Source organism: Flavobacterium aureirubrum (genome assembly GCF_038739835.1).
Taxonomy (GTDB): Bacteria; Bacteroidota; Bacteroidia; order Flavobacteriales; family Flavobacteriaceae; genus Flavobacterium; species Flavobacterium aureirubrum.
In genome coordinates this window covers 1-57,671 of the sequence record NZ_JBCGDO010000008.1, presented here as the reverse complement: position 1 = coordinate 57,671, position 57,671 = coordinate 1, and the positions used below count along the sequence as shown (strand labels likewise).

Genomic DNA, 57,671 nt, shown 5'->3' with positions numbered 1-57,671 from the left:
CTTGGTGTTTAATTGGGAAAATCACAAAGCGGTCTTTGTTTTCTCTTAAAATAGGTTCAATCGTAGCCATTTTTGTTTTTTTTATTTATTTGGGTTTGAATTTTTGTCAATCTGTATGTTACAAAGATTACTAAAAGAAACGTTAAAAGAAAGTCAAACTTATTCACAATCAGGTCTAGTTTTTAACAAATAGGTTGTTTCAATGTAGATTTTTGATTTTTTATAAAAAACTGTTTATCAGTATATTATAAAATAATTAATTTACAAAAACCGCTTAAACAAAGGGCTTTAAGAATTTTCTTTCGACAAAAATTTAGCAAAAATCGGCAGTCAGGAATGTAATTTTTTGAACATAAAAAAAACGATTTTTAGTTCCTAAAAATCGTTTCGCGTAAAATCTAATTATTTGGATTATTTAGTCAGAAATATAGGTTTTATTTCCGTTAGAGTTGATGTAATATTCTCCACCTCGTGGTCCAGTGTAAACTACTTTCCCTTTGTACATTCCGGTTGCTTTATCTTTCTTTTTTGGCGCTTTTTCGTTAGACGGCTTTTCCTTTTTAATTTTTGCTGCGGCTTTATTAGCATTTGCTTTGGCCTTACCTTCGGCTGATTTCATTTGTCCTGTTACAGAGGCATCATTTTTTTTAGTTGAAGCATTGTAGCGTTTATCTGGCGTTCCATCTTTTTTCAAAGGAACATTCTCTTTTTTGGTAGCTTTATACCTTTAGTCTGGAGTTCCATCTTTTTTCAAGGGCGTTTTTGATACTGCCTCTTTTTTTGCTTTTACTGATTTTTCAGTCGCTTTTACTTTCTTTTCTGCTTTTGTTTCCTGAGCATAGGTATTAAAAACAAATGCTAGAAGGAATGACAATAAAAATAGTTTTTTCATATTTTCCTGTTTTAAATGTTTGTAATTATAAATATACATAAAATTCTATTTAGCATTGTAAATTTTTGATTAAAAGAATGCTCTTAATTGGACATTTCCTGTATGAATTGCCTGGCTCGTCTCTGATTTTCGTCCTTGATAATTAATATTTATATCTAAAAACTGTGTCAAATTTTTCTGTAAAAGCAATCGCCATGTCATATTTCGTCCTGATTGTAACCCTTCAAGCATTTGGAAAGCAACTGGAGAAAGCGCATCACCTTGAAACTTATTTTGAATAAAGGAAAACTCACCGTTTATAGTGATTTTATTTGCATTAGCATAAGAAAATGAAGTGCCAAAGCGGTTTTGCGAGAGGTTTTCGTCATTTCCTAATTGATTTTCTTTGTTTTGGAATTCATAAAAAATGTCCCAACTCGCATTTTTATTAAACAAATAAGAAATTTTTGGGTTGAACTGATAACCTAAAAGTATAAAGTTTCGTGCGGCAAAATTCTCGGAAACAAAACCTGTTTCGATTGTTTTTGAAGCCAATGAAAAAAGCCATGTTTTTTGGAGTAAATGTATGTACTGCAACTGATGAGACTTGTTTATACTTTCTTGTGAACCCACCGAAAGTAAATTCTTCAATCGATTTTGAATAAAAGTATAGGTTACCGAGTGCTTTTGTTTTCCGCGATTGTAAAACAAACTATTTCGAAAACTAGAATTTAATCCTAACAAATTATCCTCAGCTATTGAAAAAGGATTGAAATTAAAATTATTTCCATTTTGAGTGGTTTTTTGTTCAATCAAGTAGGAAGTTTGATTATAAAAATAAGATAAAACTTTTTTAAACCCAATACTGTTTTGCCATTTGGTTGGGTTCAATGTTAGCGATTGCGAAAATTTGTTTTGGTGTGTTTTAACAAAAACCTGATTGGGTAAAAAGACTCTGACGTACTTTGCTTGATCTGGGAATGGTGCCACTTCAAACTCTTCTAATTCCTGAATTCCATTGTTGTTATAATCATTCCAGGTAAATATTCCTTGTCCTGGCTCTACTTCAAGATAAGTAAATTCTTGTTGGGCAACGCTTCCAGAAGTATTTTCATAAGCAGTTGTAACTTGGATGAATTGATTAAAAAATTGATCATTGTAAAGTAATCTCGAATTGAGTGATGGTTCGTCTTGACGCGAATTGTCTTCGTATTTTAAGTTTCTATAATTCACAAATAAGCTTAAATCACTTTTTTTGGTTTGAATTAATTTTGATTTTAAATAATACGATTGGGATGTATTCACTTTTTGCAATAATCCGTTTTGCAAACTATCATTTACTCGATGTAAAAATCCTAGTTCCACAAAAACTTTTGTGCTATCGCCACGACCAATAAATGCTCCATATTCTGTAAATTTTTGACTTAAAGCCGAAAGTTGGCTCGTTGCTGCTAATTTTTCTTTGTTGTTTTCAAGGCGTAAACTACTACCAATCCAGTTTTTCTTAAAGTGATACCGTGCCTGACTTTCATTTCTTAAAAATTGAGTTTCCGAAAAACTTCCATTACTGTTTAAAACACTTGCGTTTTGAGAAATATTCCAATTTTTTAGTGCAAAAAATCCATTAACTACATGACGATTTCCTGAAAAACTTTTGGAGAAATCGAGCTTTTCAAATTGATATCTCATCTTCCCCTTTTTTGGCAAAGAAAAGTCTAATCCAGTGACCAATAAACTCTGATTGCCTTCAAAAGTGGTTAAATTCCAATCGCGATTAAATTCAATATTAAACAACCGTTCGATAGTTCTAAAGTCTTGTTGGACAAATTGGTAACTTCCAAATGCATCAAGTAACCATTTTTTTGAATTCAATCTTTGTTTAAAATTTAATTTTCCAGCCACACCTCTATTATCGTTATCATCAATGGTTGAAAACAAATTCAAATCATTATTGCTAACACCAAGTTCAAAGTCGATGATTGTTTTTTCATTTGGATTGTACTTTCCTAAAACAGTAGCAATTTGAATTTTTGTTGGCGCAATCAATCGTGTAATGGGTTCGAAATTTCCTTGTAACACGCCATTGATTGGTGCAACATATTGGTATATTTTTCCTATTGCCGCTGAACTTGATAAAATGTAGTTGCCCAAATTATTTCCCACTAGAGAAAATGTGACATTGAATAAAACATCATCCGGATTATTGGAATATTCAAAAACTTCAACACCGTTTATCACCACTTTTTTATACAAAATCTTGTTAGCTGAAAACGTATCTGGAAAAGCCGATGGCGAAGTCATTAAACTCGTATTATCGCCAGCATTTTGGAGAATATCAACTTGTTCTGTGGATAAATTTTGTTGGATGGGTTGATTTTTGACATCATTTTCTGAATATAAATAACCGCCTAAACTCCATGTTTTTTCTTGATGATTTGCGCCAGCATAGGTTACAAAACGAGTATAATTTCTATCAGTATATTGGTATTCAATTACAATTCTCATTTCTGAATTAATTGGAAAAAGTGAGGTAAACGTTATTTCGCCCGCATTATAATCGATAATATAATCGTTGTTGTCGCCACGCTTTTTTAAAATTCCGTTTACAAACACTCTTTCTGAACCCGAAATAACAAGAACAAATAATTCGCCGTTATTTCCGCGTAATTTATATGGTCCTTGATTTCCTTCTTGTCCTGTAAACGAGCTTCTGGCATATTGCCCTCGAACCAAAGCCGCTGCTGCAAAAATATCGGTCTTACTTTCTTCTTTGCCAAATGAAAAACGAGTGGAAAGTCCTTGTACTTTTTTATTAAAATTTAAAAATCGCGATTGTCTATTTTCTAGAAATAAATCGCCAGCGCGAATGTTCCATTTATCAGAAAATAACTCTATGAAAATTTCATCAAACTCATCTAGTCTTTGAGAATAGCCACCATCTTGTAGTGGAATATTACTGTCTTGAATGGATGCTCTTAGTGAAACCTTATCGGATATTTTTCCTGTTATTTGTAAATCAAGATTGGAACTAACTGTTGCGTTTTGATTATTTCCTATCGTAACACCACGAGAAATACTTCCAGAGGTATTCAATCCTTCAAATGGTACAAACTTTTTTGTCGACCTATTAATCTGATACAGATTTCCAACTTCGTTAGAAATCACTTTATCTTGATCATAAATACTGTAGGTTTTGGTAAGATTTTCGGGAAACTTAAAGTATCGAATTATTATAGTATCTGTTGCCGTAAGACCATTTTTAAAAAGTAGTTTTCCAGTTTTAAAATCTATTTTGTAATAACTACTATCGATGACTGTTCCGTCTTTATTTTGAATTTTAAAAAAGCTCGAACTAATGCTAACTTTTTCAATACTTATGGTATCAGAAGTAAAAGCTACTTTTTTTATTTGGTATAACGATTTGATTTCCTGAGCCGAAAGCTTAGCAAAAGAAGTAAAAAGCCACAATAAAAGCAGTTTTTTTAACATACATGGTATAAACGTGAAATTTCTAGAAATGGTATGAAATCAAAGTCGTTTTGTCCAGCTTTTTGGTGAACGAGAAGTGTGAAAAACACCTAAAATAGTTATCTCTTCGGATGAATTTATATAATGTATCCCAAACGGAAACCTGTTGATGAATCTTATTTTGACTTTCTTATACCTTTTTTGAAACAATTCAGGATTTTTAGCTATTTCAGATACACCAACCTCAAGACACAACTCAAAATCATACGAAAGTCCGACCCTTTGCTCTTCATACCAAACTACAATTTCTTCGATGTCAAGGAGTGCTTCTTTGGTAAATTGAATCATTTCCTAACTTTATTGATGCGGTCTTGAACTTCTTTCCAACTATAAAGTTCCGTTTTTCCTTCTTCCAACAACTGCAATCTGTGATCCAATATTTTTTCAACATCAGATGAAATTTCTATTTCCTTTTTTGAAATACTGTCCCAAAGTTGTTCTGCCAAAATAATTTTTTCGGCAGTTGTAAATCTCGAAAAATCCTTTGCTTCCATTTCCTTTTTTTTATAAAAGTAACAAATTTATTCCTTGGTAACCACTTGCATCGTCTCTCGGGAAATTTGTTTTAACAAAACGGTTTTATCTTTTTCTACAATTTCGGCCGACTCTTTATTAAAATGCCTGATGGTATATAAAGAAACATTCTCGTTGTAAGCCACTTTAAATTTTTTGGACAAAATAGTTTTCAACTCGTTAAAGTTGCCAAATTTATCTTCAATACAAACCGAAAAACTGATGGCTGAGTTTTGTATCAAACTTACTTTAATTTTATGCTGATGAAAGAGTGCAAAAATCTCGCTAATATTTTCCTCCATTATAAAAGAGAAATCAATCGACGATAACGAAAGTAATAACTGCTCTCTTTTGATAATAAAACAAGGAGTTTGCGGGTCTAAATCTTTTCCTTTTGAAACGCTTGTTCCTGGCAACAATGGATTGATAAACGATTTGACAAAGAGTGGAATTTCTTTCTTTTGAAGCGGTTGCAAAGTTTTTGGGTGAATAACTGTCGCACCATAAAATGCTAATTCTATAGCTTCGCGATAGGATATCTGATTTAACAAAATGGCATTTTCAAAATATCTTGGGTCGGCATTCATGACTCCTGGAACGTCTTTCCAAATGGTGACACTTTCGGCATTCAAACAGTATGCAAAAATGGCAGCAGTATAATCAGAACCTTCACGACCAAGAGTTGTAGTAAAATTATTGTCATCTGAACCAAGAAATCCTTGTGTAATATTCAAGGCCTTCTTTTTTACACCTTTTGAAATAAACTGCTGGGTTCTTTCCCAGTCTACGCTAGCATCACGATAATTGTTATCGGTTTTGATGAAATTTCTAACATCAATCCAATTGTTTTTGAAACCTGCATGATTAAAATAATGACTAACAATGGTTGTAGAAATAATTTCCCCAAAACTCACGACTTGATCATACACAAAATTATAATTTGGTGATTTATTACTTCTCAAAAAATATTCTAAATCGGCAAAATGTCCGTTTACTGCATAATATACATCATGTTCTTCATCATCAAAAAGATCAAGCAAAATTTGATAATGGTACTTTTTTACGTCTTGTAAAGAGGAATGCAACTCGGGCGATTTATCGAAGTAATTTTTAATGACCAGTTCAAGCGCATTTGTAGTTTTTCCCATGGCAGAAATAACCAAAAGCGTGTCTTCGTGACCTACTTTTTGCAATACGCTAAATACATTTTTAATTCCATCGGCATCTTTCACTGATGCGCCACCAAATTTGAATATTCTCATTATTGTAATAGTATTAAGATAACAGTATTAAGTATTAAGTATTAAGATTTAAAAATTCATTAATTCCGTTTTCATCCATATGTGCCACTCGCCAATCGTCCAAGATTTTTGCACCACTTTTTTTGTAAAAATCTATGGCTGGTGTGTTCCAATCGAGAACATTCCATTCAATTCGGCGAACATTATCTATTTTCCCTTGTTGAATAATTTTTGAATACAGTGCAAATCCCAATCCAGAACCACGCATTTTCTCGGTCACGATTAAATCTTCAAGATGAATAGTTTTTCCTTTCCAAGTAGAATAGCGATAATAATACAACGCCATTCCCACGATATTTCCATCAACCTCGGCAACAAAAGTCTGAAAAAGAGGGTTTTCACCAAAACCGTCGCGTTCTAAATCGGTCACTTTAACCACAACAGCACTAGGTTCTCTTTCGAAGATTGCTAACTCTTTTATGAGTTCAAGAACAGCCTTCATGTCATTCTTGGCTCCTTTTCGGATGATCATTTTGGATAAATTTTACACAAAAATACAATTAATAATTTCTTATCGAAATACATTTTTTCTTTCACAATTTTATCGATATTTGCAGCAACAACTACAACGATTTCGTAATGGAAGAACGCAACAAAACCTTAGGTGAATTTATCATCGAAAAACAATCTGAATTCCAATATTCTTCGGGAGAATTATCTAGAATTATAAACTCCATCCGACTCGCCGCAAAAGTGGTGAATTACAAAGTGAATAAAGCCGGTTTAGTTGATATTGTTGGTGCAGCCGGAGAACAAAATATTCAAGGAGAAGACCAACAAAAATTAGATGTTTATGCTAATGAAGTTTTTATTCAAACTTTAATTAATAGGGAAATTGTTTGTGGAATTGCATCAGAAGAAAACGATGATTTCATTACGGTAGCTGGTTCAGATAAAAGTCATAGTAGCAAATATGTCGTTTTGATGGATCCGCTTGATGGTTCATCTAACATTGATGTAAATGTTTCTGTAGGAACAATTTTTTCGGTTTTTAGAAGAAAAACACCTGTTGGAACACCTGTAACTTTAGAAGATTTTCTGCAACCAGGAACGCAACAAGTAGCTGCGGGTTATGTTATTTATGGCACTTCTACTATGTTAGTATATACAACTGGTCATGGTGTAAACGGTTTTACACTAAATCCTGCTATCGGAACATTTTATTTATCACATCCAAATATGCAATTTTCAAAAGACGGCAATATTTATTCTATCAACGAAGGAAATTATGTTCATTTCCCACAAGGTGTAAAAGATTATTTAAAATATTGTCAATTAGAAGAAGGTGATAGACCTTACACTTCAAGATATATTGGAAGTTTGGTTTCCGATATTCATAGAAACATGATTAAAGGTGGCATTTATATTTACCCTACAAGTTCTAAATCGCCTAATGGAAAGTTGCGTTTGCTCTATGAATGTAACCCAATGGCTTTCATAGCGGAACAAGCTGGTGGAAAAGCAACAAACGGTTTTGGAAGAATTATGGAAATTCAACCAACAGAATTGCATCAACGTGTTCCTTTTTTCTGTGGAAGCTATAATATGGTAGTAAAAGCAGAAGAATTCATGGCAAAATATCAATAACAAAAAATCCCGATTACTCGGGATTTTAATTACTTATTCATGTTTTTCATTTCAAAAATAAAAGTATCTAAATCTACTTTTTTGTCGACTAAAATCAATGCTTTATTCACAATGTAATCAACATTACTGGTAGTGAAACCAAGAGAAACAGCAAATTTTCTCAAAAGTCGCTCTTGTTTGTCACCCAAATGATCATCATGATGCACTAGTTTTGTGATATTGTACAGACTTTCTAACCTTTCGATATAAAGATAAGGCGGATTGAGCTCGTATTTTGCAGGATTTTCTACAATTTCATCGTATTCTTGTTTCGAAATATCTAGTTTTAAAGCAAGCTTGTCCAAAAACTTCTTTTCATCTTCATCAAAAAAACCATCTACAAACAACATCCGCACTACGGCTGCAAAACGGCCTTTCATTCTGTTTTTAAATTCACTATCAAATAATTCTGCTATTGACATAATCTTATTGGTTTTATTACTACAAAGGTAGGCAATTTCATTTTTTTAGAAAGCGAAAAGTAAAAATGTTTTACATCGATTTTTAGGATTATTTATGACTGACAATAAAAATAAATTGTAAGTTTACGTTTTAAAAAACTACCAAATCACCATGTCAGATTTTTGGATATACTTCAATATCGGATTAAAACATGTACTCAGTATTTTTGCATACGATCATATTTTATTTCTGCTTGCGCTAACTGTTCCTTATGATTTTAAAGCATGGAAGAAGATACTAATTTTAGTTTCATTTTTCACATTAGGACACACACTCGCACTATTTTTATCTGTTTTTAGAATTGTGGTAATTGAACCCGATTTTGTAGAACTGCTTATCCCTATAACCATTCTTATTGCGGCATTGTACAACATGATTAGTGCTGGAAAAACCAGTAAAAAAGACAACATCACAGTGATTGGAATGATTACTCTATTCTTCGGTATAATTCATGGCTTAGGATTTTCAAACTATTTTAATAGTATTTTATCTGGCAAACCTACCGACAAACTTTTACCTCTTCTAGAATTTGGTTTAGGAATAGAAATAGCCCAAATAACAGTTGTAATCCTTGCGTTACTTATTGCCTATATTGTCCAAAATTTATTCAAGTTTAATAAGAGAGATTGGATTTTAATTGTTTCTGCTTTCACCATTGGGGTAATAATTCCTATCATTATTCAAAATGAAATTTGGTATAAATAATTATTTTGGAGCAAATGGTTTAGGTATATTTGCTATCCCTTTTCCTGCTGTTCGTCACGCACGGCGTTTCCTTCCATCAGGGCTAATGGATAAACTATTTGAATTTTTATAATGACTGATAGCAAACAAAAAAAATACGATACTGCCTATTTAAGAATTGCTGCCGAATGGAGTAAACTATCTTATTGCAAACGCAAGCAAGTTGGCGCCATAATTGTTCGCGATCGCATGATTATTTCCGATGGATACAATGGAACACCATCTGGTTTTGAAAACTGCTGCGAAGATGAAGAAGGTTTAACACAATGGTACGTACTACATGCCGAAGCCAATGCTATTTCAAAAGTAGCACGATCCACGCAAAGCTGTGAAAATGCCACTTTATATATTACACTTTCACCCTGCAAAGAATGTAGTAAACTCATTCATCAATCAGGCATAAAACGCGTAGTGTTTCAGCATGGTTACCGCGACACTTCTGGATTGGATTTTTTAGAAAAAGCTGGTGTAGAAGTACATCAAATTGCAGATTTAGGATAAAAAATCACTACTTAAAAAAAATTAGCATAAACAAACGCTAAATAAATAGCAAGGTAACAACACACGTGATTTCTTAGTAGTAAATTTACATTAATGACAACTAAAAAAATATATCTCCCCATTTTATTAACCTCTTGTATTGCATTAGGAATAATCATCGGTGGTATGTTGAATTTTCCTCAGAGGAAAATTTCAAAAGAAAATGCACATAAAATAAAACTAGAGCGTCTCATCGATTTTATAAATAATGAATATGTAGACGATATCAACTCCGACTCCATCGTAGATTTGACTGTGAACAGTATATTGGCAAATCTTGATCCACATTCTGTTTATATTCCACCTACTGAACAAATAGCTGAAAAAGAAATCATGAAAGGGGATTTTGTAGGTGTTGGAGTTAATTTTTTCATGTATAAGGATACAGTTACCGTTGTAAAACCGTTAGAAAATGGTCCTGCTGAGAAAGCGGGAATAAAGGCTGGCGACAGGATTTTATATGCAGATAAATCAAAACTTTTTGGGCGAAAATTACCTACAGATAGTTTGTATCGTAAACTTAAAGGAGAAGAAGGTTCAAGTGTTTTGCTCACTATTTACAGGAAAAGTGCTAACAAAAAAATGAAAGTTGCAGTCGTTCGCGATGTAGTTCCTATAAAAAGTGTTGATGTTTATTTGATGTTGAACAAAACTTTAGGCTACATAAAAATTAATCGTTTTGCCGAAAATACTTATGATGAATTTTTTAAGGGATTACAAGCATTAAAAAAACAAGGCATGACCACTTTAGTTATTGATTTGCGCGAAAATGGCGGCGGATATCTGGAAAAAGCGGTCGAAGTAGCCGACGAATTATTAAAAAACAAAGACCTCATCGTTTTTACAAAAAACAGGAAAGGAACTATAAGAAAAACATTTGCTACCGAAAAAGGAATTTTTGAAACGGGCAGAGTTTATGTACTCATTGACGAAAATTCAGCATCGGCGAGCGAAATTTTAGCTGGTGCTATTCAGGATAATGATAGAGGAACAATTGTTGGACGACGCTCATTTGGCAAAGGATTAGTGCAACGTGAAATCGATTTTGATGATGGATCAGCAGTTCGATTAACAACTTCCAGATATTATACTCCAAGTGGTCGATCTATCCAAAAACCATACATAAAAGGGGAAGGAGAAAAATATAGTCATGAATTTGAAACTCGATTTGAAAGTGGTGAATTATATACAAAAGACAAAATAAAAGTGGCCGATTCTTTAAAATTCAAGACAAAAAAAGGTCGGATAGTTTATGGTGGCGGTGGAATTGTTCCTGATGTTTTTGTTCCTTTAGAAGTAAAAAAAGGCGAGGAAAGCTTGGCTTATATTCTTAATTCTGGTTTAGTAAGCCACTTTATTTTTGAAGAGCTAGATAAAAATCGCAATCTGTTTAAAGGAATAACTTTTCAAGCTTTTTTAGACAAAATAGCTACTGATGACAAAATAGTTTCCAAGTTTGAAGCTTACTTGAAGGACTCAGGTTTGGAAATAAAATTAAGCAATAATACAAATTTGGTCAAAAAATACCTCTCGGCAGAATATGCTCGTCAACTTTTTGGCGAAAATCAATATTTTGAAATTCTACTGAAAGATGATGCCATGTTGAATGCAATTCGAAAGTAGCTATTACTTTCTTACACTATCGTGAACCTGCATATGAACGCCGTTATTCCATAATGTTAGAATATCAGTCGCTACTGCAGCACCACTACCTGCAGCAATTGAGAGTTGACTTCTCCATCCTGCTAGCGTTCCGATTACATAAATGCCATCAGTAACTTTATGGTCAATGTTTTTTAATTGAATTCTATTTTTTTCTGGGATTACTTTTTGATGTGGTATTACAAACTCTTCTAATCCTTCAATCGCAAAAGGATTTCCAGCACCAATACCGATGACAACTAACTTAGTTTGATAAGAATTTTTATTGGTAATAACGGTGAAGTTCTCTATTTGACCTTCGATTTTTATTACTTTCTCCCCGAAAATTTGGTCGATATGTGGGTACAATTCCCTTAAATGGTCAACAGTTTCGACTAATAAGTCCGCGCCCAATTTCCCCGCAGGAATTCCATAGGCATTATTAAATAAGGCATCATGAAGAGAAGATGCTTTTTGATGTGCAATTATTCCAATTTTCTTTTCGGCAACAAAACTCTTACTTTTCGCTGAACCCAAAATCATGGCGCATGACATTCCAGAAACACCACCACCAATAATCAAAACATCAAACATGGAACTAGTTTTTTAAATTCTGCTCAATTTTTTTTGACATTCTAAATATTAAAAGAACCAAAACAGCGCAGATTGCAGCTACAATACCGATTAAAGCAACCATGCTGTTTCCTTCTAGTGGCTTATTGAAATCGATAGTAAAAACATTAACTATTATTAAAGCAATAGCAACGAAAATAAGGATGTTAGTAAAAATTTTCATAAATTAAAAAATAGTAAAACAAAAGTAATGAATTACAACATATGCTGATTAATCTTTAACATTAGCAGTAAATAATTTAACAGCAGTTGAAGCAAATTTTGTTTTAAGATTTTACCTTTGCATTATCATAAATGTTATCAAATGTTTCAATTAGGAAAAACCATAGTATCTGAGGACATATTAGAAAAAGATTTTGTTTGCAATCTATCGGCTTGTAAAGGCGCGTGCTGTATAGATGGAGATGCTGGTGCACCTTTGAGCAACGAAGAAACAAAAATCCTAGAGGAAATCTATCCTAAAGTGAAGCCCTTTTTAAGAAAAGAAGGAATTGCTGCTATTGAAAAATTGGGAACTTGGGTTGTTGGCACTGATCAAGAATTTGAAACACCTTTAATAGATAATAAAGATTGTGCTTATGTTATTTTTGATGGCAAAACAGCACTTTGTGGAATTGAACAAGCCTATAATCAAGGGATTGTTAACTGGAAAAAACCTATTTCATGTCATCTATATCCCATTCGTGTAAAAGATTTTTCTGAGTTTGCTGCTGTGAATTATGACCGTTGGGACATTTGTGACCCTGCGTGTTCTTTGGGTAAAGAACTAGAAGTTCCGGTGTATAAATTTGTAAAAGAAGCTTTGATACGAAAATTTGGAGATGATTGGTACGCTGAGTTGGAAAAAGTAGCAGACGAAATAAAAAAAGGAACCCAACCAAGTTGAATTCCTTTTTCTAAAAATTAATCTAAAATTCTAGTTTCTATTTACAATGGCATCTTGCTTCCAAGATTTAACGTTAGCTATTCTACTTTCTGTATAATCTACTTCGTTCAGCGATTTGTCACTCCAAAAAAACCATTTTCCCGTTTTTTGACCATTTGAATACTCCGCAATTGATGATTTATTTCCGTTTACATCGTATGATACCCATTGACCATCGAGTTTTCCATCTTTAAAATATCCTTGTTGTTGTATTTTACCGTTCTCGTAATAGTAAGTTGCTTTTACTAACTTTCCTTCTTGTTCTAAAACAGGTTTTGCAGTTTGGGCAAATGCAACTCCTGAAATCAAAAACAATCCTAAAAATAACATCTTTTTCATAATCGTAGGTTTTATTTGTTTATAATTACCTAACAAATATATAAATTATTTTACGTTAAAAAAACTTTTACTTAACAATTTGGTAACATTAGATAAAATTTAACATTCCAAAACAAAAAAACCACGTTTTCACATGGTTTAAGCCAATATGGTATTAAAAAAATTATTTCAACAAGCTGTCTAATTGCTCACTTAATTTTGGGTTAGATGGACGTTTAGCATCTGCATCTACCACTATTCCGTTTGGATCAATTAAAATAAATCTGGGAATAGAATTGATGCCAAAAGCAGTTATAAAATCGGATTGCCAATTTTTATCAGCGAATAATTGTATACCTCCTAATCCTTTCTCGGTAACGAATGTTCTCCATTTTTCATAATCTTTTTGGACATCAACAGAGATACTTACAAATTCGATATTTTTCCCATGATATTTTTCTTCAGCAGCTTTTAAAAATGGAATTTCTGCTCTGCATGGACCGCACCATGTTGCCCAAACATCAATGTAAACATACTTTCCTTTCATGCTTTCTAGCGAAGTTTTTCCGCCTTTGTGATTTTCATAATCAAAATTTGGCGCAACAGATTTATTTAGTTTTTTACTGGCTGACATTTGCTTATAATATTGTTTCAATCCCATAAAATTCATCTCAACACCTTTCTTATGCTCTTGAACAAAAAGCGGATCTAAACCTGCTTTATCCAGTCTAGCAAAATCGGCTTTCTTTTTTTCTTCAACGCCCTTTTGAAATCCTTCTTCATCGGAATCGAGTAGGTTTTGATACCCAAATTGCTGCTCCAAAATGGTTTCTTGAGCTAAGTAATTATTTTCATTTGCACCCTTACCGGCAAATTTTATGGTTTTGTCAAATGCTTTAGCATCCAAAGTCACTTGTAAATCAAAACCGTTTTTAAGGAACAACAAGGCATACTCGGTCCCATCAAACATTTGATACATGCCTTCTTTAACTGAAAAAGTCGACTTGAAAACACCTTTAGAATCGGCTTTAATCTCTTTAATTGTTGTGTTTCCTTGCTTAATGTAAATAACATCCCCATTTTTATTGTCAATTTTAGCTTGAAAAGCCATATTGTCTTGAGCAGAAACAGAAGACGAAAATATAACCAGAAGTAATAAAGCAATCCGATTTTTCATTGTAATGTTTTTAAAATTAATACTCAAATATACCTTTTTTAATACACAAGCCAAAGAATGGTTAGTTAAAGTTGATGCAATGTTTACCTTAGTTTATTGATTTTCTTTTTTACTTTGGCACCTATCTCTTCCCATTTTATACTTTCTGAAATGAATTTAATATCAAAAATAATTATTGAATATATAAGACTATTCTTGTTCTCATTTATTCTTTAATTGTTTTTTATCTGTTAATCTTTCTATATATGTATTTTATTCTTTCGCTCGAGCACTAAAAAATCTATCGTACAAAAAAACTCCTCAAAATTGAGGAGTTTCTATTTTTTTAACTATGGTAATGTGTTAAAAAATCACCTTTTTAGATATTAAATTGCCGTTTTGATCTTTAATTTTAACAATCAATACTTGATTGTTTTTTGTTAAGGTATCAATTCTAAATTCATTTGAATTTACAGCATCTTGATTGAATAATTTTCTTCCTTGTATATCATAAACATTTATTGATTTTATATCAATATTGACACTATTGATGATAATAGAATTATTTGAAACAAATACGGCAACTGCATTAGCATTCAGCGGTTCATCAATACCTAAACTTTCAGTTGAAAAACGCAAAACAAAACGATTATTAAAAATTCCTGCTCCAGTAGAGAATGTATAATCTGATTCATTTAAATTGTGTATTGTTGAGGTAAAAGTATCTTCTAAGTAAACTAATTGGCCTTCTTCAAACAAGCCATCCATTTCATCTAATGAAATAGTATATGCTCCTGCTGCTACAACTTTAAGTCCAAGGGGAATAGTATCTTCTGTTGAAAATGGTAATGATTTTGCCTGAATTGAATATTCTTCGTTATTTAGTAATGACGTTAAAGCCACTTGTGAATCGTTAAAATACTTTCCATCAAAACGATCTATAGTGTTTGATGCTCCTTCCGCATATCCTAGCAACATTCTACTAAATACGCCATTTTCATTTGTTAAATTTAACCACAAACGATGTTTTTCAACTTGACTAACAGCAGAAGAATTTCTAAAAAACTGATTTTCAAACATATCGGGAACTTTCATATCACTATTAAATACTAATTGAGTAGTTAATGCTTTTACCAAAAATCCTTGTCCTACTTGAATAAAGCCATTTGGATCTTCACTTGTTGCTGAACCAGTACCTCCAATTCCAGTATAAGTAGCATAAAAAGTCCCTAAATCTCCTGCACCTGAAGTATCGTTTCGTCTTCTCCAAAAATAAAGCGTTCCATCAATATTACTAGCGTTTTCCACAAATAGTGCATCAGCACTAATAACCGTTGGATAAGGGTTTCCTACTAAATTATATCCTTGACCACTAGTATCTAAACTAACATTGATTACACCATTTCTGGGAACACCTACAAAGGTACCTTGCCAAGCTTGCGCTACATTTGGTGATACATTTGCCACGTGATTATTTGGAGCTCGTATAAAGTATCCGTTTCCTGGCTCAAATGTACTTGTTAAAGGGTCAATTGATGAAAAATGATTATCAACAGTATTGTATTCATAAAAGCGAGTATCAAGAGTTGATGGAGAAAACTGTTTTAATGTTTGAGCTCCTGTAACTGGTGAAGACCACATGGTGTAATCTAAACGAAAAATTTCAGAACTATTACGTAACACCGTAATTTCTCCAACATTAGCAGGAGCGGAGTCACTAAGTTGGTACAAATTTGCATTGTTTTGAACAACAAATGAAGCTGCACTACTATTGTTAATTATATTTTCATACACAATAAGATTAAATCCTGAAGCTATAGTGTAAGTATGCCCTTGATTTAGCGTTAAACTTTTAACTTCAAACATATCTCCGTTATTAACATCAGAAACATAATCATCATCTAAAATCACATCATGATCAAAAGCTGGTAAAACGCCATTCAGCCAAGCTCCGTTTGACCAAATGGCTACTAAATTAGGTACGCCAAGAGTAGTTACCGTAATCACATTTGAATTGCTAGTAGTTACTGGAGTGCCACCACTAAGGCCTTCTGCGCGAACTCTGTAATAATAAACCGTGGAAGGATTTAAACCTGATACAAGTTTACTAGTAAAACTACTGGCAACAAATAAATTATTATAACCCGCTAACAGGACTGAAAAGTCACTAAACTCACTTACGTCCAAGCGATATCCTGTGGCTCCAGAAACACCAATCCATCGAGCAGTAAAAAATGTATCCGAAATTCCAGAAGCTGAAGCAGCGACTGGCGGTAATACTGGGTTTGTTGAAAAAGTAACTGCAGCCGTCCAACTGCTAAAAAGCGGTGCTGAGGTACATTTGTAGCGCATGTAAACAGAATAAGTAGTAATTGATGATAATCCAGAGAGCAGAGACGAAAATACGCCATCACCCACTGAACCACTTACTACCAAACCCGAAACCCCACTACCTGGTAAACCTGATGTTCTAACTTCATATAAATAAGCTTCGCCTGGAGCAGAACTTGATGCTGTCCAGTTTAATACCGCGGAGATAGAGGTAATATTATTTACCACTACTCCTGTTGGAGGGTTACATTGAGCAAAACTAAAAACTGTAACGAATAAGTTCGTTAGCAATATAACCGTTTTGATTGTAAATTGATATTTCATAAGATTTAGAATTGTATTTTTAATAAACTATTTTCTTGGTAATCTGTTGTCCATTAGATAATACTATTTTAGCAATAAGTAATTGATTTTTTTGATTTAACCCAGAAATTTTAAACTCATTTTCATTAGCAATAGAATTACTAAAAATTAGTCTTCCACATAAATCAAATAAATCTATCTTTTGGATACCTTCTTGTTTTGCTAAGAAATGTATATCAGAATTAGAAACTGAAATGATAACTGTATCATTAATAGATGAAAATTCATCATTATTTAAATTATTTATTATTACCACTGTATAATCTTCTGCTTCCCCATTAGCAATTGATTCACAAGGTAATGGATACGTGGACGCTTCTGATTGTTTTGTTCTCACCCTCATTATTGTTGAGCCCAGCAACGCTTGAGCTGGTACGGTAATATTTGCTATAACTCCAGAATTAATATTATTTCCACCTGTTACAGAACCTAAAATATATGATTCGCTAACTTCGAACTGCCTATTTTGATTCCAATCAATCCAAGCCATTGTATAATTTGTCCCCCCATCAGGGCTAACATTTACAGATAATGGAACTGTGCTTTCTCTTTCTAATTCAGTTTGAATTGCTGTGAAATTGGAATACGCTGGTGAGCCCGAAGACGAATTATTAATTCCCGCTATGGTTACATTATTTATGCCAATTCCATTTTCATTTGCTACTAAAGGGTTACAATAGCAACCTTCTCCTCCAACAAATACAGGAAAATCGAAAATCGTTGAAGAAACGATATCACATGTTGTAGCTCTACGATAATAGGTAGCTACGCTTTGAGAAGTAGTATAAAAAGCATCTGTAGCATTTAGAATATTCGTCCATGGCCCATTATCGTTTGGTGATGATTGCCATTGATATGACAACCCTGATGCTACAGAACCATTTTGAACAGAAAGTGTGAATGAATCCCCCGAACAGTAAGGACCAGCTGAAACTATTGTTTGCCCACCAGCAGGAGTTGCATCACATGGATTTGTTACTGTAAATTGCATGTTAGGTCTTCTTCTGGCAAATAATTCTGGTAACAAGTTTTGGTTGGGTAAGCTGCATCCCACAGGTGAGGTATTATTGGTGTAATTTGCGACAGATACTAGTTCACCAGCTGGAAAATTCTTACTTTGAACAGAAAAGCTAGTGCCAAAATTGGTATTGCTTCTACAGATTTCAACAACAATATTTCGAAATCCATCCCATGCAAACGGTGTGTTTAAATTAAAGGTATACCAGCCCAATTGTGTAATATTTTCGACAGTTGACTCGTAATACACAGGCAAATCATCAACAAGAGTTGGACCCGTTTCAAAGGAACTAGTCATTCCTATTTTAATTTTTATATTTTCTGGCTTCAAACTTGATGGCAACCCTAATTCAGTGATGTTTATTGCCAATTTAATCACATTTCCTGATATGCTAAATCCAGCATCATATAATTCTTCAGCAAAATAAATATATTGAGATCTACTATTTCTGTTAATTGTTGCAAAAGGAGAAACTCCCAAAGTATTATACGACTCTACGCCATTACCTAAGGTAAATGTTTCTTGGGCTTTTATGTCATTAAAGAAAAATATAAAAAGCAACATCATGCATTTAAATGCAATCCCTTTTTTTATAAGTACATTCAATAAAGATATTCTATTCTTAATAAAGTAGTTTTTTTTCATATAGGTAAAATTTATTGTATAGAGATAATATGCGTTATGGCTCGCCATTCCGCAAGCTCGTATCTCCTTTTTATTTATTAGTTTGCGTCCTCAAACATTTTGTTAATGGCGATTTCATAAAAAATTTTAGAATGATAATTAATTAAAATATGATTTTTTTTGTAACTGTAACTCCATTATCGTTTTCAACTTGAACTAGTAATAATTGGTTGTTTTTTGCGATGTCTGAAATTAGTATTTCTGAAGTATCTACATTAGTTTTATTGTAAAGTAATCTTCCAGTACTATCAAAAATCGTAACAGAATGTATTTGACTAGCAAGCGATTTAACAATAATATCAGAATAATTAGCATAACATAAAACACTATTCTCTGTTTTTATATTTGGATTTAAACTTAGTGCTTCGTTATTAAATCTAAGTTCAAATCGGTTGTCAAAAGTTCCCTGTATGCTTGTAAAGGTATACATCCCAGATTTAATATCATGAAAAGTTGATGTAGCATTGTCTAATAAATAAACGGATTGGTTTTCAAAGATACTATCATACTGGTATAAGTTTAAAGTGAATTCACCACTTAAGGTAGTATAAAATCCTAATGGGATACTATCGCTTGGGTTGAATGGCAAAGATTTACCTTGTATGACTAGCTTATCATCACCAATTTTTGTGTAAATTTTTACATCCCCAGACGGTATCATTTTAGTGTCATAACCCCAATCTAGACCATCTGTTGCTCCTTCAACATAACCAACCATTGTTTGATTGAATTTCCCATTTTGATGAATTATTTCAACCCACAATCGGTTTTTTTCAACCTCGTCAGAATTGGTTGCATTATTTCTATAAAATTGTGAATTAGTATATCCTACTATGTTTTTTCGCATATCGTTGTTAAATACAACATTGCCAGACGATGTGCCTCCTTTAACCATAAAACTTTGACCTGCACCTATAAATTGGCCTGGAGGAGTATTATTTCCAGAACTAACCGAAGGAAGACCCACAGATCCCGTAAAATTGTATGTTGCATAGTCATCAGAAGTATAACTTGATATGTGCGGAAAAAGAGGGTTTAAAGCGGCAATCGGAAGCGTGTTGTGTGTCCAATAAAAAATAGCTCCGTCTAGCAAAGTACTGTTGGCTAATAAAAATTTATTAGCATCTACAGCGGAAGGATAAGGATTTCCTAATAAATTCCAATTAGCAGAACCACCTTGCGACGGCACAGAAATAAGACCATTGTTTGGCACACCCAAAAAAGAACCTTGAAAAACAGTTCCAGTTCCTGTTGAAGGATACCCATCAGGGGCGCGTATGATATATCCTTTACCAGCAATCATAGGACTATTTGCTATACCATTGGCCCAAGCTTGGGTTAGATGATTCCAATGATAAATCCTATTTGTTGGTGTTCCTGGTGAGAATTGAAATGGCGTAACTCCTGCAACAGGAGAGGACCAATAGGTATAATCTAACATGCGAACTGGCTGCGAATCTCTTTTGTAAAGTATTTTACCTACGTTAACAGCAGCATCATTTTCCTGAATTAAGCTAGCATTATTTTCAAAAATCACGGTGGCAGCATCGTCCACAACTAATTTCTCTTTTAATAAAATAAAATCTCCGCTTCGAACAGTGAACGTACCGGAAACTATTTTTAAGTTACAAGCCTCCATCAATGCACTTCCATTGACTGTAGTATCAAAATTTCCTTGAATTCTAACTGGTAAAGCTGGCAACGGGTTACTTCCAAAACTCCAAGAAGTTCCATTCCAGGTATTCACTCCTGTAACTTTCACGCCCCAAGACGATCTTGTTCCCGCAACGGTGTTATGATTACAGCCAACATCTCTTTTATACCACATATCTACACCAGCTCTCTCTACTGGAATAGTAGCAGCTGTTTGTCCTGGCAGTGGTACATAATTATCATCATCTGCATAAGAATAGTACCATTGATAATTCAATCCCGTTGCTTTTTCATCATTAACAACACTTAAAGTAACTGCTTCATCTTTACAAAAATTCTCAGTACCTAATATTGCTTCACCAGCAGCCGGAGCACCGCCACATTGGAAAGTAAAACGAATGTTTGGTCTGAATTTTCTGTATTGAGTATTTAAAGCTGGAGAAGTATTGTTAGGTCCTCCCGATATCTGCATACTGCAACCCGCGATGGAACCTGCTCCGTTGTTGTTGTTGTTGCTATAAAGGCTTCTTGTTAAAGTCCAAGCATCACTCCCTGAAGGCTGAGAATGAAATCTACCTGTGAATTCGTATCTTCCGGTGCTAAACGAAGTAGATGGTGGTGAATTTCTTGGATCTGCTTTACAAATTTCAACCACTATACTATCGACGCCATTCCAAAGAAATGGAGTATTTAATGGAATTTCTACCCAACCCGCTTGACTGATGGTTAAAGTAGGCAGGGTTTTTACCACAGTAAGTGGTTCTGGCGTTGGTGAACCCGCCCAAGTACAAAAACCCGGTGGTGGCATGGTTATACCCCATACTGGAATCGCTGGAATAACTGAAACATCTCCATTATAGGTCGCTTTGGTGTGCCCCATACTGATTGTAATATTTTGCATTTGATAGGTATGCAAAGTTGCAGATCCAGTTAATGCGGAAACGTGAAACGCCAAAGAAGAAATTCTCGTATAGCCAGAGCTGTATGCACCCTGATTATTTAACTCATCAGCTTCATATAAAAACTGCACACGACTATCCTTTCTATTCGGCAAGAAAGGAGCAGGCCACATGTTCACTGAAGAAGAACCTATATTTACTGGAGTTGCACCATTTGCTTCCAAAACAAACTGACCGTTTTGGCTGTGTAGATTTCCAGAGCAAAAAGCCATGAAAATCAAAATGAACATTGCTTTGTAAAGAAAGCAAAAATTCTTTTTATTAAATGTATTTGTCTTTTTCATAATCTGTAGCATGAATAAATATTAATAAATATATGAAAAATAATTTTAAAACTTTTAATAAATTAAATGTATTGAATATCAATTAAATAAAACCCATTTCAATTGTAACACTTTATTTGACAAAAGTAATCATTTTATTATATAGAAAAAAAATTATCGACAAAATGTTAAAAAAAGCAGCTATTGCGCAAAGTAGTAACCGTTAAACGTTATTATGTGCACATGATGGGCATAAATAAAGCAATCTTGTTCTTAGTTTTGTATTCCATTTAACTCAATTTGCTCCTATTTAGAAAAACTTATTAACAAAAAAATAAAAAATAAATAACGTTAATTTATTTTTATGAACGCTATGTTTTAAAAATCGAAAAAAATCAGCTGTCTTCTACTGTTTTATAATTCAATACTTAATTCACTTACTGTGGTAATGGTTTCAATAAAAAAATCAATTTATTTTAAATCGAACTCTCGTTAATTCGATAAGGGAGTTTTTAATTTTTGACCAACTATCATAGTTTTTTTGAAAAAGGGAACCCATTTAATACCACCAATTCATATTAGTTTTTTTACTTTTGCACACAAATTGAATGTTTCTTTAATTTTTTAAACTAATTTATTGTAAATGTATAGAAGTCATAATTGCGGCGAGCTTAACGCCTCACACATCAATCAAGAAGTTACTCTTGCGGGTTGGGTTCAAAAATCAAGAGATAAAGGATTTATGAATTGGGTTGATTTGCGTGACCGTTATGGAATTACGCAATTGTTATTTGACGAAAGTCGTTCAAAAAAATCGGTTTTTGAGCTAGCAAAAACCCTTGGAAGAGAATACGTAGTTCAAGTAAAGGGAACCGTGATTGAGCGTGAAGCCAAAAATAAAAACATGGCAACAGGTGACATTGAAATTTTGGTTACAGAAATGACCCTACTTAATGCCGCAATAACGCCTCCATTTACTATTGAAGACGAAACCGATGGTGGTGAAGACATTAGAATGAAATACCGATACCTTGATATTCGTAGAAATCCGGTTAAGAATAGTTTATTGTTCCGTCATAAAGTAGCACAAGCCGTTAGAAATTACCTTTCTGATTTGGATTTTTGTGAAGTTGAAACCCCTTATTTAATTAAATCAACTCCAGAAGGCGCAAGAGATTTCGTTGTGCCCAGCCGCATGAATGCAGGACAGTTTTATGCCTTGCCACAATCGCCACAAACATTCAAGCAACTATTGATGGTGGGCGGTATGGACAAATATTTTCAAATCGTAAAATGTTTTCGTGATGAAGATTTACGTGCCGATAGACAGCCCGAGTTTACACAAATCGATTGCGAAATGGCATTTGTGGAACAAGAAGATATTCTAAATGTTTTTGAAGGACTAACACGCCATTTACTTAAAGAAATAAAAGGTATAGAAGTAGAAAAATTCCCAAGAATTACCTATGATTATGCCATGAAAACTTATGGAAACGACAAACCAGATATTCGTTTTGAAATGAAATTTGGCGAGTTGAATGAAGTAGCGAAGCACAAAGATTTTCCAGTTTTCAATACTGCCGAATTAGTTGTTGGAATTGCAGCTCCAAATTGTGCAACCTATACTCGTAAAGAAATTGATGCTTTAATTGATTGGGTAAAACGACCACAAATTGGCGCATCAGGAATGGTTTATGTAAAATGTGAAGCCGATGGAACATTCAAATCATCAGTAGATAAATTCTACGATCAAGAAGATTTGAAGAAATGGGCAGAAATTACTGGTGCAAAAGCTGGCGATATGATTTTTGTACTTTCTGGTCCGGCTGATAAAACTCGGGCGCAACTTTCTGCATTGAGAATGGAATTAGCAACAAGATTAGGATTGAGAAATCCAGCAGAATTTGCTCCATTATGGGTGGTTGATTTTCCATTATTAGAATTGGACGAAGAAAGCGGAAGATGGCACGCCATGCACCATCCGTTTACCTCTCCCAAACCAGAAGACATGGAATTATTGGCAACAAATCCAGGAAAAGTTCGCGCTAATGCTTATGATATGGTATTAAACGGAAACGAAATTGGCGGTGGTTCTATCAGAATTCACGATAAGGCTACACAACAATTAATGTTCAAATATTTAGGATTTACTGAAGAAGAAGCTAGAAATCAATTCGGATTCTTGATGGATGCTTTCCAATTTGGCGCACCACCACACGGAGGTTTAGCATTTGGATTGGATAGATTGGTTGCAATTCTTGGCGGACAAGAAACTATTAGAGATTTTATTGCTTTTCCTAAAAACAATTCAGGTAGAGATGTTATGATTGATGCTCCGTCGGTGATTGACGAGTCGCAATTGAACGAATTACATATTAAATTGAAATTATAACAAATGAAAGAAATTACCCACAACTATTTGTTTTTCGTTCTACTATTTTCACCAATTGTACTATTTTCTCAAGTTGTTGAATGGTCGAGCGTAATGGGAGGTCAAAGAGAGGAAGTAGGAAATTCTATTTGTTTAGACCCAAATGGAAATGTGATTACAACGGGTAGTTTTCAGGATATTTGTTATGGTAGCAATTTTGCGCTTTTTAGCCAAGGCTCAAATGATATTTATGTACAAAAATTATCATCCATTGGTGCTGTTCTGTGGACAAAACAATACGGCAGTATAAATTCAGATAACGGTCACTCGGTTATCACAGATAGTTTAGGCAACATTTATGTCGCTGGAACGTTTGTGGGAACAGTTTTATTTGAACAAGGCTCGTTAAGCTCTGGTGTTACTACCGGAAATTATTTTGTTTTAAAACTAGATCCAAACGGAACTATCATTTGGAGAAAAGCAGTTCCTGCCTCCAACTCGCAACGACCAAAACTAGCTATTGACAGCGCAGATAATTTATTTCTTACCGGTGCTTTTACCGATACAAGAACATTTGGCAATGTAAGTCTAAGTGCTGCAAATGGTAGAGGTTTTGTAACAAAATTAAATATAACTGATGGAAACATAGTTTGGACAACCCAATTTGGATCAGGTACGTCGTTAAATGGAACGCCTGTACCAGTAAATGTGACAACATCGAATATTACAACCGATGCACTTGGCAACACCTATTTAACTGGATGTTTCGCAGGTCATGGCCGTTTTGGAAGCCAAACCGTCCTAATTCCAAATTCTGATAATAATTCATATATCATGAAGTTAAACAGTGCAGGCGTCATTTTATGGACTAAATTTTATACTGGAAGAACGCAGGGAACGTCAATTGTCGCAGATGCAAGCAACAACATTTATGTAGCAGGGAATTATTTTGGATCTGCTTTAATAAATGGTACTACCTACGTCGCGCCACTAAATTTATACTCCATTTTTTTTCAAAAAATGGATAGCGACGGCAATATAATTTGGTTTAAAAACTACGATATCCGTGAACCAAATCAACATGAAGCGCTACCACAGCTAACAATTGATAACCTCGCGAATTTGTTTTTTAGTTGCAGATTTGGAACCTTTAGCGCTACTGATGCGATAACTTTTGAAAACCAGGTACTTCGCGATTTAGTCAGTACTCAACCAAATATTTTAAAACCACAATTGTTGGCTAGCTTCGACAGCAACGGAAACAATTTATGGGTAAACCAATATGAAGCGCTGGCAGATAACTTTCTTTTTGGTGTTTATCCAGATAAAACTACAAATATTGCAGTAAGTCAAAATGGCTTATATTTTACAAGCGGTAGTTCTACTTTTAACAATGTTCAATATTCAGGTCAAAGTGGAACCAATATTTTTACCGCAAAATTAACATTGCCCTACAATTTGAATACACCATTATTTGAAAATAATGACGCAACAGTTAATTTATTTCCAAATCCTACAACGGGAACAATCAATCTTAAATTCAACACGACCTATACCTTAGTTCAAGTTGCTGTTTATAATACTTTTGGTCAATTAATTAATAACATTAAATTTAGCAACACAGACTATGCTTCGTTGGATTTACCTATTGTGGCAGGCACTTTTTTCATTGAAATAGCACTTGATGGCAAAAAATCAGTAAAAAAAGTAGTTAAACTTTAAAGTTTACTTTTGTCTGGATAAAAATTTGCTTTGTCACTTTTAATTTTGTTCACTAAAACTGTAAAAGCAAAAACCTATATTAGTACAAATTAGGACTGTTTTCACGATTTTATTTAAATTGTAGGAAGTAATTCTTAATCAATATTTTAACTTTAAAATAAAAATTGCTTTTTTTTCAATTAAAATGCTTGTTTTGTCACAATTAAAATTATCTTTGATTATTATTAATTTTTTTTTATTACAAAATGCGCACAGGAACAGTAAAATTTTTCAACGAGTCTAAAGGTTATGGTTTCATTACAGATGATGAAACTGGAAAAGACATTTTCGTACATGCAACCGGAGTTAAAACTGAAAATTTAGCAGAAGGAGACAAAGTATCTTACGAAGAAGAAGAGGGAAGAAAAGGTAAAGTAGCAGCTCAAGTAGTGGCTATCGAAGACTAATATATATTATTTTTTGACTACCTAAATTAATTAACGTCTCGAGTACATCGAGACGTTTTTTTTACATCTAGCAAATTATTTAAAATCATTTTAAATAGTGATTTTTTAAGAACATAATAACAAACGTTTATCGTTTGATTTTTGCGAATTAAATATTGCGCTGTATATTTGTAACTATTTTGAAAAACATATAATTTTATCATGCAATCAAACCAATTAGATTACATTCCAATATTAATGCAGACACTATTAGCAGTAGGTTTCGTGGTGGGAATGATCGTAATATCAAGTTTTTTAGGCCCTAAAAGAAGTTCGCAGAATAAAGATAAAAATTTTGAATGTGGAATTGAATCAGTGGGAAATGCAAGAATTCCGTTTTCGGTTAAATACTTCTTAGTTGCCATCCTTTTTGTACTGTTTGATGTCGAGGTTATATTTTTATATCCTTGGGCTGTCAATTTCAAAGATTTAGGCTACGATGGATTGATAAAAATGGTAATTTTTATGTCTTTGTTGTTAATAGGTTTCTTTTATATTATCAAGAAGAAAGCACTAGAATGGGAATAAAAACAATTGCTATGAGTGAAACAAAAACAAATATGGTTGCTCCACCAGAAGGAGTAGTAGGTGAAGGGTTTTTTGCAACAAAATTAAATGATGTTGTAGGTTTAGCGCGCGCTAATTCACTTTGGCCATTACCCTTTGCAACTTCTTGTTGCGGTATTGAATTTATGGCTACAATGGCGTCGCATTATGATTTGGCTCGTTTTGGTTCAGAAAGAGTAAGCTTTTCTCCGCGCCAAGCAGACATGTTAATGGTCATGGGTACAATTTCTAAAAAAATGGCGCCAATTCTTCGTCAAGTATATGAGCAAATGTCAGAACCAAGATGGGTTATTGCTGTTGGTGCGTGTGCAAGTTCAGGTGGTGTTTTTGACACCTATTCTGTACTCCAAGGAATTGACAAAGTTATACCTGTTGATGTTTATGTACCAGGTTGTCCTCCAAGACCAGAACAAATAGTAGATGGAGTAATGCAATTGCAAGAACTCGTTAGAAATGAGTCTGTACGTAGGAGAAATTCACCAGAGTACAAAGAATTATTAGCTTCTTATAACCTGTAATATGGCAATTGATACCGTTATTATTCAAAATAAAGTAACCGATGTGTTTGGATCATCTGTTTCTAATTTTAGAACACAGCGAGACATTTTTTGTTTTGATGTAGATTCGCAAAAAGCCCATGATTTGGTTAAATTCCTGAAAGATGATGCTGATTTAAATTTTCATTTTCTGACGGATTTAGCAGGAATCCACTATCCTGATAATGAACAATCCAAACAATACGCTGTAACCTATCAATTACACAATTGGATAGAAAACACCCGTGTGCGAGTTAAAACATACCTCGACGGCGAAAATCCTGAAATTAAATCAATAATTGATTTATTTTTGTGCTCTAACTGGATGGAAAGAGAAGCATGGGATTTTTATGGGATTAAGTTTACTGGTCATCCGCAATTAAAACGAATTCTCAACATGGATGAAATGGTTTCACACCCAATGCGCAAAGAATTCCCAATGGAAGACACTGGAAGAACAGATAAAGACGATCGTTTCTTTGGACGAACACCAATTAGTAACTAATTTAAAGTAATTCAATATTATAAATGTCAGATTTATTATTACCACCTGAACATCGTTACTCTAAGATAATAGAACAATCTCGAAATGAAGATGGTAGCGAGTTTTCTATACTAAATCTTGGTCCAACACACCCAGCAACGCACGGTATTTTTCAAAATATTCTTCTAATGGACGGCGAGCGCATTTTGGATGCTGAGCCAACAATTGGATACATTCATCGCGCTTTTGAAAAAATTGCCGAAAACCGTCCGTTTTACCAAATCAATGTTTTGACCGATAGAATGAATTATTGTTCGTCGCCTATAAATAACATGGCTTGGTGGATGACTGTTGAAAAATTACTGCATATTGAAGTACCTAAAAGAGCGCAATATCTACGTGTAATTGTAATGGAGTTAGCGCGAATCACGGACCATCTTATTTGTAACTCGATTCTTGGTGTTGATACTGGTGCTTATACTGGCTTCTTATATGTATTCCAATTCAGGGAAAAGATTTATGAAATATATGAAGAAATTTGTGGCGCACGACTTACAACAAATATGGGCAGAATTGGAGGCTTTGAAAGAGATTGGTCGCCAGAAGCATTTAGAAAACTAGAAGTATTCCTAGAAGAATTTCCTATATGTTGGAAAGAATTTGAAAATTTATTTGAAAGAAATAGAATATTTATTGATAGAACCGCAAATGTTGGACCAATTTCAGCCGAAAAAGCGATGCAATATGGGTTTACTGGGCCAAATTTGAGAGCAGCAGGAATTGATTACGATGTTAGAAAAGCATCACCCTATTCTTCCTACGAAGATTTTGAATTCGATATACCAGTGGGTAAATCAGGTGATACTTATGACCGATTTTGCGTCAGAAACGCCGAAGTTTGGGAGAGTTTAAAAATCATTCGTCAAGCGTTAGATAAATTACCTGAAGGTCCATATCATGCCGATGTTCCCGATTATTATTTACCTCCAAAAGAGGACGTTTACACGAACATGGAAAGCTTAATTTACCATTTTAAAATTGTAATGGGTGAGGTGCCTGTTCCGGTTGATGAAATATATCATGCTGTTGAAGGTGGAAATGGCGAACTAGGCTTCTATTTAATTACGGACGGAAGCAGAACACCGTATCGTTTAAAAATGAGAAGACCATGTTATATTTATTACCAAGCCTATACTGAGATGATTAAAGGCGGAATGTTATCAGATGCCATAGTTATATTATCAAGTTTAAACGTAATTGCAGGCGAATTAGACGCATAAATCAATTAAAAAAACGAGGATTAAAAAGTAAAAATTTAATTCCCAAAAATAAATCTTTGTGAACTTTGTGCATTCTTAGTGCGCTTAGTGGTTAAAAGAAATTAGAAATGGAAAGAACACACATAAAACAAGAAATTAATATAACTCCACAGTTAATGGAGCGAATTAATGAATTGATTAGTCACTACCCAGAAGGAAAACAAAAATCGGCTTTACTTCCTATATTACATGAAGTTCAGGATGCTCACAACGATTGGTTAAGCATCGAACTTCAAAATAAAGTTGCCGAAATTTTACAAATCCAACCTATTGAAGTATACGAAGTGGTTACTTTCTATACCATGTACAATCAACGTCCAATAGGCAAGTATATGTTCGAATTTTGCCAAACTTCCCCATGTTGTCAAAACGGTGTAGAAGATTTAATTGATTATACTTGTTCTAAGCTAGGAGTAAAAGTTGGCGAACCAACAGCTGATGGACAATTTGAAGTTCGTGGCGTTGAATGTCTTGGTGCTTGTGGTTATGCGCCAATGATGCAATTGGGCGATTTCTACCAAGAGCATTTAACAAAAGAAAAAATCGATCAGTTAGTATCTGATTGTAAAGACGGAAAAATCACTTTACACGATAAATAAGAAAATGGAAAACAATCATTTGACATACTTCAAAATCGAAAACTTCAAGAAATTTGATTCTCTTGAGGTAAATGATATTGGACAATTCAATTTGATTGTTGGAGATAATAATGTTGGGAAAACTTGTTTATTGGAAGCTTTGTTGTTCGACGATAATTTTATTAGATGGATAAGAAATTATCATCATACATTATATTTAAGAGGAATTAATTTTGGTCCAAAAAACATTAATTTAAAAGATATAGAATTTCCTAAACAAAGTTATTTTAGTTATTTAACAAATAATGATTCGAAAAAAATTAATATTGAGACCTTAACAAAAAAAGATAAACAAAATTTATCAATTGAATATGTGTCATTCAATGATTTACAAAAATCTGACTTTTCTAAAAGAAAAGATAATTATGAATTTGAAAATTTAGAACATTGGATAAAATTTTACAAAAATTCTGAATTTGAAGAGTTACAATTTATGTATTTAGATAATTTAGAAAGAATAGATGAATACTGGCCATATATTCAATTTAATGTCTCTTATAGTAACGATGTTGAAGATTTCTTAAGAATATTAGAAAGAAAAAGGCTAGATGATGATCAAAAAGTTAATGAGTTATCTTACAATCATAAAAAAGAATTAATTAGTATTTTAAACAACATATTTGATATCGAAATTGTTGATTTTTTAACAAAATATCATGGTGATAATGGTATGATAAGTATAGCAACTAAAACAAATGTAAATTATGTACCTATAACTCAATTTGGAGATGGTTTCAACAAAATTTTTAGATATCTAGTTGAAATAATGTATGTTAGAGAAAACAAAGACAATAGAATAATGATAGATGAGATTGATACAGGAATTCATTATACTAAACATAAAGATTTTTGGGTTAATATTTTAAAAGTATGTAAAGAATTTGATGTTCAATTATTTGCTACCACACATTCTAAAGAGTTTGCTCAAGCATACGTTGACGCTGCAAAAGATTTAAACTTGGACATTCAAAATGAATTGAGATTAATTGAATTATATCATTCAAAGCAGAAAGTTTTTTCAGGAACAATCAAAGATGTTGAGAATATAGACTATTCAGTTAAAAATTTACCTTTTAGAGGAGAGAATATTTATGATTGATATAGTTATTTTTGTTGAGGATAAAAATGATGTTGTTTTTGTACGTGATTTTATTTTAAAAAATTATTGCAATTCAGACATAGCTTGTTCTAAATATGTAACTGAAAAAGAATATGAAATTATAGTTGGAGCAATAAAAGTTTTAATTGCTGACACCAATAAAGGTAATACTGAAGAAGAAAAAACAGGAGGTTGGGCAAAAATTAAAGGTCAAATTAATTCTAATTTCTTTATCAAACAAATTAATGAAAATGAAAATATAAAGTTTATTACATTGTTTGATGCAGACGAAGATAAAACAGATAATATTACAAAAAAAGAAACCGATATTAATAATTGGTTGAGTGATAAAAAGTATAAAATTGATAGATTTTATTTACCATTTAATAATAGCGAAAGTCATAATTTAGAACAGTTATTAGAATTATCATTCAACAAAAGTATATTGGAATGTTGGAATGCTTTTATGAGTTGCATGGTTAAAGATGGGAACAATGAAGCAGAAGAACCAAAAAGTAAAAAAGGAAAAATTATTATTTACAAAGATATTTATTCAAGTTTAAAAAATAATAAGAATGAATATTTATCAGAAATGTGGAATTTAGATGTTCAAACTAATGAAAATCTAAAACCTTTAAAACAATTTTTAGACCAGTATTTAAACTAATATGGGAAGAAAAATATTATTAGACAAAATCAACGTTCCAGGAATTAAAACCTATGAAGTATACCGTCGTGAAGGCGGTTATGCATCTGTTGAAAAAGCCCTGAAAAAAATGACCCCAGATGAAGTGGTTGAAGAAGTGAAAACTTCGGGACTTCGTGGTCGTGGTGGCGCAGGTTTCCCAGCTGGAATGAAGTGGAGTTTTATTGATAAAAAATCAGGAAACCCTAGACATTTGGTATGTAATGCTGACGAGTCAGAGCCTGGAACTTTCAAAGACAGATATTTAATGGAGTACATTCCTCACCTATTGATTGAAGGGATGATTACTTCAAGTTATGCTTTGGGTGCCAACTTATCCTATATTTACATTCGTGGAGAATACATGTGGATTTACAAAATTCTAGAAAAAGCAATAGCCGAAGCAAAAGCTGCTGGCTGGCTAGGAAAAAACATACTAGGTTCTGGTTACGATTTAGAACTTTTTGTTCAAATTGGTGCTGGTGCTTATATTTGCGGAGAAGAAACTGCATTAATTGAAAGTTTAGAAGGAAATCGAGGAAATCCAAGATTAAAACCACCTTTCCCCGCGGTTAAAGGACTGTGGCAGAATCCAACTGTGGTTAATAATGTAGAAACTATTGCTGCTGTGCCTTGGATTGTGAACAATTCTGGTGCTGATTATGCCGCAATTGGAATTGGTCGCTCTACTGGAACCAAATTAATTTCCGCCTCTGGAAATATTAAAAATCAAGGCGTTTTCGAAATTGAATTAGGGGTTTCTGTCTACGAATTCATCAATTCTGATCAATATTGTGGCGGAATGCAAACCGATAGACCTTTAAAAGCACTAGTTCCAGGAGGAAGTTCGGTACCCATTTTACCAGCGAATTTAATCTATAAAACCGCTGCTGGTGAAGACCGCTTGATGACTTACGAAAGTTTATCAGATGGTGGTTTTGCAACAGGTTCTATGCTAGGTTCTGGAGGATTTATTGTTTATGATGACCGAGCTTGTATTGTTAGAAACACATGGAATTTTGCACGTTTTTACCACCATGAATCCTGTGGACAATGCACGCCTTGCCGTGAAGGAACAGGTTGGTTAGAAAAAGTATTATGGAGAATAGAAAATGGTCAAGGACGCGAAGAAGATATTGAATTGTTGTGGAGTATTCAATCAAAAATTGAAGGGAACACGATTTGTCCTTTGGGTGACGCGGCTTCATGGCCTGTTGCTGCAGCAATTCGTCACTTCAGAGAAGAATTTGAATATCATATTCGTTTTCCTGAGAAAATTAAAAATAGAGATCACTTTGTGAATGAGCCATTTGAAAAAGTAAAGCATCTAGTAGCAAAACAAGAAGTATAAATTAAAAGTACGAAGTTAAAAGTTGGAAGTACAAAGTGGAAACACTTAAACTTTTAAACTTTTAAACTTTTAAACAATTTGAAAATGAAAGTAACGATAGACGGTCAAGAAATAGAAGTAGCACCAGGAACGACAATCCTACAAGCTGCTCGTATGATTGGTGGAGAATCTGTTCCGCCAGCCATGTGTTATTATTCTAAACTAAAAGGAACTGGCGGAAAATGCCGTTGCTGTTTAGTAGACGTTACTAAAGGCAGCGATGCTGACCCACGACCAATGCCTAAGTTAGTAGCATCGTGTGTCACAGGTTGTCAAGACGGAATGGAAGTAGCTAGCAAAAAATCTGACAGAGTTACCGAAGCCAGAAAAGCCGTAACCGAATTTCTTTTGATAAATCACCCATTAGATTGTCCAGTTTGTGACCAAGCAGGAGAATGTGATTTGCAAAACCTAAGTTTCGAACACGGAAAACTTCAACATCGATTTATTGAAGAAAAGCGAACTTTTGAACCAGAAGATATTGGCGATAAAATTCAACTACACATGAACCGTTGTATCGTTTGTCAACGTTGTGTTGAAGTAGCCGACCAGTTAACTGATGGCAGAGTACACGGGGTTTTAAATCGTGGTGATCATTCTCAAATATCTACTTGCGTTTCAGCAGCCATTGATAACGAATTTTCTGGAAACATGATTGATGTTTGTCCAGTTGGAGCGTTAACTGATAAAACATTCCGTTTCAAATCTAGAGTTTGGTTTAATAAACCATTCAACGCTCACAGAGATTGTGATAAATGTTGTGGAAAAACGACCGTTTGGATGTTTGGTAACGAAATACAAAGAGTTACTGCTCGAAAAGATGAATACCATGAAGTAGAAGAATTCATCTGTAACACCTGTCGTTTTGACAAAAAAGAAGTTTCAGACTGGGTTATTGAAGGTCCACGTAAATTTGAAAAGGACTCTGTTATTAATCAAAATAAACACTACGGAAAAACGGACACTGTTGTAATTAATACCGAAAAAGGTATTTTACAAGGAAGAGACATTGACCGTAAAAAAATTAGTATGGCTGAAATTGACTACAATGAGAAAATCGATGGTAATCCTTTAAAAACAACAAAATAATGGACAGTGCATTTATCATAGAAAAGAGTATTTTCATTTTTGCTGTTTTTTCCATAACCATGCTGATGGCCATGTATTCTACTTGGGCAGAACGAAAAGTTGCCGCTTTTTTGCAAGATAGAGTTGGTCCTAATCGTGCCGGTTGGGGCGGATTATTACAACCGCTTGCCGATGGAACAAAATTATTTGCTAAAGAGGAATTCTTCCCCAATACACCCAACCGTTTTTTATTTATAGTTGGACCAGCAATTGCCATGAGTACTGCATTAATGACCAGCGCAGTAATTCCGTGGGGTGATAAATTAGAAATTTTTGGTAGAACCGTAATCCTTCAAGCTACAGATATCGATGTGGCTATATTATATGTTTTTGGAATTATATCAGTAGGTGTTTATGGAATTATGATTGGTGGATGGGCTTCTAACAATAAATTTTCATTGATGAGCTCGGTAAGAGCAGCATCGCAAATGGTTTCATATGAAATTGCAATGGGATTATCTATTATTGCTTTATTGATGATGTCTGGATCATTGAGTTTAAAAGTAATTGCAGAACAACAAGCTGGAATGAACTGGAATGTTTTCTATCAACCAGTTGGCTTTCTTATCTTCTTAATTTGTGCTTTTGCAGAAACCAATAGAACGCCTTTTGATTTAGCCGAATGTGAGTCGGAACTTATTGGCGGTTATCATACTGAATATTCCTCAATGAAAATGGGTTTTTACTTGTTTGCCGAGTATGCTAACATGTTTATTTCATCAGCAATTCTAGCTGTATTATACTTTGGAGCTTATAACTATCCTGGAATGCAGTGGATGGTTGACAATGTGGGTGTTAATATTGCTAACATCATTGGTATTTTGGTTTTATTTTTAAAAATATGTGGTTTTATCTTTTTCTACATGTGGATTAGATGGACAATTCCACGTTTTAGATATGATCAATTAATGCACTTAGGATGGAAGATATTAATTCCATTGGCAATAATAAATATTATGGCAACCGGAGTTTGTATTCTAGTTTTTAAATAAAGAAGTATGTCAACAGCTATTCAAAATATATCGTTATCTGGCAAAAAGAAGCAAGTTTCCAATAAGGAAATGACGTTTTTAGAAAGAATGTATCTTGTGGCAATTGTTAAGGGATTGCTTATTACTATAAAACATTTTTTTAGAAAAAAAGCTACTATTCAATATCCGGAACAAGTTAGAGAATTCAGCCCAGTTTATCGCGGAAAACATACCTTAAAAAGAGATGAACTTGGTCGAGAGAATTGCACAGCATGTGGACTTTGCGCATTATCTTGCCCAGCTGAAGCCATTACTATGAAAGCCGCGGAAAGAAAAAAAGGTGAAGAACATCTTTATAGAGAAGAAAAATATGCTGAGATTTATGAAATTAATATGCTTCGTTGTATTTTTTGTGGATTGTGTGAAGAAGCATGTCCAAAAGATGCTATATATTTGACCCTTTCTAAAGAGTTGGTTCCAGCATTGTATGAAAGAGAAGATTTTATTTATGGGAAAGATAAATTAGTCATGCCTCTTGAAATAGCTGTTAAAAACACTCAATTAAAAAACGCCAACTAATGTCGTCAGTATTACTCATTTTTTATGTCCTTGCAGCCTTTACTCTGGCAACAGCATTCTTAACAATTTACAGTAAAAATCCAATTCATAGCGCTATTTATTTAGTATTATGTATGGTATCTATTATGGGACATTACTTGTTGCTTAATGCCCAGTTTCTTGCCATCGTGCAACTAATTGTTTATGCAGGAGCCATTATGGTATTGATGCTATTTACCATCATGTTAATGAACCTCAACAAAGAAGACGAAGTTCACAAACCTAGAATAACACGGCTAGGTGCTGTTGTTATCTTTGTTTTGATGAGCATTGTTTTAATCACCATTTTTATCAATTCAAAAACAATTATGGGTGAATACGACAGCTCCGGTGAAGATTTTCAATCGATAAAGGTTTTAGGAAAAGTATTATTGAACGAATATATGGTTCCATTTGAATTTGCTTCTATTTTATTATTGGTAGCAATGATTGGAACAGTATTATTGACTAAAAAAGAAAAAGACCAGAAATAATGATAGAAAATATTTTAAATATAATAGGTATTGAAAATTACCTCTTCCTAACGGTTCTTCTTTTCTGTATTGGTGTTTTTGGAGTGTTGTATCGCCGAAATGCTATTATCGTTTTTATGTCCATTGAAATAATGTTAAATGCGGTAAACTTGCTATTCGTAGCATTCTCCACCTATCATCAAGATGCCGAAGGACAAGTTTTTGTATTCTTCTCTATGGCTGTTGCAGCAGCAGAAGTTGCCGTTGGATTAGCAATCTTAGTATCTGTCTACAGAAATCTCGGCTCTATTGATATCGACAACTTAAAGAATTTAAAAGGATAATCTGCGATGGAAACAAATTTAGCTTTAACATTATTACTTGCTCCGTTTATTGGATTCCTTTTCAATATTTTCTTTGGTAAAAAAGTGAGCAAAGGTTTTTCGGGTGCGATTGGAACTATTACAGTTATTGTATCTTTTTTACTAAGTCTTTATTTTTTTACGCAAATAAATAAAAGTGGTCCTTTTGAATTATCGCTTTTTGATTGGCTTGAATTAGCAAGTTTCAAAGTAGAACTCGGCCTTTTATTGGATCAATTGTCTGTTTTGTGGCTATTGTTTGTGACAGGAATTGGTTCTTTAATTCATTTATATTCTATCAGCTACATGCACGATGATGAGAATATGCATAAGTTTTTCGCTTATTTAAATTTGTTCGTTTTCTTCATGATAACGCTTGTAATTGGTAACAACTTACTAGTAATGTTCATTGGTTGGGAAGGCGTTGGATTATGTTCTTATTTGCTAATCGGGTTTTGGTATAAAAATCAACCTTACAATGATGCTGCCAAGAAAGCGTTTATTATGAACAGAATTGGAGATTTGGGCTACTTAATCGGGATTTTCATTCTTGCCAGTTTATTTTCTAGTTTAAATTACTACGAAATGAAAGAAGCAATAACCGCTGGCACTAACGACACTTTATTACTATCAATCGCCGCACTGTGTCTTTTCATTGGAGCAACAGGTAAATCAGCACAATTACCTTTATACACGTGGTTGCCTGATGCGATGGCTGGACCAACGCCGGTTTCTGCATTAATTCACGCAGCCACGATGGTTACTGCTGGTATCTTTATGATAACTAGAATGAATTTTTTATTCGATTTAACACCAGATGTTCAAAATATTATCGCTATTGTTGGAGCAATTACTGCTTTGGTTGCCGCTTCTATCGGATTATTACAAAATGATATTAAAAAAGTACTGGCTTATTCAACCGTTTCTCAATTAGGCTTAATGTTTTTAGCATTAGGACTTGGTGCCTATACGGTTGCTGTTTTCCATGTAATTACACATGCTTTTTTCAAAGCGTGTTTATTTTTAGGTTCGGGCTCGGTAATTCATGGATTGCACGGCGAACAAGACATGCGGAAAATGGGTGGTTTACGCAAAGCGATGCCCATTACGTTCTGGACAATGCTGATTTCAACATTAGCAATCGCTGGAATTTTTCCTTTTGCAGGTTTCTGGTCAAAAGACGAAATATTAATGGTTGCATTTGAACACAACAAAGTGTTATGGATAACCGCTTCTATCGCTTCAATAATGACAGCCTTTTATATGTTTAGATTAATGTATTTAACTTTCTTTAGAGAATTTAGAGGAACAGATGAGCAAAAACACCATTTGCATGAAAGTCCAAGTTTAATGACAATACCTTTAATAATTCTAGCAACTTTAGCTACAATTGGAGGTGCAATTAATTTGCCAGGAAGCATGTGGTTGAACCATTTTCTCGAACCCGTTTTAGTAGCAAAACACGAAGCACATCATCTGGGAACACAAGAATTTATATTGATGGGAATTGCCTTAGTTGGTGCACTTATTGGAATTATTTGGGCAAATGCAAAATACATCAAGCAAGGTTTTGTTCCTAAAGAGGATACTCAAATTGTTGATTTTTCAAAAACCATTTATAACAAATATTATGTTGATGAATTTTATACATTCTTGATAGTAAAACCGTTAAACGGACTTTCAAACTTTTTCAGAACAACTCTTGAACCCGCTCTAGGGAAAGTGGTATTTAGTTTAGGACATGCTGCTAGCGGATTGGGAACTCAGGGGAAAAAATTACAAAATGGAAATATTGGTTTATATCTTTTTGCTTTTGTGATTGGAGTTTGCGCCATCATTACTTATTTATTTATAACTCATATTCCACAATAATTTTTACATAATGGATGTAACTGCTGTATTATTATTACTTCTCGTTGGTTCAATTGCAACTTTTTTTGCTGGTAATAAATTAGCCTCTAAAATCGCCTTTCTTTTTAGTTTAGGTGCTTTTGGTTTATCTCTTTATTTGCTTAGCCTACTGAACAATGGACAAAACATTAGCTACTTTGGGAACTGGATAAGCAATCCAAATATAGCATTAGCTTTGAAAGCTGATGGACTATCGATGGCAATGGTTTTATTAACCACCGGATTAACCTCGTTGATTACTTTATCCTCTTTTGATACTAATTTTTCAAATACAAAAAACTTATATTCTTTAGTTCTTTTCATGTCATTTGCAATGACAGGAACTTTCTTAGCTTCAGATGGATTATTATATTATATATTTTGGGAATTAGCTCTAATCCCCATCTATTTTATTGCTTTAGTGTGGGGCAACGGCGATTTAGAAGAACGTAAAAAAGCGGTTGTAAAATTTTTTATATACACTCTTGGAGGTTCATTATTTATGCTTGTTGCTTTTGCCTATTTATATTCAAAAGCTGGAAGCTTTTTAATCGACGACTTGTATAAATTAGATTTATCTTCTACTGAACAATTTTGGATATTCCTTGCCTTTTTCTTGGCTTATGCTATTAAAATTCCTATTATCCCGTTTCACACTTGGCAAGCAAAAGTGTATCAAAAAGCGCCAACAGTAGGAACAATGTTACTTTCGGGTGTAATGCTAAAAATGGGATTATACAGTATTATTCGCTGGCAATTACCTATTGCGCCCAATGCAGCAAAAGAATACATGCCTGTTTTGATTGGTCTAAGTATCGCTGGAGTTATTTATGGCTCAATAGTGGCGTTGCGCCAAAAGGATTTGAAAAAATTATTGGCCTATTCATCATTAGCACACGTTGGGTTGATTGCTGCCGGCTGTTATACTTTAACGCTTGATGGTTTAAGTGGTGCGGTTTCACAAATGATTGCTCATGGTTTTGTAATCGTTGGGTTATTCTTTGCGGCTGAAATCATTTCAAGAAGATTTGAAACCTATGACATTACTGAAATGGGTGGCATTAGAGCACAAGCACCGCAATTTACATCCATGTTCATGTTATTAGTTTTAGCTTCTGTTGCACTACCAGGAACGTTTAATTTTGTTGGAGAGTTTACAGTTTTATATAGCTTAAGTCAAGCAAATATTTGGTTTGCAGTTTTAGGAGGATCAACGATAATTTTGGGTGCGTACTATATGTTAAAAATGTTCCAAAATGTAATGTTAGGAGAAACAAATTCTAAAATTTTCACTGATCTAACAACTACAGAAGTCATTACTTTTGTTGCAATAATTGCCTTTTTATTTTTCTTCGGATTATATCCAAAACCAATAGTAGATTTGGTATCACCAAGTTTAAAAGAAATTTTAACCAGTATTAATAACTAAGTCCAACCAATGAATACATTAATTGCCATATCAGGTTTAGGTGTTTTTTGTCTAATCGCTGAAATCTTCAATTTAAGAAAGCTATTGGTTCCGTTTACAATACTTGGTTTATTAGCTATACTTGGTCTTACGGTTTCCGAATTCAATTCACCGGGTTCCTATTACAACAATATGATTATAGTAGATAAATTCTCGGTTGCATTTTCAGCTTTATTTATTATTCTGACAATATTTTTGGTAGCTCTTAGTGGCGATTTTTATAAAGAACATCAAACAAAATTATCCGATTATATTGCCATCAAAATTTTCCTTTTAGTTGGTGCCGTTGCTATGGTTTCTTTTGGAAACTTATCCATGTTTTTTTTAGGAATTGAGGTATTATCTATTTCATTATACACCTTAGCAGCAAGCCGACGATTAGACGTTAAAAGCAATGAAGCTGGAATGAAATATTTTTTGATGGGTGCGTTTGCGTCTGGAATTCTTTTATTTGGAATTTGCCTTATTTATGGTGCTACAGGTTATTTTGACCTTGCTGCAATTAAAGAATTATCATTAGGTGCTGGAATTCCTATTTGGTTTCCTATAGGCATTACATTGATGTCAATAGGTATGTTGTTTAAAATTGCTGCTGCGCCTTTTCATTTTTGGGCTCCAGATGTTTATGAAGGATCTCCAACCATAACGACAGCAACAATGGGTACATTGGCAAAAGTAGTTGCTATGGCTGCTTTATATAAATTATTAAGTGGTATGACCGCATTGCTAATGCCGACGTTTGTTATGGTTATTGTTGTTGTTTCCATTCTTTCAATGACTGTAGGAAATATAATGGCGCTAAAACAAGACAATGTAAAACGTATGCTAGCATTTTCTGGTATATCTCACGCTGGGTTTATGTTGATGGCTATTTTAAGTTTAAATAGTGCAAGTAGTACACTTTTATATTATACAGCAGCCTATGCTTTGGCTGGTATTGCTTCTTTTGCAGTAATCATTTACGTTACACGTGATAAAGATAATCAAGCAGTTAGCAATTTCAATGGTCTTGGCAAAACCAATCCATTACTAGCTGCTATTTTAACAGCGTCTCTATTATCTATGGCAGGAATTCCAGTATTTGCAGGATTTTTTGCCAAATTTATTTTGTTTAGTCAAGCAATAAATGCAGGATATTTATTTTTGGTAATTATAGGAGTAATCAACTCAATAATTAGCATTGGATATTATTTCAAACTGATTTTAGCAATGTATACTAAAGAGTCTGCCGATGAAAAACAACCGGTCCCTTTTGTGTATTATTTTGTTGCAGTAGTTTCTATTTTTCTAAATTTATTGATGGGGATTTATCCCTCATTTGTGTTAAACTTATTGAGTTAAGATAACTTATAACTATTATAGCGGAAGTCATTTTTTTAAATAAAAGGTGGCTTTTCTTTTTATACAATGAATAAAGTAGTTTTATTAGTACTGTAAGTTATTATACATAGAGTGTTTATATGTAATCTATGCTCTTGATTGTAAAGCTTTTTACGTTTTTTACCTATAATTATTAAAACCAATATGGGACAGAAATTAAACGTAAACAACACAAACAGAAGTCTGCTAAATTCAAGAAATCACGCTACATTGGATTAAAACCATCCGCTGACAGTTATTGAGCAATAAATTAGTAAAGATCTAAAAAACAAAAAACCACTCTAAAAAGAGTGGTTTTACCGAATACTTCAAACAAATGTTATTCTTTAAGAAAACGTTTGGTGGTTGTAGCCGTTCCATTGCTTACTTCGATTAAATAAGCACCGTTTTTTAAATCCCCAACATAGATATTTTCATTTTCAATTTTCCCTCTAGCTAACTCTTGTCCCATCAAATTAAATATTCTATAAGTTGATGGCATTTCAAGATTAGAAATATTTAAAATATCCCCTTTAACAGGATTTGGATATAAATTAAATGATAATGTACTATCGCCTTCATCTATTCTTGCTGTAGATGTAATGTTTACAGTATAATCTTCTACTTCACCAAAGGAGAAGGTCTCACAAGATGTTGGCGATGCATTATATTTCATTGATACTCTCATTCTAGTCGCGCCTAACAAAGCGGTACTAGGAATTGTAAAACTTCCCGAAATCGGCGTTGCCGTTGTTCTGTTTCTATTAAATACTTGTTCACCAGCATCTAGGAAATCACCATCACGGTTATAATCTATCCATACTCTATAAGCCTCACTAAAAGTTGCACCGGTCCATCCTGGCGTTATGATGATTGTGTTACTTCTTCCACGAACTAAATTGGTAGAAAGTGATGTAAAATTGCCATAACCACCATTATTACCTGATAAGTTATTTATAGTTCCAAGTTGTACTCTATTTATAAACTCGTCAGCTGTACTATTTCCTCTAGAAACACAATAAGTAACTGTTGACACTGCCAAGGTTGTTACATTTACAGTATTACTATTTACAGAAACATTTCCAGCAGCATCTTTTGCTCTTACATTAAAAGTATAAGAAGTTGAGGCCGTTAAACCTGTAACAGCAAATGTAGTAGCTGTAGTAGTAGAACCTATTAGCGTTCCGTTTCTTAAAACATCATAGCCAGTAACAGCTACATTATCTGTGGCAACTGTCCATGAAAGATTGGTTGTCGTTTGTGTAGTACCAGACGCAGATAGTGCAGGCGATGACGGCGCGGTCGTATCAGCTGCCGGAGCTAAAGTTGTAACAGAAACAGCGTTGCTATCAGCAGATATATTTCCAGCAGCATCTTTCGCTCTCACAATAAAAGAATAAGTAGTTGACGCCAATAAACCTGTCACTGCAAAAGCAGTAGCAGTTGTTGTAGAGCCAATTAAAGTACCGTTTCTAAAGACATCATATCCGGCAACACCAATATTATCAGTAGCACCACTCCAAGATAAATTTGTACTTGTTTGCGTTGTTCCTGAAGCTGAAAGAGTTGGTGCTGTTGGCGCGATTGTATCAGAAGAGCCAGCAGTAATAGTGAAATTGGTATTGGATACATCAAAGAAGATATGATTGGTTCCTTTTACCATAATTCTATTGGTTGTGCCGGCCAGATTTGGAATTGTCACTGCTTGTGTTCCATCATTTGGTGTGGCGGCCAACAATGTAATCGGGTAGGTAAATCCTCCATCCGTAGAAAGTAAAATATCAACATTGGCGCAATTTACGCCGTTTGCGGTCGTTCCTGCTACATTCCAAGTTATGGTTTGCGCACTATTTCCCGCATAAGTCACAGCAGTATTTGGCGCGCTTACCGAAAAAGGACCAGCCGTACCGTTTACTGTCACGATCATATCGTCTGATCTGTTGCCGGAACCACCTACTCTATTATCACGAACGGTAAGTCTAAAATTCATAGTTCTTGCAACTGATGGCAATGCTTCTACTGCAATTTCAGTTCCTTGTGTTGTAGTTGCACCCGCTAAAACAGATTGAATTCTAGGAAAATAACGTACAGGTGATGTTGACGAATTATAGGATCTAAAAGTTGGTCCTGATGTTTTTGTTGCACTGGCAGCAGAACTAGCTCCAGTTTGTGTAGATAATGCATTATCAAATTGTTCCCAGTTATACGTTAACACATCGCCATTGGCATCTGTTCCAGAACCAGTTAACATAAAAGGAGTACTTCCAGGAATCGTATAATCCAAGCCAGCATTAGCAGTTGGAATTGCATTTCCTGTAGGCGTATTGGTTTGACAAGTTTTATTTTTAACATTGTTTGTCACTTGCTGAATACTTACCGCGTGAAAATAAGCATCTGAAATAGTTTGAACATCTTGGCTAGTTATACCAGCATAACCCATAATAGTTGAGCCAGAACCTGGTTCCATATTAACGCCTGTTCCTTCGTTACTCATAGAAAAGGTATGATTTGCCCCAAATTGATGACCAAGTTCATGAGCTACATAATCGATATCAAATGTATCTCCTGTAGGTATAGTACTAGAAGTAAATGCACTTCCTTTTGAACCATTTACACAAACACAACCAATACAACCAGCGTTACCGTTATTACCAGCTCTTACAAATAAATGACCTACATCATAGTTTGCTTCACCAATAACAAAGTTAATGTGCTTTGCAATTGACTATTGTAGCTTGTTGTATAAGGATCAGTCGATGCGTTAGTATAAATCACTAAATCGTTGTTTGCAATCAGTACCATTCTTACGGCAAAATCATTTTCAAAAACGCCATTAACACGGGTCATCGACGCATTAATTGCAGCCAATGCTTGCGCTTTAGTTCCTCCAAAATAGGCAGTATATTCTCCAGTACAAGATACTGCTAATCTAAATGTTCTAAGAGTAGCGTCATCGGCATTTCGAAGCATCACTTGAGGATTTGCCATCGCTGTTTCTGCAACAGAACACTCAAATGGAGATAACACTTTTTGTTTATCAGCTTTTCTATATACTGTGTAAGTAGTATAATCACTTGATATTGACTCAATAAAAACCGTACCTCTATCTACATTAATCATCATTGATTTGCAGCCCAAAGGCGACAAACTAAAATAAACTGTTTTCAGAGGATTATCAACACCAATTCCGACATAAGATTTGATTTCCGGATAACGCGCTGCCAATGCTGGGTCAAAAACTGAATTTTCAAAAACTTTAAAATTTTCTAACTGCCCATTTTCATTGGGTATAGAAAAAAATGTACTTGAATTATTCAAGCTTACAGATCTTTCTGGAGCATTTGCCAGTAAAGTTTTTGCTTGTTCTAAATTTAAAGTAAATAGATTTTTTTCTGGTAAAATCATCTTACTTTCCAGTGGAACCATATCAGATTTTTTAGTGGTCGCGTTCCAAGGAGAACCTTTTGTTTGGGAAAAAGCAACACTACTTATTATTAGCAGTGTAAGCAAAAGTAACTTGTGTTTCATAACTTAATTAATTTGGTTAAAATTAGATTCTAAGATTAGAACTATTTTTTTTATTTCAGTGAATTAAAAAAGAAAATGTTAATATTTTACTAAGAAATACTTAAAATTAATAAATAATAATTCGTTATTAAGGTAAACCTTTACATAAAACACAAAAGAATATTTATAACTTTTGTAGTTAGTAACAAAAGCGTTATTTTTAAAAAAAATTAAAAATGAACCTGAGTTATTGGGAACTTAAAAACTGGTTTTCAAATATTGATTATACCATTGTTGGAAGTGGAATTGTTGGATTGCATTGCGCCTTGGCTTTAAGGGAAAATTATCCTGAAAGTACAATTTTAATTCTCGAAAAAGGAATTTTACCAGAAGGTGCAAGTACAAAAAATGCAGGCTTTGCGTGTTTTGGAAGTATATCAGAAATTTTAGACGATTTAAAATCCCACAGTGAAGAAGAAGTAATCCAACTCATTCAAAAAAGATGGAACGGATTGCAAATACTTCGAAAAAACCTTGGCGACGCCGCCATCGATTTTAAACCTTATGGTGGCTATGAATTGTTTCTAAAGGAAGAGGAAAGTAGTTATAACGAATGTTTACAGAAAATTTCCTTTATAAATGAAATATTGAAACCCATTTTTAGAAATGATATTTTTACAAAAGAGATAGACCGATTTGATTTCAATGGCATTCAAGACTATTTAATTTTTAATCCTTACGAAGCGCAAATCGACACCGGAAAAATGATGCATGCTTTATTACAAAAAGCTGTAAATAATAATATTATGATTTTAAATCAAATTGAAGTAAAAACTTTCCACGATAAAAAAGACAGTGTAGAAATAAATTTAGGCGATTTTACTTTCCATTCAAAAAAACTTCTATTTGCTACAAATGGTTTTGCTGGACAACTAACAAAAAACCAGGTTAGACCCGCAAAAGCTCAAGTTTTGATTACTGAACCTATTTCAAATTTAGATATTAAAGGCACTTTTCATTTAGATAAAGGATATTATTATTTCAGAAACATTGATGATAGAATTTTAATTGGAGGAGGAAGAAATTTGGATTTTGATGGGGAAACCACCACACAATTGGGTCAAACTGATTTAATTCAAAATCGATTGGAAGAATTGTTAAAAGAAGTAATTTTACCAAATACTGAATTCAAAATCTCACACAGATGGAGTGGCATCATGGGAATGGGTTCGAGCAAAAAACCACTTGTTGAACAACTTTCAGATAATGTATATTGCGGAGTTCGACTTGGTGGAATGGGCGTTGCTATTGGCAGTATAGTGGGTAAAGAATTAGCCTATTTAGTTAATTAGAATATGATTAGAAACATTGTACGTTGGTTTAAAAAAATAATTTTATGGTTTTTTGGACTGTCCATTTTATCTGTAATTATTTTTAAATGGATTCCAATTCCTTTTACACCTTTGATGGTCGTGAGAATTATTGAATTCAAATTAGACAACCAAGAGGCAATTTACAGTCACGATTGGATTCCTCTCGAGGAAATATCGCCCAATCTTCAAAAAGCGGTCATCGCTAGTGAAGATGGGAATTTCCTAAAGCACAATGGCTTTGATTTCGAAGCCATGCAAAAAGCGTTCAAAAACAATCAAAAAGGTAAAAGAATTAAAGGTGGAAGTACGATTTCGCAACAAACTGCCAAAAACATATTTCTGTGGCAAGGTAGAAGTTATTTGAGAAAAGGATTAGAAGCCTATTTTACTGTTTTGATAGAATTAATTTGGGGTAAAGAACGGATTATGGAAGTGTATCTCAATAGTATTGAAATGGGAAATGGTGTTTATGGCGCAAAAGAAGCTGCAAGATATTGGTATAGAAAGGATGCAATTAATTTAACCAAACGAGAAGCAGCCGGAATTGCCGCCATTCTTCCTAATCCGAGAAAATATAAAGCTACAAATTCTAGCTCTTATATCGAAAGAAGAAAAGATAGAATCATCCGAACAATGAGACACGTGGGAAAAATAGAATATTAAAAAAAGGCGTTCAAATTATAAATTGAACGCCTTTTAAAATAAAATAACCAATGACCTAATAAAACAATGGTTTGTATTGCTGCCAATGTTTAAAAATCAAGATCGAATTAAATACCACAATTAATAAAGCAACCGAAAGTCCAGGAATATCTAAAAACAAATGGAATAGTAAAATATTAATAGAAATTGGAGCTAACAATATTAAGGCAAAAGCAATCCATTTTTTTAACAAAAGCAGGGCTCCAATAATAACTTCTAAAACACCCACAACAGGAAAAATATATCCTGTTGATCCAAGAGAGTTCATAAAATCGCCTGCTGGTGTATTTAAATCAGGAGCATCCATAGGAATAAAATGTAAAAACTTATTGGCACCAAAAACCACAAGTATAACTCCCAAAAAAATTCTAACAATTTTTGTAAACATTGAATTCATAATTTTTTTATTTTACAATTAGTAATAATGTAAAAATAAAATTAAATATTTATAAATAAAGCATTTTAAAGCTTAAAATTTTAAGCTAATTATAAACATTCTAACTTAAATACATAATTACATTTTATTTTCCTTCCATAAAAAATGCCCCAAATAGTGTCTAACTTTTTGGGGCATGTTCAAAAGAAGGAAACCTTTATAAGTAACCTAAAAAAAATTAATTCCCTACAACAATTGGGAAAGTTACAGCAACATCCGTTGATCCACCAGCATTAGCGATATTACCTGCTGAAACACCAGCTGCATTTTTATTTAATTCGTGTCTAAGAATAACACTGAAGTTTCCTGTTCCAGTACCTGTAGTAGTTAAAGTAAAGAGTAACCCTATTGGCTTGCCATTTACATCTGTGTCATTATATGTTACAGTTCCAAGACTGTTAGAAACCTGATAAAATACTTGATGCTCTGCACCTTCTTCTTCTACTTCAATTGTTATATCTTCTGCAGGTGTATCGGTTTCGTCTAAAAACGAAATAGTCCCTGTATACGTTGTATTTGGAGCCAAATTGCCAGATACAGGCGTAATCACTGGCGGATTTGGACCATCACCATCTAAATCTTTAGAAGTAAAAGTTACTGTCTGTCCGCCACTTGTTAAATTTACAATAACAGTTGTAATTAATTCCTCTTCATTAACAGGAGCATCGTCATTGTCACAAGAGGTAAATGTTGCCGCAGTAATCGCTAAAAAAAAGATTTTCGTTTTGTTTAAATAATTCATTGTTTTCATTTTTTAATAATTAATTTTTAATTGAATTTGAAAGTTTCTACCTATTTCATCGGCATAGAAACGTTGCCGGTTTAAATAATCTCTGTATTTGGTATCTAATAGGTTAAATACAGAAAAACCTAGTGTTGCCATAGAATTATTGGCGATTTTGAATTGAAAATCAGATGCAAAATGCAAAAGATGATACGCAGCTGGCGGCGAACTAATATCCACTTCTACAGGAGTTAACTCGCCATCTACAATAATATTTGTAATAAAATTGTTATTTGGGAATTGGGTTTGTCTAAAAACTATTTCGCTCTGCAGTTCGAGTGTTAGATTGTTCCAATCTTTTTTGTTGAACGAAATTCGGTTGTTGATGTTCAACGGAGGCATATCGATAATAAAATCGTCATTGGTTTTATCTTTTCCGTTTACATATGATAAAAGCAAACGATGTTGCCAATGTTCATTGATTTGCCATTCTGAATTCAAGTCAATTCCAGTCAACAAAGCATCGATTTGTTGGTATTCCCAAACTGGAAAAGCACCGCGAATTGTAGTTTCAAAGCCAACTGGTTTCAAAAACATATAATCTTCGATATAATTCAAAAACGGATTGATGTTTACCTTGAAATTCTTCCATTGTTTTTGCAAAGAAGTACTGATTTTATTCGACTTTTCTTGTTTCAAACGCAAATCGCCCAATTCAATCATACCACTCGAATGATGCAATCCATCACTAAAAAATTCAGAAGGATTTGGATTTCTAACCGCACGACTGATATTGAAATACCATTCATATTCGTTTCCGAAGGAATATTGCGTTCCAACACTTGCTGAAAAATTATGGAAAGTAAACATTGGTTTGGTTAACCATTGTGTACCAAAATCTCCTTCAATAAAATGGTTAAATTCTGGACTGTAATTTCGTTCGTTCCAACGTGATTTCAGATAATATTTGGTCGCTTCAATCGTTGAAAAATCATAACGAATTCCAGCTTCTACCGAAAAATCATCCGAAATATGATTGTCAACAATAGCATAAACTCCGGCATCAAACTTATTATAACTTGGAATTAACGGGCGAACTCCAGTAGCAGGATTGGCAAAATTGTTTTGAAACGAACCCATAAACCCCGATTTAAAATCCCACGTGTCAATGCTCAATTTATAATCGGCATTAAAAGTATGTGTCATCAAGTTTAAGTCCAAAGCTGCTCTAGAATCTGAAACACCGGTTCGCAAATCAAATTCTTTTCGATTATTGAATTGAAAAGCATATTGTAAACCAATAGATTCGCCATCTTTGATGTAAAAATTGTAATTCAGCTTCGCCAAATGATGTTGCACTTGTTGCTTCGGATTTTTAATCGAATAAGTGAAATCTCTGACAGTCGAAGGTATTTGATTATCAATTGAATTCTCCAAATCGGTAACATTCCCAATATGTGAAGCACTCAAAATTCCGATGGTTGCATTGTACAAACTGTAGTAAGCAGAAAAATCGAATTTTTTACCAATATATTTCACATCGCCAGAAAAATTGGCTTCACGGTTTCCAGTATTGGACAAAATATAATCGGGTGATTCTCTGTCGCCAAAATATTTGAAACTTCCTTGAGCATTCCAACTCCAGTCGCAAAAATTTCCTTTGTGTAAACTAGAAGAAATAGTTCCGCCACGACCATTGGATTCCATTGTCATAATGGTTTTTCCAAAAAGTGTGTCTTTTTTGGTGCTGAAAGGTTCAATAATTACAATTCCACCAATGGCATCGCCACCATATTGCAAACCAGATGCGCCTTTTAAAACCGTTATTTTTCCGGCAGCATTTATATCAAAATTTGGTGCATGTTCGGTTCCCCATTGTTGGTCTTCAAGTTTCACATTGTTGTTGTAAATGCCAACTCGGCTGCTATGCAAACCATTAATTACGGGTTTAACAATCGTGCTTCCGCTTTTCAATATTGAAACTCCTGAGACTTCTTTGAGTGCATTTCCTAGCGATTGACTACTGAATTTTTCAATGGTTTTCTCTTTGATTTTTTGTTCCGAAACCGAGTGATTGAAATAATTATTTTTATGTTTTACAACAATTTCTTCCAATTGTTCACTTTTTTGTTTCATCTTAAAATTAATCTCAAGATTGCCATTAACTTCAATAATCGTATCAATAGGTTTGTAGCCAACATAAGTGATTAACACTTTTGTCGAACCATTTGGAACATTTCGAATAATGAATGAACCATCTTTTTTACTATTAGTCGATTTTGATGAAATGTGAATATGGCTTTTTTCCAATGCCAAATCGTTTTTATCAACTATTTTTCCGCTTATTGTATTTTGGCTAAAAATTGTACCAAAACACAACAAGCAAAAAAACATACTGAATTTTTGCATTTTGTTGTTTTCTAATTCGTTAACACTAAGTTAGGTCAAGAAAATTTAAACAATTGGCGGTCCGCGAAGAGAAAAACTACTTCCTGAGTAGAAAGGGATAAAATCACTATTGTGATAAGTAGAGGTTTTGAAATAAACAGAATAGCTTTCAAGGGTAAAGTCTGCAAATTTTGTTTCAGTATAATTACTAAAAGCATATTCGCAAACATGACATTTTTCCCAATAATGACTATGATTTAAAGTAGCTTTATCAGAATATTTATGAAAACAACTTTCGCCAGATAATTGTTTTGCTAAATGCTCAATAGAATGCAACGATTGGAAAAGCATTGAGAACAATACCGCCAATCCAAAAAAGAAATTAATCGTTTTAAATCTATTAATCATTAATGCAAAGGTAGCCATATTAAAAAAGAAACCCGTTTGATTTTAACAATTTTTTAGAATTGCAAAATCAAACGGAAACCCTATTTATAAATTCCGCGTAGTCGAAAATAGACTATACTAATTTATTGTCGACCAAATACTCCGCAATTTGAACGGTATTGGTTGCAGCACCTTTTCTCAAATTATCAGCAACAATCCACATATTAAGTGAGTTTGGCTGACTTTCATCACGCCGAATTCTACCCACAAAAACATCGTCTTTTCCTTGTGCGTATAACGGCATTGGATAGGTATAGGTATCATTGTTATCTTGAACTACAACACCATCAGTATGGTGTAAAATGTTGCGAACTTCATTGACATCAAAATCATTTTCAAACTCTACATTCACCGCTTCACTGTGGCCACCAACAACTGGAATTCTAATGGCAGTTGCAGTAACAGCAATAGATGCATCACCTATTATTTTTTGGGTTTCGCGAACGAGTTTCATTTCCTCTTTGGTATATCCATTTTCTTCAAAACTATCACACTGTGGAATAGCATTTCGATGAATTTGGTATTTGTAAGCCATTTCGCCTTGAACTCCAGCGTATTCGTTTTCTAGTTGTTGCACTGCTTTAACTCCTGTTCCAGTAATCGATTGATAGGTTGAAACGATAACACGTTTGATATTATATTGTTTGTGTAACGGTGCTAAAACCATGACCATTTGAATAGTAGAACAGTTTGGATTAGCAATGATTTTATCGTCCTTTGTTAATTCTGACGCATTAATTTCTGGTACAATTAGTTTTTTTGTCGGATCCATTCGCCAAGCCGATGAGTTATCAATAACGGTTGTTCCTGCAGCTGCAAATTTTGGAGCCCAATCTAAAGAAGTTTGACCTCCAGCCGAAAACAAAGCAATATCAGCTTTCATATCGACAGCGGTTTGTAATCCTACAACTTTGTAATTTTTACCTTTGAACTCAATCTCTTTACCAACAGATTTTTCAGAAGCAACAGGAATTAATTCCGTTACAGGAAAATTTCTTTCTGCTAAAACTTGAAGCATTACTTCACCAACCATTCCGGTTGCACCAACAACAGCAACTTTCATATTATTATGTTTATAGATTTATATTTAAAGAAGCACAAAAATAAATAGAAAAAGAACATAAAACAGAGAAAAAAGCTATTACATAAAAATACCATCATGATAACGCTATTAAATAGAAAAACCGCCTCAATTAAGAAACGGTTTAGTTAAGAATAAATAATGCAGCGGTATTATTTTTTTAATAAATCTCTAATTTGTGTCAATAATTCTTCTTGTGATGGTCCAGCAGGAGCAGCAGGAGCAGCAGGCTCTTCTTTTTTCTTCATGCTATTGATTGCCTTTACCATGATAAAAATAACGAAAGCAATAACAAGGAAACTAATTACTGCTGCTAAGAATTTTCCATAAAGAATTCCACCCTCTGTTTTTAATTCGGCTAAGTTTTCAACTTGAGCTGCTTTCAAAGCAGGATTTAATAATGCTGGTGTAATTACATCAGACACTAATGAATTTACAATGGCGCCAAAAGCAGCTCCAATAATTACTCCCACGGCTAAATCCATGGCGTTCCCTTTTGAAATAAAGTCTTTAAATTCTGAAATCATTCCCATATTTTTTTGTTTTATTGGTTAATAAGGAATCTAAAATAATTATTATCTTACTATTTTATTAAAAAATATAATTATTCTCTATAAAAAACTCTTTTCACGCGCTGCGAAATACTAGTTAAAATTTCATAAGGAATGGTATTCAATTGTTTTGCCATAAAACTGACTGTTGGATTTTCCCCAAAAATAAGTACGGCATTTCCTTCTTTACAATCAATATCGGTAACATCCACCATTAACATATCCATACAAATACTTCCAATAATTTTTGCTTGCTTATTTTCAATTACAACATAACCAACGCCTTGACCCCAACTTCTTCGAATACCATCGGCATAGCCTATTGGAATGGTGGCCACTTTTGTTTCTCTTTCGGCAATAAATCGCCGTCCATAACCTACACTTTCTCCTGCACTAATTGTTCTTATTTGCGAAATAATTGATTTTAAAGTACCAACTGTTTCTAGTTCTTTCTGTTCGTCACTATCATTTGAAATTCCATATAAACCAATGCCTAAACGAACCATGTCATACTGTGCTTCGGGGTAATTTGTAATTCCTGATGTATTTAAAATATGCCGTATTGAATTGTAATTCAACTCTTTCTGCAATTGAGATGAAAGCTTGTCAAACAATGCAATTTGCGATTTTGAAAAGGCATCGTGCTTCATATCGTCGCTTGTTGCCATGTGCGATAAGATACTTTTGACTTGGACACTTTCGTTTCCTTTTAATATCTGAGATAATTCTTGAATATTTCCCTCCTCAAACCCCAGACGATGCATTCCCGTATCAATTTTGATATGAATAGGGAAATGTTTTAACTTCTTTTGTTCTGCAATTTTCAAGAAGGCTTTTAATCCTTTTATCGAATATATTTCAGGCTCCAAATGATGTTGAATAATAGCAGAAAAACTTGTCGTTTCGGGATTGAGAACCATTATCGGAACTGAAATTCCTGCTGTTTTTAACGAAATTCCCTCATCGGCAAATGCCACACCAAGATAATCTACTTTATGATGTTCGAGCAGTTTTGCAATTTCAAAACCACCATTTCCGTAACCAAATGCTTTCACCATAACCATCATTTTGGTGTTTGGCGCCAATTTCGACTTAAAGAAATTGTAATTATGACTAATAGCGTTCAAGTTAATTTCTAAAACAGTTTCATGTGTTTTTTCTTCTAAAAGAGAGACGATTTTCTCAAAATGAAAATCTCTTGCACCTTTAATTAAAATGGTTTCGTTTCCGAAATTCAAATTATCGAAGGCATCGGTAAATTCAGATACGTTCTTGAAAGTACTACAATTAATAAATTTATTTTTATACTGAGAAATAGTTTCCCCAATGCCAATGACTCTATTAATTTTATTGGAAATAATTAATTGTGAAACTTGCGAATACAATTCCTCATTATTCAAACCACTTTGAAAAATATCAGATAGAATAATGGTTTTTTTCTTGTGTTGCTTTTGATTTTCCAAAAAATCCAAAGCAATTTTTAACGACTGAAAATCAGAACTATAACTATCATCAATCAGGGTACAATTAGTACTTCCATTCTTAACTTTTAATCGCATTTCTACAGGATACAATTGCGAAATTCTAGTTTGTATCACTTTTGAATTGTAACCTAAATAAAGCATGACCATCATGCAATGAATAGCATTTTCAATCGATGCTTGATCCTGAAAAGGAATAGTTAAAGGAAAAGTATCTTCTTTATAAGTGACTTGCAACTCCGTTAGGTCATCTGTTTTCTTTGTTGTGATAAAAACAGCAGCAGTTTTATCGACAGAACTCCAAGTAAACGTTTTTATTTTTGGGTTAACAAACGCTAAAATCGTTTTATTTTTGTTTAAAATCAATACAGTAACCGATGTGAACAGTTTCAGTTTTTCTTTAATTTTTTCAGCAACACTCGGAAATCCTTCGTCATGAGCTGAACCAATATTACATAAAATCCCAATATTGGGTTGAATAATTTTTTGAAGCTTTTCCATTTCATTCATCATAGAAATTCCCGCTTCAAAAATTCCGAAATTATGCTTTTCGTTGATAGCCAAAATTGAAAGTGGAACACCAACTTGAGAGTTATAACTTTTCGGACTTCGGATAACGTTGTAATCGGGGCTTAAAAGGAAGTTTAACCATTCTTTTACAATAGTTTTCCCGTTGCTACCTGTAATTCCAATGATGGGAAAATCAAACAAACTTCTATAATAGCTAGCAAATTTTTGTAGTGCTTCGAGTGTATTTTCGACAAGTAAAAAATTAGCTCTGCCCTCAACGCTCTTTGGAATATGAGTTACCACAAAATGCTTAACACCTTTATCAATTAGTTCTTCTATGTAGGAATGACCATCATGATTGGGTCCAGAAAGCGCGAAAAACAAAGTGTTGTCATCGTTTTGTAACGACCGACTATCAATTGAAATGCTATCAATTATGGCCACATCGTTTTTCCCCATCCAAGTGGCTTTGATTATGGAAGCTATATTTCTAATAGTTTGTGTCAAGCGGTTTTGAATTATTACTGCGTTAGTTCGCTTCGTGGATCTTCTTTAGACAAATGCTCTGCATCTTTTACTTCTAAGTTTTCGCGCATGGCTTTGAAATAGGCTGCACGACTAAGTGGTTCATATTCTTCAGTTTCGCCTAGTAAAACCAGTTTGTCACTATCTGTTTTTCTAAAACTATAATGCGCTAAATTGCCTGTTCGAGTACAAACGGCATGAACTTTAGTAACATATTCAGCAGTAGCCATCAAAGCAGGCATTGGTCCAAAAGGATTCCCTTTAAAATCCATATCCAAACCGGCTACGATTACTCGAATGCCAGAATTAGCCAAATCATTACAAACCGAAATAATTTCGTCGTCAAAAAACTGAGCTTCATCAATCCCAACCACATCACAACCTTGTGCTAAAATTCGAATATTAGCAGCCGCAGGAACAGGTGAAGAACGAATTTCGTTTGAGTCGTGTGAAACCACCATTTCATCATGATACCGCGTATCAATAGTTGGCTTGAAAATTTCCACCTTTTGTTTGGCAAATTTTGCTCGTTTCAATCGGCGAATGAGTTCTTCGGTTTTTCCAGAAAACATGGAGCCACAGATTACTTCAATCCAACCAAATTGTTCTTTATGATTTACTGTATTTTCTAGAAACATTTTGTAACTTTCTTGCGCTAAAGAGGATTAGTTTTTATTACTTTGTGTCGACAACAAACCGATATAAAAAAATTGTTTTTACATCGTTTCAAATGTAGAAAATTTTTAATTAAGGTAACTTCATCCAAGGAGTAAATAAAAAGGATAGAAAAAAATTTAGTAAATAATTTTAGCGGATTTCAAATAATTTTAAACACATGAAAAAAAGATTAGAATCTGAATTAATCAGTATTGCACACCGAATTTTAAAATTAAAAAACAAATCGGAAGTGGACCAATTGTATAAGGAAACTCAAAAATTATACGAAACGCTGACGGTTTTAAAATTCTATCAAGACAATTTTGAATTGGTAAAAGATGATGTTTCTGCTAATGATTTAGAAGAAAAATTAGAAAATCCTATTGAAAACGCAATTCCTGTCAATAACATTCCCGAAATCGAAAAAGAAACTACAATAGAAGAAACTTCGATTTCAGAAGAATTGGAAAATATGCCCGAAGCTATTTTAACTGAAGAACCACTTGAGGAGGAAATTGCTGTTGCAACTGAAAATAAGGCCGAAGTTGTTCAAGAAGAGCCAATTTTCAGACCTATCTTTGAATTGGAAGTTGAGCAACCAGAAGAAAAAGTGAGCGATAGCGAAATAGAAGCACAGATTGAGCCAGCAGAAATAGCGTCTGAGATAAAACCAGAAACAAAACAAGTAGCATTAGAAGATTTATTGGGAGAAAATTATGTTGATCCTATTTTTGTTAAACCCAATGAGGTATCATTATTTTCTTCCGACACAAAATCTACTGAAGAAATCGAACCAACGCATCGAGAACCAAAACTAATCAATTTGAATTCCTCGTTGTCGAAATCAATCGAAATAGGATTAAACGATAGAATAGCCTTTGTAAATCATTTATTTGGCGAAAGTAACGAGGATTTTAATCGCGTAATTTCTCAACTAAACACATTTGACACGCTCGAAGAAGCTAAAAATTTCATCAACGAAATGGTTATTCCAGACTATAATTATTGGGTTGGAAAAGAAGAATATTTAGAACGTTTTATGGAAATTGTGGAGAAAAAATTCAAATAGATACTGAAATTCTGAAATCAATTCAGCACAAGTAAAATCAGCATAAATGTCCAAACTGTATATAGTTCCTACGCCGATTGGTAATCTCGATGATATGACTTTCAGAGCTATAAAAGTTTTGAAAGAAGCCGATTTGATTTTGGCAGAAGACACACGAACTAGCGGAAAATTACTCAAACACTTCGAAATTTCCACTCACATGCATAGTCATCACATGCATAACGAACACAAAACGGTGGAGAATTTAATCAAACGATTGCAAGCTGGAGAAACCATTGCGTTAATTAGTGATGCTGGAACGCCAGCCATTTCTGACCCTGGATTTTTATTAACGCGCGCTTGTGTTGAAAATAATATAGAAGTCGATTGTTTGCCTGGCGCAACAGCTTTTGTTCCAGCGTTAGTCAATAGTGGTTTGCCCAACGACCGTTTTATTTTTGAAGGTTTTTTGCCCGAGAAAAAAGGAAGACAGACCCGATTTTTGGCTCTTGCCGAAGAAACCCGAACCATGATTTTCTATGTTTCGCCACATAAATTAGTAAAAACCTTAGCCGAATTTATTCAATATTTTGGTGCCGAAAGACCAGTTTCTGTTTCACGAGAATTGTCAAAACTACACGAAGAAACCATTCGCGGAACTGCGGAAGATGTTTTAAAACACTTTGAAGCTAAATCTCCGAAAGGGGAAATTGTTGTGGTTGTTGGTGGGAAAACAACAACTAAAGAAACTAAAAAACAATCAGAATAATAATTATCTAATGAACCTACTCCTTTTTAGAAAAATTAAAACAAACATTGAAAAATATAGATGAAAAAAACAAGCAAAACATCTGTAGTTTTATAAAGTTAGGATAGAATTTAATTTCATGGCGAAGTTTTAACTTTAAAAGGATAAAAATTATTTTGCTTTCCGCATTAATTATTAAATTAACCCGTTGGGTGTAATTATTTGAAGTAAAATAAATTGATTAGATATTGGTCAAGATACTGAAATGCAGTATCTTGAAGTCGCAAAACAACCAATATCTATGTCAAATATAGTAAAAAAATATTTAAGAGTTTTAGAAGTTATAAGTTCTTTGAATTGTGAATTAGAATTTAAATCAGGTGTTGGTAGAAAAGAAAAAATGTCTGATTTAGAAGTAGT

Annotated in this window: 55 protein-coding genes and 1 pseudogene (1 of these 56 running past the window's edge); 30 read left to right on the top strand and 26 right to left on the bottom strand. The window is 33.7% G+C overall.

What is annotated here, in order from left to right:
* The 8 genes from WFZ85_RS07920 to WFZ85_RS07885 form a co-directional block, all read right to left on the bottom strand.
* On the bottom strand, positions 1 to 70 hold the 5' portion of the coding sequence (locus WFZ85_RS07920) for a ribonucleotide-diphosphate reductase subunit beta (protein WP_342695747.1). Its footprint begins 908 nt before the window's first position; only the first 70 of its 978 coding nucleotides appear in the window; the start codon lies at positions 68 to 70; its stop codon lies off the left edge, out of view.
* 345 nt (positions 71 to 415) lie between these two features.
* On the bottom strand, positions 416 to 694 hold the full coding sequence (locus WFZ85_RS07915; protein WP_342695746.1) for a hypothetical protein: 279 nt from the start codon (positions 692 to 694) through the stop codon (positions 416 to 418).
* A 33-nt stretch (positions 695 to 727) separates the two neighbouring features.
* Positions 728 to 892 carry a hypothetical protein gene (locus WFZ85_RS07910; protein ID WP_342695745.1) on the bottom strand — a complete coding sequence of 55 codons (165 nt, stop codon included), beginning with the start codon at positions 890 to 892 and terminating at the stop codon, positions 728 to 730.
* 69 nt (positions 893 to 961) lie between these two features.
* Positions 962 to 4,360, bottom strand: a complete 3,399-nt coding sequence (locus WFZ85_RS07905) for a hypothetical protein (RefSeq protein ID WP_342695744.1) — start codon at positions 4,358 to 4,360, stop codon at positions 962 to 964.
* A 39-nt stretch (positions 4,361 to 4,399) separates the two neighbouring features.
* A complete protein-coding gene (locus WFZ85_RS07900) occupies positions 4,400 to 4,687 on the bottom strand; it encodes a type II toxin-antitoxin system RelE/ParE family toxin (RefSeq protein ID WP_342695743.1) in 288 nt (95 codons plus the stop codon).
* Entirely contained in the window at positions 4,684 to 4,893 is a 210-nt protein-coding gene (locus tag WFZ85_RS07895; protein ID WP_342695742.1) for an addiction module protein, read from the bottom strand. The genes WFZ85_RS07900 and WFZ85_RS07895 overlap by 4 nt, the downstream gene beginning before the upstream one ends.
* Positions 4,894 to 4,920: 27 nt before the next feature.
* Entirely contained in the window at positions 4,921 to 6,174 is a 1,254-nt protein-coding gene (locus tag WFZ85_RS07890; RefSeq protein WP_342695741.1) for an aspartate kinase, read from the bottom strand.
* A 34-nt stretch (positions 6,175 to 6,208) separates the two neighbouring features.
* Positions 6,209 to 6,685 (bottom strand): GNAT family N-acetyltransferase, encoded by a 477-nt coding sequence (locus WFZ85_RS07885; protein WP_342695740.1) that lies wholly within the window; start codon positions 6,683 to 6,685, stop codon positions 6,209 to 6,211.
* Positions 6,686 to 6,792: 107 nt separating this feature from the next.
* Here WFZ85_RS07885 and fbp point away from each other — a divergent pair, with 107 nt between their 5' ends.
* Positions 6,793 to 7,800: a class 1 fructose-bisphosphatase gene (fbp, locus tag WFZ85_RS07880; protein WP_342695739.1), complete on the top strand. Its 1,008-nt coding sequence runs from the start codon at positions 6,793 to 6,795 to the stop codon at positions 7,798 to 7,800.
* Positions 7,801 to 7,829: 29 nt separating this feature from the next.
* Here the strand turns inward: fbp and WFZ85_RS07875 are convergent, their stop codons facing one another.
* A complete protein-coding gene (locus WFZ85_RS07875) occupies positions 7,830 to 8,261 on the bottom strand; it encodes a TerB family tellurite resistance protein (protein WP_342695738.1) in 432 nt (143 codons plus the stop codon).
* A gap of 151 nt (positions 8,262 to 8,412) precedes the next feature.
* On the opposite strand from WFZ85_RS07875, the gene WFZ85_RS07870 reads away from it, so the two are divergent.
* The 4 genes from WFZ85_RS07870 (at position 8,413) to WFZ85_RS07855 (ending at position 11,208) form a co-directional block, all read left to right on the top strand.
* Complete coding sequence (locus tag WFZ85_RS07870; RefSeq protein ID WP_342695737.1) at positions 8,413 to 9,006, top strand: HupE/UreJ family protein; 594 nt, start codon at positions 8,413 to 8,415, stop codon at positions 9,004 to 9,006.
* Positions 8,987 to 9,118 carry a hypothetical protein gene (locus WFZ85_RS07865; RefSeq protein ID WP_342695736.1) on the top strand — a complete coding sequence of 44 codons (132 nt, stop codon included), beginning with the start codon at positions 8,987 to 8,989 and terminating at the stop codon, positions 9,116 to 9,118. Before WFZ85_RS07870 ends, WFZ85_RS07865 begins: the two co-directional genes overlap by 20 nt.
* Positions 9,118 to 9,546, top strand: coding sequence for a deoxycytidylate deaminase (locus WFZ85_RS07860; RefSeq protein WP_342695735.1), 429 nt, complete (start codon positions 9,118 to 9,120; stop codon positions 9,544 to 9,546). The genes WFZ85_RS07865 and WFZ85_RS07860 overlap by 1 nt, the downstream gene beginning before the upstream one ends.
* Before the next feature lie 93 nt (positions 9,547 to 9,639).
* Positions 9,640 to 11,208 (top strand): S41 family peptidase, encoded by a 1,569-nt coding sequence (locus tag WFZ85_RS07855; protein ID WP_342695734.1) that lies wholly within the window; start codon positions 9,640 to 9,642, stop codon positions 11,206 to 11,208.
* A 3-nt stretch (positions 11,209 to 11,211) separates the two neighbouring features.
* Here the strand turns inward: WFZ85_RS07855 and WFZ85_RS07850 are convergent, their stop codons facing one another.
* Both WFZ85_RS07850 and WFZ85_RS07845 read right to left on the bottom strand, forming a co-directional pair.
* The gene (locus WFZ85_RS07850; protein WP_342695733.1) at positions 11,212 to 11,820 is read right to left on the bottom strand and encodes an FAD-dependent oxidoreductase; all 609 of its coding nucleotides are present in this window, start codon (positions 11,818 to 11,820) and stop codon (positions 11,212 to 11,214) included.
* Between the two features lie 4 nt (positions 11,821 to 11,824).
* The gene (locus WFZ85_RS07845) at positions 11,825 to 12,022 is read right to left on the bottom strand and encodes a hypothetical protein (protein WP_342695732.1); all 198 of its coding nucleotides are present in this window, start codon (positions 12,020 to 12,022) and stop codon (positions 11,825 to 11,827) included.
* Between the two features lie 141 nt (positions 12,023 to 12,163).
* On the opposite strand from WFZ85_RS07845, the gene WFZ85_RS07840 reads away from it, so the two are divergent.
* Complete coding sequence (locus WFZ85_RS07840; protein WP_342695731.1) at positions 12,164 to 12,745, top strand: DUF3109 family protein; 582 nt, start codon at positions 12,164 to 12,166, stop codon at positions 12,743 to 12,745.
* A gap of 30 nt (positions 12,746 to 12,775) precedes the next feature.
* Here the strand turns inward: WFZ85_RS07840 and WFZ85_RS07835 are convergent, their stop codons facing one another.
* The 5 genes from WFZ85_RS07835 to WFZ85_RS07815 all read right to left on the bottom strand — a co-directional run bounded on the left by WFZ85_RS07835 (position 12,776) and on the right by WFZ85_RS07815 (position 21,550).
* Complete coding sequence (locus tag WFZ85_RS07835; RefSeq protein WP_342695730.1) at positions 12,776 to 13,123, bottom strand: toxin-antitoxin system YwqK family antitoxin; 348 nt, start codon at positions 13,121 to 13,123, stop codon at positions 12,776 to 12,778.
* 163 nt (positions 13,124 to 13,286) lie between these two features.
* Positions 13,287 to 14,279, bottom strand: a complete 993-nt coding sequence (locus tag WFZ85_RS07830; protein WP_342695729.1) for a TlpA family protein disulfide reductase — start codon at positions 14,277 to 14,279, stop codon at positions 13,287 to 13,289.
* Positions 14,280 to 14,621: 342 nt separating this feature from the next.
* A complete protein-coding gene (locus WFZ85_RS07825; protein WP_342695728.1) occupies positions 14,622 to 16,913 on the bottom strand; it encodes a T9SS sorting signal type C domain-containing protein in 2,292 nt (763 codons plus the stop codon).
* 19 nt (positions 16,914 to 16,932) lie between these two features.
* Positions 16,933 to 18,615 (bottom strand): GEVED domain-containing protein, encoded by a 1,683-nt coding sequence (locus tag WFZ85_RS07820; protein WP_342695727.1) that lies wholly within the window; start codon positions 18,613 to 18,615, stop codon positions 16,933 to 16,935.
* A 142-nt stretch (positions 18,616 to 18,757) separates the two neighbouring features.
* Complete coding sequence (locus WFZ85_RS07815; RefSeq protein ID WP_342695726.1) at positions 18,758 to 21,550, bottom strand: T9SS sorting signal type C domain-containing protein; 2,793 nt, start codon at positions 21,548 to 21,550, stop codon at positions 18,758 to 18,760.
* Positions 21,551 to 22,172: 622 nt separating this feature from the next.
* On the opposite strand from WFZ85_RS07815, the gene aspS reads away from it, so the two are divergent.
* The 19 genes from aspS to WFZ85_RS07720 all read left to right on the top strand — a co-directional run bounded on the left by aspS (position 22,173) and on the right by WFZ85_RS07720 (position 41,055).
* Positions 22,173 to 23,921 (top strand): aspartate--tRNA ligase, encoded by a 1,749-nt coding sequence (aspS, locus tag WFZ85_RS07810; protein ID WP_342695725.1) that lies wholly within the window; start codon positions 22,173 to 22,175, stop codon positions 23,919 to 23,921.
* A 3-nt stretch (positions 23,922 to 23,924) separates the two neighbouring features.
* Positions 23,925 to 25,622: an SBBP repeat-containing protein gene (locus tag WFZ85_RS07805; protein WP_342695724.1), complete on the top strand. Its 1,698-nt coding sequence runs from the start codon at positions 23,925 to 23,927 to the stop codon at positions 25,620 to 25,622.
* Between the two features lie 245 nt (positions 25,623 to 25,867).
* On the top strand, positions 25,868 to 26,068 hold the full coding sequence (locus tag WFZ85_RS07800; RefSeq protein ID WP_293872363.1) for a cold-shock protein: 201 nt from the start codon (positions 25,868 to 25,870) through the stop codon (positions 26,066 to 26,068).
* A 201-nt stretch (positions 26,069 to 26,269) separates the two neighbouring features.
* Positions 26,270 to 26,635 (top strand): NADH-quinone oxidoreductase subunit A, encoded by a 366-nt coding sequence (locus WFZ85_RS07795; protein WP_342695723.1) that lies wholly within the window; start codon positions 26,270 to 26,272, stop codon positions 26,633 to 26,635.
* An 11-nt stretch (positions 26,636 to 26,646) separates the two neighbouring features.
* Positions 26,647 to 27,192 carry an NADH-quinone oxidoreductase subunit B gene (locus WFZ85_RS07790; protein WP_342695722.1) on the top strand — a complete coding sequence of 182 codons (546 nt, stop codon included), beginning with the start codon at positions 26,647 to 26,649 and terminating at the stop codon, positions 27,190 to 27,192.
* A gap of 1 nt (position 27,193) precedes the next feature.
* A complete protein-coding gene (locus WFZ85_RS07785; RefSeq protein ID WP_342695721.1) occupies positions 27,194 to 27,715 on the top strand; it encodes an NADH-quinone oxidoreductase subunit C in 522 nt (173 codons plus the stop codon).
* Between the two features lie 23 nt (positions 27,716 to 27,738).
* Entirely contained in the window at positions 27,739 to 28,974 is a 1,236-nt protein-coding gene (gene nuoD, locus WFZ85_RS07780) for an NADH dehydrogenase (quinone) subunit D (protein WP_342695720.1), read from the top strand.
* 107 nt (positions 28,975 to 29,081) lie between these two features.
* Entirely contained in the window at positions 29,082 to 29,612 is a 531-nt protein-coding gene (locus WFZ85_RS07775; RefSeq protein ID WP_342695719.1) for a complex I 24 kDa subunit family protein, read from the top strand.
* A 4-nt stretch (positions 29,613 to 29,616) separates the two neighbouring features.
* Positions 29,617 to 30,750, top strand: a complete 1,134-nt coding sequence (locus WFZ85_RS07770) for an AAA family ATPase (protein WP_342695718.1) — start codon at positions 29,617 to 29,619, stop codon at positions 30,748 to 30,750.
* Positions 30,743 to 31,417: a hypothetical protein gene (locus WFZ85_RS07765; protein ID WP_342695717.1), complete on the top strand. Its 675-nt coding sequence runs from the start codon at positions 30,743 to 30,745 to the stop codon at positions 31,415 to 31,417. The genes WFZ85_RS07770 and WFZ85_RS07765 overlap by 8 nt, the downstream gene beginning before the upstream one ends.
* Position 31,418: 1 nt before the next feature.
* A complete protein-coding gene (gene nuoF, locus WFZ85_RS07760) occupies positions 31,419 to 32,786 on the top strand; it encodes an NADH-quinone oxidoreductase subunit NuoF (protein ID WP_342695716.1) in 1,368 nt (455 codons plus the stop codon).
* A gap of 84 nt (positions 32,787 to 32,870) precedes the next feature.
* Positions 32,871 to 33,914: an NADH-quinone oxidoreductase subunit G gene (locus tag WFZ85_RS07755; RefSeq protein ID WP_342695715.1), complete on the top strand. Its 1,044-nt coding sequence runs from the start codon at positions 32,871 to 32,873 to the stop codon at positions 33,912 to 33,914.
* Positions 33,914 to 34,945 carry an NADH-quinone oxidoreductase subunit NuoH gene (gene nuoH, locus WFZ85_RS07750; protein ID WP_342695714.1) on the top strand — a complete coding sequence of 344 codons (1,032 nt, stop codon included), beginning with the start codon at positions 33,914 to 33,916 and terminating at the stop codon, positions 34,943 to 34,945. Before WFZ85_RS07755 ends, nuoH begins: the two co-directional genes overlap by 1 nt.
* Positions 34,946 to 34,951: 6 nt before the next feature.
* The gene (locus WFZ85_RS07745) at positions 34,952 to 35,503 is read left to right on the top strand and encodes a NuoI/complex I 23 kDa subunit family protein (protein ID WP_342695713.1); all 552 of its coding nucleotides are present in this window, start codon (positions 34,952 to 34,954) and stop codon (positions 35,501 to 35,503) included.
* Positions 35,503 to 36,015 (top strand): NADH-quinone oxidoreductase subunit J family protein, encoded by a 513-nt coding sequence (locus WFZ85_RS07740; protein WP_342695712.1) that lies wholly within the window; start codon positions 35,503 to 35,505, stop codon positions 36,013 to 36,015. The genes WFZ85_RS07745 and WFZ85_RS07740 overlap by 1 nt, the downstream gene beginning before the upstream one ends.
* Before the next feature lie 2 nt (positions 36,016 to 36,017).
* On the top strand, positions 36,018 to 36,338 hold the full coding sequence (nuoK, locus tag WFZ85_RS07735; RefSeq protein ID WP_342695812.1) for an NADH-quinone oxidoreductase subunit NuoK: 321 nt from the start codon (positions 36,018 to 36,020) through the stop codon (positions 36,336 to 36,338).
* A 6-nt stretch (positions 36,339 to 36,344) separates the two neighbouring features.
* Positions 36,345 to 38,228, top strand: a complete 1,884-nt coding sequence (gene nuoL / locus WFZ85_RS07730) for an NADH-quinone oxidoreductase subunit L (RefSeq protein WP_342695711.1) — start codon at positions 36,345 to 36,347, stop codon at positions 38,226 to 38,228.
* Between the two features lie 10 nt (positions 38,229 to 38,238).
* The gene (locus WFZ85_RS07725) at positions 38,239 to 39,675 is read left to right on the top strand and encodes a complex I subunit 4 family protein (RefSeq protein WP_342695710.1); all 1,437 of its coding nucleotides are present in this window, start codon (positions 38,239 to 38,241) and stop codon (positions 39,673 to 39,675) included.
* Positions 39,676 to 39,684: 9 nt separating this feature from the next.
* Positions 39,685 to 41,055: an NADH-quinone oxidoreductase subunit N gene (locus WFZ85_RS07720; protein ID WP_342695709.1), complete on the top strand. Its 1,371-nt coding sequence runs from the start codon at positions 39,685 to 39,687 to the stop codon at positions 41,053 to 41,055.
* Positions 41,056 to 41,413: 358 nt separating this feature from the next.
* Here the strand turns inward: WFZ85_RS07720 and WFZ85_RS07715 are convergent, their stop codons facing one another.
* Positions 41,414 to 43,771, bottom strand: coding sequence for a reprolysin-like metallopeptidase (locus tag WFZ85_RS07715; protein WP_342695811.1), 2,358 nt, complete (start codon positions 43,769 to 43,771; stop codon positions 41,414 to 41,416).
* Complete coding sequence (locus tag WFZ85_RS07710) at positions 43,747 to 44,601, bottom strand: reprolysin-like metallopeptidase (RefSeq protein WP_342695708.1); 855 nt, start codon at positions 44,599 to 44,601, stop codon at positions 43,747 to 43,749. The genes WFZ85_RS07715 and WFZ85_RS07710 overlap by 25 nt, the downstream gene beginning before the upstream one ends.
* A gap of 215 nt (positions 44,602 to 44,816) precedes the next feature.
* On the opposite strand from WFZ85_RS07710, the gene WFZ85_RS07705 reads away from it, so the two are divergent.
* Both WFZ85_RS07705 and mtgA read left to right on the top strand, forming a co-directional pair.
* Positions 44,817 to 45,932, top strand: a complete 1,116-nt coding sequence (locus WFZ85_RS07705; protein ID WP_342695707.1) for an NAD(P)/FAD-dependent oxidoreductase — start codon at positions 44,817 to 44,819, stop codon at positions 45,930 to 45,932.
* Between the two features lie 3 nt (positions 45,933 to 45,935).
* Positions 45,936 to 46,616 carry a monofunctional biosynthetic peptidoglycan transglycosylase gene (gene mtgA / locus WFZ85_RS07700; protein ID WP_342695706.1) on the top strand — a complete coding sequence of 227 codons (681 nt, stop codon included), beginning with the start codon at positions 45,936 to 45,938 and terminating at the stop codon, positions 46,614 to 46,616.
* A gap of 55 nt (positions 46,617 to 46,671) precedes the next feature.
* Here mtgA and WFZ85_RS07695 read toward each other — a convergent pair whose 3' ends face one another.
* The 8 genes from WFZ85_RS07695 to WFZ85_RS07660 form a co-directional block, all read right to left on the bottom strand.
* Positions 46,672 to 47,052, bottom strand: coding sequence for a DoxX family membrane protein (locus WFZ85_RS07695; RefSeq protein ID WP_342695705.1), 381 nt, complete (start codon positions 47,050 to 47,052; stop codon positions 46,672 to 46,674).
* A 217-nt stretch (positions 47,053 to 47,269) separates the two neighbouring features.
* The gene (locus WFZ85_RS07690; protein WP_342695704.1) at positions 47,270 to 47,842 is read right to left on the bottom strand and encodes a type 1 periplasmic binding fold superfamily protein; all 573 of its coding nucleotides are present in this window, start codon (positions 47,840 to 47,842) and stop codon (positions 47,270 to 47,272) included.
* Positions 47,843 to 47,845: 3 nt separating this feature from the next.
* Positions 47,846 to 50,224, bottom strand: a complete 2,379-nt coding sequence (locus WFZ85_RS07685) for a TonB-dependent receptor (RefSeq protein ID WP_342695703.1) — start codon at positions 50,222 to 50,224, stop codon at positions 47,846 to 47,848.
* A gap of 45 nt (positions 50,225 to 50,269) precedes the next feature.
* Positions 50,270 to 50,629: a hypothetical protein gene (locus WFZ85_RS07680; RefSeq protein WP_342695702.1), complete on the bottom strand. Its 360-nt coding sequence runs from the start codon at positions 50,627 to 50,629 to the stop codon at positions 50,270 to 50,272.
* A gap of 94 nt (positions 50,630 to 50,723) precedes the next feature.
* Complete coding sequence (locus WFZ85_RS07675) at positions 50,724 to 51,713, bottom strand: aspartate-semialdehyde dehydrogenase (RefSeq protein WP_342695701.1); 990 nt, start codon at positions 51,711 to 51,713, stop codon at positions 50,724 to 50,726.
* Positions 51,714 to 51,883: 170 nt separating this feature from the next.
* Entirely contained in the window at positions 51,884 to 52,264 is a 381-nt protein-coding gene (mscL, locus tag WFZ85_RS07670) for a large conductance mechanosensitive channel protein MscL (RefSeq protein WP_342695700.1), read from the bottom strand.
* 71 nt (positions 52,265 to 52,335) lie between these two features.
* Positions 52,336 to 54,732, bottom strand: a complete 2,397-nt coding sequence (locus tag WFZ85_RS07665; protein ID WP_413789733.1) for a bifunctional UDP-N-acetylmuramoyl-tripeptide:D-alanyl-D-alanine ligase/alanine racemase — start codon at positions 54,730 to 54,732, stop codon at positions 52,336 to 52,338.
* A gap of 62 nt (positions 54,733 to 54,794) precedes the next feature.
* Positions 54,795 to 55,436: a thymidine kinase gene (locus tag WFZ85_RS07660; RefSeq protein ID WP_342695698.1), complete on the bottom strand. Its 642-nt coding sequence runs from the start codon at positions 55,434 to 55,436 to the stop codon at positions 54,795 to 54,797.
* Between the two features lie 197 nt (positions 55,437 to 55,633).
* Here WFZ85_RS07660 and WFZ85_RS07655 point away from each other — a divergent pair, with 197 nt between their 5' ends.
* The 3 genes and pseudogenes from WFZ85_RS07655 to WFZ85_RS16540 all read left to right on the top strand — a co-directional run.
* Positions 55,634 to 56,524, top strand: coding sequence for a hypothetical protein (locus tag WFZ85_RS07655; RefSeq protein ID WP_342695697.1), 891 nt, complete (start codon positions 55,634 to 55,636; stop codon positions 56,522 to 56,524).
* A gap of 46 nt (positions 56,525 to 56,570) precedes the next feature.
* Positions 56,571 to 57,272, top strand: a complete 702-nt coding sequence (gene rsmI, locus WFZ85_RS07650; protein WP_342695696.1) for a 16S rRNA (cytidine(1402)-2'-O)-methyltransferase — start codon at positions 56,571 to 56,573, stop codon at positions 57,270 to 57,272.
* Between the two features lie 280 nt (positions 57,273 to 57,552).
* A pseudogene (locus WFZ85_RS16540) lies at positions 57,553 to 57,671 on the top strand (IS982 family transposase); the annotation flags it as partial.

Bases quoted from the DNA above. Each gene is read 5' to 3' on its own strand.
- WFZ85_RS07910 (WP_342695745.1), bottom strand. From the start codon at position 892: ATGAAAAAACTATTTTTATTGTCATTCCTTCTAGCATTTGTTTTTAAT.
- WFZ85_RS07905 (WP_342695744.1), bottom strand. From the start codon at position 4,360: ATGTTAAAAAAACTGCTTTTATTGTGGCTTTTTACTTCTTTTGCTAAG.
- WFZ85_RS07900 (WP_342695743.1), bottom strand. From the start codon at position 4,687: ATGATTCAATTTACCAAAGAAGCACTCCTTGACATCGAAGAAATTGTA.
- WFZ85_RS07895 (WP_342695742.1), bottom strand. From the start codon at position 4,893: ATGGAAGCAAAGGATTTTTCGAGATTTACAACTGCCGAAAAAATTATT.
- WFZ85_RS07890 (WP_342695741.1), bottom strand. From the start codon at position 6,174: ATGAGAATATTCAAATTTGGTGGCGCATCAGTGAAAGATGCCGATGGA.
- WFZ85_RS07885 (WP_342695740.1), bottom strand. From the start codon at position 6,685: ATGATCATCCGAAAAGGAGCCAAGAATGACATGAAGGCTGTTCTTGAA.
- fbp (WP_342695739.1), top strand. From the start codon at position 6,793: ATGGAAGAACGCAACAAAACCTTAGGTGAATTTATCATCGAAAAACAA.
- WFZ85_RS07875 (WP_342695738.1), bottom strand. From the start codon at position 8,261: ATGTCAATAGCAGAATTATTTGATAGTGAATTTAAAAACAGAATGAAA.
- WFZ85_RS07870 (WP_342695737.1), top strand. From the start codon at position 8,413: ATGTCAGATTTTTGGATATACTTCAATATCGGATTAAAACATGTACTC.
- WFZ85_RS07865 (WP_342695736.1), top strand. From the start codon at position 8,987: ATGAAATTTGGTATAAATAATTATTTTGGAGCAAATGGTTTAGGTATA.
- WFZ85_RS07860 (WP_342695735.1), top strand. From the start codon at position 9,118: ATGACTGATAGCAAACAAAAAAAATACGATACTGCCTATTTAAGAATT.
- WFZ85_RS07855 (WP_342695734.1), top strand. From the start codon at position 9,640: ATGACAACTAAAAAAATATATCTCCCCATTTTATTAACCTCTTGTATT.
- WFZ85_RS07850 (WP_342695733.1), bottom strand. From the start codon at position 11,820: ATGTTTGATGTTTTGATTATTGGTGGTGGTGTTTCTGGAATGTCATGC.
- WFZ85_RS07845 (WP_342695732.1), bottom strand. From the start codon at position 12,022: ATGAAAATTTTTACTAACATCCTTATTTTCGTTGCTATTGCTTTAATA.
- WFZ85_RS07840 (WP_342695731.1), top strand. From the start codon at position 12,164: ATGTTTCAATTAGGAAAAACCATAGTATCTGAGGACATATTAGAAAAA.
- WFZ85_RS07835 (WP_342695730.1), bottom strand. From the start codon at position 13,123: ATGAAAAAGATGTTATTTTTAGGATTGTTTTTGATTTCAGGAGTTGCA.
- WFZ85_RS07830 (WP_342695729.1), bottom strand. From the start codon at position 14,279: ATGAAAAATCGGATTGCTTTATTACTTCTGGTTATATTTTCGTCTTCT.
- WFZ85_RS07825 (WP_342695728.1), bottom strand. From the start codon at position 16,913: ATGAAATATCAATTTACAATCAAAACGGTTATATTGCTAACGAACTTA.
- WFZ85_RS07820 (WP_342695727.1), bottom strand. From the start codon at position 18,615: ATGAAAAAAAACTACTTTATTAAGAATAGAATATCTTTATTGAATGTA.
- WFZ85_RS07815 (WP_342695726.1), bottom strand. From the start codon at position 21,550: ATGAAAAAGACAAATACATTTAATAAAAAGAATTTTTGCTTTCTTTAC.
- aspS (WP_342695725.1), top strand. From the start codon at position 22,173: ATGTATAGAAGTCATAATTGCGGCGAGCTTAACGCCTCACACATCAAT.
- WFZ85_RS07805 (WP_342695724.1), top strand. From the start codon at position 23,925: ATGAAAGAAATTACCCACAACTATTTGTTTTTCGTTCTACTATTTTCA.
- WFZ85_RS07800 (WP_293872363.1), top strand. From the start codon at position 25,868: ATGCGCACAGGAACAGTAAAATTTTTCAACGAGTCTAAAGGTTATGGT.
- WFZ85_RS07795 (WP_342695723.1), top strand. From the start codon at position 26,270: ATGCAATCAAACCAATTAGATTACATTCCAATATTAATGCAGACACTA.
- WFZ85_RS07790 (WP_342695722.1), top strand. From the start codon at position 26,647: ATGAGTGAAACAAAAACAAATATGGTTGCTCCACCAGAAGGAGTAGTA.
- WFZ85_RS07785 (WP_342695721.1), top strand. From the start codon at position 27,194: ATGGCAATTGATACCGTTATTATTCAAAATAAAGTAACCGATGTGTTT.
- nuoD (WP_342695720.1), top strand. From the start codon at position 27,739: ATGTCAGATTTATTATTACCACCTGAACATCGTTACTCTAAGATAATA.
- WFZ85_RS07775 (WP_342695719.1), top strand. From the start codon at position 29,082: ATGGAAAGAACACACATAAAACAAGAAATTAATATAACTCCACAGTTA.
- WFZ85_RS07770 (WP_342695718.1), top strand. From the start codon at position 29,617: ATGGAAAACAATCATTTGACATACTTCAAAATCGAAAACTTCAAGAAA.
- WFZ85_RS07765 (WP_342695717.1), top strand. From the start codon at position 30,743: ATGATTGATATAGTTATTTTTGTTGAGGATAAAAATGATGTTGTTTTT.
- nuoF (WP_342695716.1), top strand. From the start codon at position 31,419: ATGGGAAGAAAAATATTATTAGACAAAATCAACGTTCCAGGAATTAAA.
- WFZ85_RS07755 (WP_342695715.1), top strand. From the start codon at position 32,871: ATGAAAGTAACGATAGACGGTCAAGAAATAGAAGTAGCACCAGGAACG.
- nuoH (WP_342695714.1), top strand. From the start codon at position 33,914: ATGGACAGTGCATTTATCATAGAAAAGAGTATTTTCATTTTTGCTGTT.
- WFZ85_RS07745 (WP_342695713.1), top strand. From the start codon at position 34,952: ATGTCAACAGCTATTCAAAATATATCGTTATCTGGCAAAAAGAAGCAA.
- WFZ85_RS07740 (WP_342695712.1), top strand. From the start codon at position 35,503: ATGTCGTCAGTATTACTCATTTTTTATGTCCTTGCAGCCTTTACTCTG.
- nuoL (WP_342695711.1), top strand. From the start codon at position 36,345: ATGGAAACAAATTTAGCTTTAACATTATTACTTGCTCCGTTTATTGGA.
- WFZ85_RS07725 (WP_342695710.1), top strand. From the start codon at position 38,239: ATGGATGTAACTGCTGTATTATTATTACTTCTCGTTGGTTCAATTGCA.
- WFZ85_RS07720 (WP_342695709.1), top strand. From the start codon at position 39,685: ATGAATACATTAATTGCCATATCAGGTTTAGGTGTTTTTTGTCTAATC.
- WFZ85_RS07710 (WP_342695708.1), bottom strand. From the start codon at position 44,601: ATGAAACACAAGTTACTTTTGCTTACACTGCTAATAATAAGTAGTGTT.
- WFZ85_RS07705 (WP_342695707.1), top strand. From the start codon at position 44,817: ATGAACCTGAGTTATTGGGAACTTAAAAACTGGTTTTCAAATATTGAT.
- mtgA (WP_342695706.1), top strand. From the start codon at position 45,936: ATGATTAGAAACATTGTACGTTGGTTTAAAAAAATAATTTTATGGTTT.
- WFZ85_RS07695 (WP_342695705.1), bottom strand. From the start codon at position 47,052: ATGAATTCAATGTTTACAAAAATTGTTAGAATTTTTTTGGGAGTTATA.
- WFZ85_RS07690 (WP_342695704.1), bottom strand. From the start codon at position 47,842: ATGAAAACAATGAATTATTTAAACAAAACGAAAATCTTTTTTTTAGCG.
- WFZ85_RS07685 (WP_342695703.1), bottom strand. From the start codon at position 50,224: ATGCAAAAATTCAGTATGTTTTTTTGCTTGTTGTGTTTTGGTACAATT.
- WFZ85_RS07680 (WP_342695702.1), bottom strand. From the start codon at position 50,629: ATGGCTACCTTTGCATTAATGATTAATAGATTTAAAACGATTAATTTC.
- WFZ85_RS07675 (WP_342695701.1), bottom strand. From the start codon at position 51,713: ATGAAAGTTGCTGTTGTTGGTGCAACCGGAATGGTTGGTGAAGTAATG.
- mscL (WP_342695700.1), bottom strand. From the start codon at position 52,264: ATGGGAATGATTTCAGAATTTAAAGACTTTATTTCAAAAGGGAACGCC.
- WFZ85_RS07665 (WP_413789733.1), bottom strand. From the start codon at position 54,732: ATGGGGAAAAACGATGTGGCCATAATTGATAGCATTTCAATTGATAGT.
- WFZ85_RS07660 (WP_342695698.1), bottom strand. From the start codon at position 55,436: ATGTTTCTAGAAAATACAGTAAATCATAAAGAACAATTTGGTTGGATT.
- WFZ85_RS07655 (WP_342695697.1), top strand. From the start codon at position 55,634: ATGAAAAAAAGATTAGAATCTGAATTAATCAGTATTGCACACCGAATT.
- rsmI (WP_342695696.1), top strand. From the start codon at position 56,571: ATGTCCAAACTGTATATAGTTCCTACGCCGATTGGTAATCTCGATGAT.